We start from the raw sequence: 57671 nt of genomic DNA on the forward strand, positions 1-57671 counted from the left end.
ATACAATAAAAAACCTATGTCCTTACGAAAAGGTATAGGCTTTTGTCAACAATCTGAAAGCTCCCAATGGGAGCTTTTCTTTTTGTGTGATATAATTTAGTTTATTAGGAGGTCATTTATGAACAAAAACATTGTTTCATCTATCTTATATCTAATTGCAGCCATCTGCTTATTTATATTCGCCTATAACCTGGCTTATACATTCCTATATATAGGTATCTTATTTTTAGCCATCGCAATAATCTATTCAAAGAAGGTTAAAAAATAATGAAAAGAAAAAACTGCAACACATGGCTATATACCATCTGTATCACCTTGATAGCCGTGGTGTTTGGATTCATATCTTTTATACCTTTAAACATTGAATTTATTAAACCATTTATCGTTTACTTCAATCCAACAAAGCTATTATCAAACTTGCCACTGTGGATTTTTACAAATTGCATTATTGCACTTTATTCACATTCTGAAAAAACAGCAACATTGAATACGACATTATTTAACATTATTTGTTTTGTTAGTTATTCACTATTCTCTACGATTCTTACACACACAATGCCAAAAGATATATTTCTAACATGGACAACATTCACTATAGTGTGGGCAATCTTTAGTTATTTAGTTTTCTCAGCCAATCGACAAGATACAAAAGGCTGGATTCTTTCAACAATTCTTTTAGCCATTTTATTCAGTACATGCTTCACATATACAGAAAACACAATATCAAGCACTACCATATTGAATTTTTTGCTCTATGTATTCCTTGTTGTTATCCTTTATAAAGGAACAAAAGAAACATTGATTATAGTCGTTTTATCTATTATTTTAGCCTTAATTTTAAACAAATTTAAAATTCAAATAATTTTTACAAAAAGTGCTTGCATTAATTTAAACTCAGTGCTATTATAAATAGGCACTTACGGAGGTTTAGCTCAGTTGGGAGAGCATCTGCCTTACAAGCAGAGGGTCAGCGGTTCGAGTCCGTTAACCTCCACCATATGATGGAGAAGTAGCGAAGTGGCTAAACGCGGCTGACTGTAACTCAGTTCCTTTCGGTTCGGCAGTTCGAATCTGTCCTTCTCCACCACTTATTGGGGTATAGCCAAGCGGTAAGGCACAGGACTTTGACTCCTGCATTTCCCTGGTTCGAATCCAGGTACCCCAGCCATTATTTGTTGCAGGTGTAGTTCAATGGTAGAACTTCAGCCTTCCAAGCTGACTACGTGAGTTCGATTCTCATCACCTGCTCCATGTAAAACTTAAGCTCGCATATGCGAGTTTTTTTTATCCAAAATACCAAGGAACTAATCCTTGGCATTTTTTATAAATTCATATATATCCTCGTAAATCATTTGATTCTCTTTTTCATTTAAGATTTCATGCTTTAAAGTCGGATACAATTTACTAGATACATTCTTATATCCAACACCCATTAAAAATTGTTTCAATTGTTCAAATCTATCCTTTCCCTGAATGACCGGATCTTCTTGACCTGCAATCATAAGTATTGGTAAATCCTCATTTTTAACATTCCAATTTTTTTTATCAAAAGCTCTAATCATTAATTGAAATAAATTAATAAACCCATTTGTTGTAAACAAGAATCCACATAATTCATCTGCTTCATATCGATCAACATTCTCTGGATTTTTACTTAACCAACGATTTTCTGTTTCATAACCCGCAAAAGCCATCTTATTCAATAAACCATTGCCTTTCTTTTCCTTATAGAAAGGCTTTATTATTTTAGCTAATGCTAAACCAAGACTTGCTGCCGAATTTTCTGTTGGAGGACCACACAAAATCAAACGACGAATATGCGCATCATATTTTTTTAAGTAACAACGAGCTACCAATGTTCCCATGCTATGACTGAACAAAGTAACTTCTAATCCAGGATACGTATCCTGTACATATTCTGTTACTTGAAATAAATCATCCACGATATAATCGGCATTTTCAGTATAGAAATATCCATAGTCATTCTTTGATTTTACACTGCTGCCATGCCCTCTATGATCATGAATCACACAAATATAGCCACGATCATTTAAATACTGCATAAAATCAAAATAGCGCTCCTTATGCTCTGCCATCCCATGTGAAAACTGTATGATTCCTTTTGGATTCTCACACTCCATAATCGCAATCTCTAACTTTAATCCATCTTGTTTTGATGTAATTTTCTTAATTATCATATTATTGTACCTACATATCTTTCTTGTACTCATTGTATCAAATATATAATTACCAAAACTATACAAAAACAAAAAAAAGACCATTTTCTAATGGCCTAACTAGTTTTCACTAATTTCTACTTTTACTTTGTGATCTGCTTCTACATCAAAAGTAATCTTTGCGAAGTCATCTAAATGATTTGTGACAATATTATGAACCTGATCAAATACTTCGTCCTCTTTTTCTTCAGACTTGCAATCATATTCAATAGATGTAACTGTATGTTTTTTAATTTTTACATCTTTTAATTCTTCTAACATTGATTTCATAGTTATCTACCTCGATATTAGTCTATCACTTCTTAAATCCAGTTGTCAAATTTATGCATGAAGCCAATCGACCTTATGATAATAGATAAAGAAAGTTATACTCGATAAAGACCATGTAATTGGATAAATCCAATATACACACCAAATATTGTGAATCAGCATTCCCATAATTGTAAGGCCTGCAACACGCACAAAGCACCAACAAACCATCATGACAATCATTGGAACCATTGACTTTCCAGCTCCTCTTAAAATAGCCGACACACAATGTGAGTATGCCAATAGACAGAAGAAGAAAGCACTCGTTTGTCCACGCAATGTACCAAATTGAATAACCTCAGGAGTTGCATCAAAGGCAGCAATAAATTGTGAACCAAAAACAAAGATAATCACACCAATAATTTCTGCCAAAATCATTGAACACATCATACCGAACTTAGCACCCTTTAAAACACGATCATATTGACGAGCCCCAAGATTCTGTCCTACAAAAGTTGTAAGTGCCATAGTAAAACTTGTGATTGGCAAGAACGCAAAGCCCTCAATCTTAGAATAAGCTCCACAGCCTGCCATCGCCATATCACCAAATGAATTGATATTCGATTGAACAACTACGTTCGCTAATCCAATAATTGAATTCTGAAATCCACTAGGCAAACCATACTTTAAAATTTCACCTAGATATTCCTTATGAATTTTAATCTTGGATAGAATAATACGATGTGTTCCTGTTGTCGTCAACAATAAATACAGACAAAGACCAGCTGAAATATATTGCGAAATAATGGTAGCCGCTGCAGCCGATCCAACTCCCATTTTAAGTACTGCAATAAAGAATAAATCTAATACAATATTTACAATACTTGAAACAATCAAATAATAAAGTGAATGCTTACTATCTCCAACCGCTTGTAGTATACCTACAAAAAAGTTATACATAATCGAGCCAAAGGAACCTAAAAAATAAATTTTAAAATACGTAACCGAAGCTGCCATTACGCTTTCGGGTGTCCCCATCCAACGAAGTAAAGTAGGTGTAAAAAAGATTCCCACAAGTGTCATAATAAAGCTTACAATCAATCCAAACGCAACCGTTGTATGAATCGCATTCTGCATACGTTCAATTTCTCGAGCACCAAAATATCGTGAAATAACAACACCAGCACCAATCGCGACTCCATTGAAGAATCCAATCATCAAGAAAATAATATTTCCACTAGAGCTAACGGCCGCAAGTGCCTGACTTCCTAAAAAATTTCCAACAATCAAAGAATCCACTGTATTGTATAATTGTTGAAAAAGGTTACCTAATAGTATGGGTAACGCAAAAAATATCATTTGTTTAGGTATGGAACCAGAAGTCATTAATTTTTGTCCTTGTACCAACCTTAACACCTCCTATACTAAAAGAAAAGGAAGTTTAAACTTCCTTGTAAAAACTTTGTAGATGACTACAAGAAGAATCAAACTGAGCTTTTTCATCCTCTGCCATTTCAATTTCGACAACCTCTTTGACACCTGTCGCATCAATAATTGCCGGAACACTTGTATATACTCCGTTTTGTCCATATTGACCATCTAAATATGTAGAAACAGGAAGCACTACAGATTCATTGAACATCAATGCACGAACAATTCTTGTTGTACTTGCCGCAATACCGTAACAAGTATTTCCTTTTCGGTTAAAAATTTCCCAGCCATCCTTCTTAACCGCTTCATGAATGCTGTCAAACATACTTTCATTCATACGAGTTGGATTATCTTTAATGATTTGGTAAATATCTTTACCACCCACACGAACTGTACTCCATGGAATCATTTCACTATCTCCATGCTCACCTAAAACATACGCATGAATACTCTTTGTATCCACATCAATGCAATCGGCAATATGGCATTGTAAACGAGCTGAGTCTAGTAATGTACCTGAACCAATAATTTGATTTGCAGGTAAACCAGAAACCTTATATGCTACATATGTCATAATATCTACTGGATTTGAAACAACCACAATAAATCCATTAAAACCATTTTCCATTGCACTTGAAACAATACTTGTAACAATTTTTGAACTTGATTTTAAAGCCACTAAGCGATCGTTTTCCTTACCCATTGGAGCACTTGCTGTAATCACTAAAACATCTGCATCTTTACAATCTGTATAATCTCCTAATTTAATCTGCATATTACGATTCATAAAGGCAATACTATGAATCATATCCAAAGTTTCTCCTTTGGCTCTTTCGGTATTCATATCAATTAAAACAATTTCATCACAAATCCCTTGGTTGATCATGCAAAACGCTGTACTAGCACCTACATTCCCTGCACCAACGATTACTACTTTTCTTTTTTTGATCATAACTGCTCCTCCTAGAAAAATTTAGAGATATATCCCTGTATAAATATTACCAAAATAATAACAGGAATGATATATGAAACATAGAAACATACCTGTTTAGGAAAAGAAATTCCTTCTCCACAATTGGCTTCCTTCAAAAAGTTTTTAAATCCCCATCCATATTTGGATGAACAAAATAATACATAACATAAGGAACCTAATGGAAGTAAATTATTTGATACAATAAAATCTTCTAAGTCTTGAATCGTTGAGCCAGCACCCATTGGCTGAATAAAGGACAATACATTAAATCCTAATGCGCAAGGTAATGACAATACAAAGACAAGCACAAAGCTTACTTTGATGGTTTTCGCATGGGACCATCCTGTCCACTCCATTGTCATTGTGACAATATTTTCAAATACCGCAATAATTGTTGTCAATGCCGCAAAGCTCAAGAACAAGAAGAATAAGGCTCCCCAAAGATTGCCAAACTTCATATTCGCAAAGATATTTGGTAAAGTTTGAAAAATCAATCCGGGACCTTGTCCAGGATCCACATGATACGCAAAGCATGCAGGAATCACAATAAAGCCTGCAACCAATGCAACAAACGTATCTAAACAAACTACTGTAATGGCTTCCGAAGTTAACTTTTTACTCTTATCAATATAGCTGCCAAATATCGCAATGGCACCAATACCTAAACTCAAAGTAAAGAAGGCCTGACCCATTGCCGCAAATACAACTTCAGATACATTTTGCATCTTTGAAAAATCTGGCAACACATAGAACTTAACACCTTCCATTGCTCCTGGCAAAATTAATGAGCGAACCGCTAAAACTAACATCAATCCCAATAGACACAACATCATATATTTTGATACTTTTTCTACCCCATTCTGCAAGCCTTTTGAACAAATGAAAAAGCCAATACATACAACGATAAACATCATGCCAACTTGAATCCATGGATTTGCCAACATCACACCAAACTCACTATTAATTTGAGTTACATCTAAGCCATTAAAATCACCTATCAACATCTTGTAGAAATAATAAAACAACCAACCACACACCGAAGTATAAAACATCATCAATATATAGTTTCCTGCCATAGCTACATACTTCATAAAATGCCACTTTGAGCCCTTAGGCTCTAACACATCAAAAGATAAGGCAGCACTTTTTTGACTGGCACGACCTACCGAATATTCCATAACCATTACTGGCAATCCTAATATAACTAGAAAAAATAAATAAATTAAGACAAAGGCAGCACCTCCATATTGTCCTACAATATATGGAAAGCGCCAAACATTGCCAATTCCGATTGCGCATCCTGCGCTAATTAAAATAAATCCTAAACGATTTGAAAACCTATCTCTCATTTTTCCAACTCCCTATAAAAACAATCTAAACATCCTATATATTTGCCATTCCAAGGCTTCATTCTTCCACAATAATGTATGATAACACTATTCTTTTTCACCCAATCAAGATCTATCCTACTTCTTGGATTTCTTAAATTATAGAAATTCATCATTCTTTCACTCAAATTATATTTACGATAATCTACTAGTTTTGTCTTATCCCCATATAAAGCAGTCAATACATCTTGATCAAAGAGTACAAGCTTCTTCTTATATTCATTGACATAATCTAAAATATCTTGTTTATTCAATTGTTCGCGCAAAGCCTCTAAATTCATCAACAATACACCTGTATTAATATATGGTACATCTTCTTTTAATCCCAATCTTTTCGCATTTAAATGCGTCATGTTCTCACTTACATGACTAGATGCGATATAAAGATTATCTTCAAAAGCCATGTTATACAATTCCCTTAAACTTTGAATCACAACAATATCCACATCCAAATACAAAATACGATCCAATGTATCTGGTAATAAATCCGATGCGAATAATCGATAATAGATTTCTAATGGATATCGAGAGGAAATAGGAAATTCTTTAAACTCTTCTTCCTTCACTTCGATAAAATGAAAAGAACACTCTAAAAAGGAATTTCTTAAATCATCCATGTGTTTTTGATGCAAATCATGATACAAAATATAGAAGTCAATATTCTTGTCAAAACGAATAATGGAACGTATACATGTCTTTGTCAAATCTATGAATTTGGCATTAATTGAAAATAAAATGTTCATAAAATGATTTTATCATAAAATTTATTGAAAATCTTTTCATTATTTGTGATACAATACTTACATTAAGGAGAGGATTATATGAAACTTATTATACCTGAAAACTACGATCCAGTATTAACTGTTCGAGAAACGCAAGAAGCTATTAAATATATTCGTGATACATTTCAATATGAATTTGGTAAAGAATTAAATCTTTCAAGAATTTCAGCACCTTTATATGTCACACAAAGTTCAGGATTGAATGATAACTTAAATGGTACCGAAAAACCCGTATCTTTCACTATGAAAGAATTGCCTAACGAACAAATGGAGGTTGTACACTCCTTAGCAAAATGGAAGCGTATGGCTTTAAAGAAATATGGTTTTAAATTACATGAAGGCTTATATACAAATATGAATGCCATTCGTAAGGATGAAGAATTGGATAATATCCACTCTGCTTATGTTGATCAGTGGGACTGGGAGAAAGTCATTTCTAAAAATGAACGTACAAAAGAAACATTAGAAGCTCATGTACGTACTATTTTTAAAGTCATTAAACATATGGAACATGAAGTGTGGTATAAATATCCTCAGGCTGTAAATCATTTGCCAGATGATATCTTCTTTATCACTAGTCAAGAACTATTAGATATGTACCCAAATCTAAATGCGAAAGAAAGGGAGAATGCGATCACAAAAGAGCATGGATGCGTTTTTGTTATGCAAATTGGTGACAAGCTATCGAACAATGAAAAACATGATGGACGTGCACCCGATTATGATGACTGGACATTAAATGGAGATATTTTATTTTGGTATGAACCTTTACAGAGCGCACTAGAAATTTCATCTATGGGTATTCGTGTTGATGAAGATACTTTGTTAGAACAGTTAAAAAAAGAAAATTGCATGGAAAGATGTGAACTTCCTTTCCATAAAGCCATTTTAAACAAAGAACTTCCATATACTTTAGGTGGTGGAATTGGTCAATCCAGACTATGTATGTTGCTACTAAAAAAAGCACATATCGGAGAAGTCCAGGCTAGCTTATGGCCTCAGGACATGATTGATACATGCTTAAAAAATAATATTCAAATCTTGTAGGACAATTGTCCTACTTTTTTATTATCGTTCCATTTGAATTGGATGTATAATGATCAAATTTTAAATCAGATACACTACATCCTTCTAATTCGATATTTCCATCACAAACAGTAATATAACCATCTACATTTTGTTGATACCCATCATATATAAATGCACCATCAAATAACAGGCCATCCATAATATTATGTTTTATATCAATATCATCACATACAATACTAACAGTACATTGATTTTTCTTTGTGCTGTTTTTTAAATATGTATAATAGGCTCTTCCTAAATCAAAATATTTTTCCATACAATCTCCTAAAGAAAAGGAATAGGCATATACCTACTCCTTATGTTCTTATTCTTCAGATTGGATGTCCATTGAACCGTTATCTGTAGTTTCAGCATCTTGTAGAATTGATTCTTCTACAGAAGGTTCAGTATTGTCCATTACGTCCATATCATCAGAACCTGATACTAATTTATCAAATTTGTCAGCTTCTTCACTATGAACTTCATTCATACGAGCAATACGTTTATCACGAAGTTCTTTTGCCTTAGCCGCAACAATTAAGTTCTGTGGACGATCACCTTGGCAACCAGTACCTGCTGGGATCAATTTACCTATGATAACATTTTCTTTCAAACCAATTAAGTGGTCAACCTTACCTTTGATTGTCGCATCTGTAAGTACTTTTGTAGTTTCCTGGAAAGAAGCGGCAGATAAGAATGAATCTGTTTCAACAGAAGATTTAGAAATACCTAATAATACAGGCTTGAAAGTAGCTGGAGTTTTTCCACTTAATAAAGCATCACGGTTGATTTTAGTGATGTTATTCAATGACAATTGAACACCAACATTTAAATCAGTATCTCCACTATCTACAACGATTACTTTCTTCATCATCTGTTTGATCATTACTTCCAAGTGCTTATCGCTGATTTCGATACCTTGGCTTTGGTATACCTTCTTAACTTCCTTCAAGATATAGTCTTGAACTTCACGTACACCAGCAACACGTAACAATTCTTTTGGATCTAATGGACCTTCAGTTAATGCTACACCGGCTTCAATCTTAGCTCCGATTTGAACCCATGGACGCATTGACTGGTTCGCATTGATTTTATGAGAAACACTTTCGTGTTCATTTGTGATAATAACTTCTTGGCGCATTGTTCCTTCAATACGTTCGATTGAAGTGATTTCACCAGAAATTTGCGCAATTACCGCAACACCCTTTGGACAACGTGCTTCGAACAATTCTTCAACACGAGGCAAACCTTGAGTGATATCTTCGGCACCGGCACCGGCAACACCACCAGTATGGAATGTACGCATTGTTAACTGTGTACCTGGTTCACCGATAGATTGGGCAGCCATGATACCAATAGCTTCACCGACTTCTACGTCTTTACCAGTAGCCATGTTACGTCCATAACATTTACGACAAATACCTAAACGAGACTTACAAGTAAATACAGAACGGATATACATTCCTGTAACACCTGCATCAACGATTTTCTTAGCTAATTCATCTGTGATAAATTCATCACTCGCAATAATTAATTCACCTGTGTTAGGGTCAGTTACATCTTGTTTTGAATAACGACCTACTAAACGATCCTGTAATGGTTCGATAACAGAGTTTGTTTTACGATCCATTAAAGTTTCAATCCAGTAACCCTTATCTGTACCACAATCGTCTTCTTTGATAATTACATCCTGAGCAACATCAACTAAACGACGAGTTAAGTAACCAGATTCGGCAGTCTTCAAGGCAGTATCGGTTAGACCTTTACGCACACCGTGAGTCGAGATAAAGAACTCACTTACGTTCAATCCTTCACGGAAACAAGAATAGATAGGAACTTCTATGATGGTTGGAACATATTCACCAGCACCAGCTTTAGCGTGACCTGGTTTCGCCATTAAACCACGCATACCAGCTAGCTGAGTAAAGTTTGACGCGTTACCACGGGCACCAGAAGTCGCCATCATGTTGATTGGGTTTTTACGAGGCAAGTTGTTCATCAATGATGTAACGATCTTGTCTTTTTGATCATCCCACATCTTAGATAAGTGACGTTCCCATTCTTCCATTGTCAACATACCCTTACGTTGTAAGTGTTTTAATTGATCGGCTTTTACGCGACCCTCATCGATATATTCATCTTTGTGAGGAGCCACTTCGATATCAGATAAGGCAACAGTAATACCTGCCACTGTTGAATATTCAAATCCTAATGATTTGATTTGGTCAAGAATTTCAGCTGTTTGATCTGCATCATAACGTTTGAAGACCTCGGCAATAACCTTACCTAAATCTTTTTTCTTAACCGCATCAACTAAAGGCATTGCTTCGATATATTCTTTAATGTTTTGTCCTGGAGCTACAAAATATTTATCAGGCGTACGGATAAAGTTTTCCTTAGAAACTTCATTGATATAAGGAAAATCTTCAGGGAACATTGAGTTGAATACAATCTTACCAACAGTTGTAATTAAATAATCATTTTTATGTTTTTCATCAAATGATGTTTTATGCATATTGCATACAGGCAATGCGATACGAGTATGAAGGTGAACCTGTTTTGACTGATAAGCCATCATAACTTCATCTTCGTCTGTATATACATGACCTTCATTTTCACCAAAACGGTGCCAGTGTGCTGCTTCTAATGGACAGCCAACTTCTTCGTAGTGTTTTGCTTCTGCATAGAATTCGTCTTTAGTTTCTTCCATTGTTAAATAGAAGTTACCCATAACCATATCCTGTCCTGGCGTAACGATTGGTTTACCGTCTTTTGGACCTAAGATATTGTGAGAACCTAACATCATAACTAATGCTTCGGCACGAGCTTCTTCTCCTAATGGAACGTGGATGGCCATCTGGTCACCATCGAAGTCGGCGTTGAACGCTGTACATACTAATGGGTGAAGACGCATTGCACGTCCTTCAACTAATTTAGGCAAGAAGGCCTGAATACCCAAACGGTGTAATGTAGGCGCACGGTTCATCAATACTGGATAGCCATCGATTACTTTTTCAACAACATCCCAGATACGAGGGTCACGACGTTCGATTAATTTTTCAGCATTTTTAGGATTTTGAGCCAATCCTTGATTTACGATTTCATTGATAATAAAAGGTTTAAATAAGTTAACTGCCATTTCACGTGGAATACCACATTGATACATTTTCAAATCTGGTCCTACGGCAATTACGGAACGACCTGAGAAGTCAACACGTTTACCTAATAAGTTCTGACGGAAACGACCTTGTTTACCCTTTAATGAGTGTGATAATGATTTTAATGCACGTCCACCAGCACCTGTGATAGGTTTTGAACGACGACCATTATCAATTAAAGCATCTACAGATTCCTGTAACATACGCTTTTCGTTTTGTACGATAATATTTGGAGTTCCCAAATCTAACAATTTACGTAAACGATTGTTACGAGTGATAACACGACGATATAAATCGTTTAAGTCACTTGTCGCAAAACGACCACCATCCAATTGAAGCATTGGACGTAAATCAGGTGGTATTACCGGAATGTTTGTCAGAATCATCCATTCTGGTAAATTTTCACTGTTACGGAATGCATTGATTGTATCTAAACGCTTGATTAATTTCTTACGTTTTTCTCCTTGTGCTTTTTCAAGAGCATCTTGTACTTCTTGATATTCAGCTTCTAAATCAACATCCTGCAATAAGCGAAGTACAGCTTCTGCACCTGTTTGAGCTGTAAATCCTGTTGAACCATAAATAGCTTGGTTTTCACGGAATTCACGTTCAGAAAGAATTTGTTTATATGCTAAACCAGATTCTTTTGGATCTGTAACAATATAGCTTACGAAATATACGACTTCTTCTAATTGTTTTGGTGTTACATCCAACAACAATGCCATACGGCTAGGAATACCACGTAAATACCAAATATGAGCTACTGGTGCAGCTAAATGGATGTGACCCATACGTTCACGTCTTACGCTTGCTTTTGTGATTTCTACACCACAACGATCACAAACAACACCTTTAAAACGTACTTTTTTATATTTACCACAAGCACATTCCCAGTCCTTAGTTGGACCGAAAATGCGTTCGCAGAATAAACCATCACGTTCAGCTTTTTGTGAACGGTAGTTGATTGTCTCAGGCTTTGTTACTTCACCATGACTCCATTTTAAAATCGTTTCTGGACTCGCTAAGCGAACCTGAATCGAGGCAAAATTGTTAATACTCATATTTTATACTACGCCTCCTCTTCTTCGTTATTCTCTTCAATATCGTCTACTAACTCTTCCTTTTGTGTTTGTTCTGGTAAAGGTTGAGCTTGACGAACATCCTGGTCATCATCATCTAGTGTGATGTCAACCTCGTTATTGTTTTCATCTAACAAACGAATATCGATTGCTAAACCTTGTAATTCGTGCATTAATACACGGAATGATTCTGGAACTCCTGGTTCTGGAATATCTTTACCCTTAATGATAGCTTCATAAGTCTTGATACGACCTTGAATATCATCTGATTTAATTGTCAAGATTTCTTGTAATGTGTGGGCAGCACCATATGCTTCCAATGCCCAAACTTCCATTTCTCCAAATCTCTGACCACCATTTTGAGCTTTACCACCCAATGGCTGCTGAGTAACTAAAGAATATGGACCTGTAGCACGAGCATGCAATTTATCGTCAACCATGTGGGCCAACTTGATCATGTACATTACACCAACACTAATACGTTCATCAAATGGTTGTCCAGTTTGTCCATCGTACAATACCTGTTTTCCATCGACAGTCATGCTAGCTTCGCGCATTACATCCTGTAAGTCTTCATTTGATAAACCATCAAATACAGAAGTAGAGAATTTAACACCTAATTTACGAGCTGCGTAACCTAAGTGGATTTCTAAAATCTGTCCAATGTTCATACGAGAAGGTACACCGAATGGGTTCAACAAGATATCTACTGGATGTCCATCAGCCATAAATGGCATATCTTCGATAGGTAAAATCTTAGAGATGACACCTTTGTTACCGTGACGACCAGACATTTTATCACCTTCAGAAATCTTACGTTTCTGAACGATATATACTTTAACACGCATATTTACTCCAGGAGGAAGATCCGATCCATCTCCACGTTTAAATACACGGATAGAATGAACAATACCAGCACCACCATGAGGTACTTTTAATGAATTGTCACGAACTTCACGTGATTTTTCACCAAAGATTGCCAATAATAATTTTTCTTCAGGACTAACTTCACTTTGTCCTTTTGGAGTAACCTTACCAACTAAGATATCTCCTTCTTTAACTTCGGCACCAACCATAATGATACCGCTAGAGTCTAATTTACGAACAGCTGCTTCACCAACGTTAGGAATATCACGAGTGATTTCTTCTGGACCTAACTTAGTTTCACGGCAATCAATATCATATTCTTCTACGTGGATTGAAGTATAAACATCATCACTAACCATACGCTCTGACATGATGATGGCATCCTCGTAGTTATATCCATGCCATGTTGTATATGCGATAACAACGTTTTGACCTAAAGCCAATTCACCATTTTGCATACTTGGACCATCGGCTAAGATATCACCTTTTTCAACCTTTTCTCCAACTTCTACGATTGGACGTTGGTTGATACAAGTACTAGCGTTTGAACGAGCAAATTTACGTAATTGATAAGTGTGGTTTTCACCTTCATTATCTTTTACAACAATACGCAAGCTGTCTACATATTCAACAACTCCATCTTGTTTTGCGACAATACCAACACCTGAATCCTTCGCAATTTTATATTCAATACCAGTACCTACATAAGGTGAATGTGGAACTAATAATGGAACGGCCTGACGCTGCATGTTGGCACCCATTAAGGCACGAGACGCATCATCGTTTTCCAAGAATGGGACACAGGCAGTCGCTACAGATACGATTTGTTTAGGACTGACGTCGGCAAGTTCTACTTCATTACGGTCAGCGATGATAGTTTCACCAGCCTTACGAGCTACGACACGTTCATTTACTAAATGACCATCACGAACCTCATTGGCCTGAGCAATTACATAATCTGCTTCTTCATCTGCACTTAGATAAACTGTATCTTCACTAACTGTACCATCCGCATTTACCTTACGGTAAGGCGTTTGGATAAATCCATATTCATTGATACGAGCATATGTTGTTAAGTTGTTGATCAAACCGATGTTTGGTCCTTCTGGAGTCTCGATTGGACAAATACGACCATAGTGAGAGTTGTGAACGTCACGAACTTCAAAACTTGCACGGTCACGGCTGATACCACCCGGACCTAAGGCTGAAATACGACGTTTGTTTGTCAACTCAGCAAGAGGGTTTTGTTGATCCATGAACTGTGATAACTGCGAACTAGAGAAGAATTCTTTAATTGCAGCTGTCAAAGGACGAATATTTGTCAATTTTCTTGGAGTTAAGCTATCCATTTCCTGAATTGACATACGTTCTTTAACTACACGTTCCATACGAGATAAACCAATACGGAATTGGTTTTGAATCAATTCACCAACAGAACGAATACGACGGTTACCTAACATATCGATATCATCTGTTGTTCCTACACCTTCCATAACATTTAAGCTATATGAGAAGAATGCATACATATCTGAAACTGTAATTGTATGTTTGTTAGCGAATGGATCGTTTCCTGCAACACGTACTTCATCACCATTTTGATCGATGATATATACTTCCTGCACACAAGCACCAATCAACCATGCTGTGATATCTTCACTTAAAGCACGTTGTTTTACTTGCATTTCAACATCGCTATCAACTGCATCTGGAGTTACGCCAACTGTATAACGGTTCGCAACTAATTCCATATCTGCATCTACAATATCTTCACCTTGAGCATTTGTTAAACGTCCAAGAGCATATAAACGTTGACCATAGTTAAATACAGAATCCATATTTTCAGCAGTTAATTTAACTGGCTGTGCAAACAATCCTGCATAAATTTCTACTTCTTCAACAACCTTTTGAATTGCTAAAACATCTTGTTCTGTTAAAACTGTACCAGCATCTAAATATGCATCCTCAGTTTCAACATCATTAGCTAAAACACGACCAATTAATCCTGTTGTCCAGCTTGTTGGAATAGAAACGATATCTTCTTCATGGAATTCTGAACGGAATGGGTAAGCAACACAATAAGTACCCTTAGCCAATTCTTCACGTAATGCATTTCTTTCATCACGGTGAACCACAGTACCTTTTTCCATGAATACATTGCCATTTACATCCACAATGTCATGAGCTAGTGTCATACCTGCCATACGATCGATCGCATTTAATTTTTTACGTAATTTATAACGACCTGCCTTTGTCAAGTCATAACGACGGTGATCAAAGAACTTAGCCTGCATCAAAGTGATTGATCCATCTAATGTAGGGATTTCATCACTTCTTTGGTTTTCATAGAAAGAAAGCAATGCTTCCTGAGTTGTTTTTACTTTATCATTCAATAAAGAATTTTCAATCTCTTCATATTTTCCAAAGAAAGCAGTGTACAACAACAAATACATATTCATGTATTCACGATCTTCCGCATCTGTCGCAACATCCGACCAGTTACGTCCCATTGCACGAAGGAATGTTTCCATCATTGTTGTATCATGAGTATCTTCGTTCACTCCGATATTTAAAGACATACCGATTGCCTTAAATAAAATACTGAATAAAACTTTACGACGACGGTCAATAGAAACATTGATCAAACGTCCATTTGTAGTTTTCTTTTGTTCAGTCATGAATTCCAACCAAGTACCACGACTTGGAATTAATTCACAGCTGAAATTTTGTTTTCCTGTTTTTTCATCATAGCTATCTGCAAAATATGCACCAGGAGAACGAACAATCTGACTAACGATTACACGTTCTGCACCATTGATGATGAATGTACCAGTTTCTGTCATTAAAGGGAAATCCCCTAAATATACTTCTTCGCTTTTTGTTACAACTTCCCCAGTTTCTGAGTCTGTAACTTCCAATTCCATATCAGCATAAAGAGGTGCTGCAAAATTGCATTCTCTATACATTGATTCTTCTGCGTTATATTTTGGTTCTTCAAAATGATAACGAAGGAAATTTAAACGAATGTTTTTTCCATAGTTTTCAATTGGATAGATTTCTTCAAATACTTCTTGGATACCCTGTTGCGTAAACCATTTAAATGAATCTGTCTGGATTTCGACAAGATTAGGTAACTCTAATTTACCACTAACCTTTGAGTAATCTCGGCGGGAAGACTTTTTTCCACACGAGACGATACGATATGCTTTGTTGTTGTCCATGCATGCCATCCTTTCGTTCGAATTTGTACTATACTAGGCAGTTTTCATCTGAAAACTTACACTATTATGCAATTTATTATACTACTAGTAAAACCACCAAATGTCAAGAAAAACTTGACAAAATCATGAAAATGGGTTATAAATATTGCCTATCCCTTTTAAGCACCTGCCCATATTAGGTGCTTTTTTTCTTCATCCATTTTGACAACCCTTTTGATTACGCATACAATATAGAAGTTTAAAGGAGTTTCCAATGAAAAAAATATTAACCCTAATAATAACTTGTTTTTTATCTCTTTCCCTTTCAGGATGTTCAAATTCAAAAAACAATGAAGACATTCTCGCCTTCTTCAACGCGTTAGATAATACATTGAATCTAAAAAGCGCCCAAATCAGTGGTACCCTCGATATGAAAGATTCAAAATTGAATGTTGATGCCCAAATTCTTCAAAAAGAAGATCTACAAGTTGCTAGCAATATTGGACTTGTTGCTGGCAAAAATGTCCAAAATAATTTCTTAAACTTTTATATCAAAGATGGAAAAACCTATTTAAATTCCATGGGCACAAAAACACAAAGTACAGTCGATAAGATTGGACTTAAAAAGAATTCAAAATTAAATGCCTATAATCCCTTCTTAGATTTAACCGACGATGAATTGTGTGAGTTATTTGACTCTTCAAAAAAGGAAAATGATACATACACATTTAAAGTCAACACATCAAAATTAGCCACTCTTCTAGATAACATGGGATCAGTAAAACTAGATAACGCAACACTTGATGCTACGATCAAAAACAAAAAAATATCACACATGATTTTAAGCTTTACAGGTAAACAAACTGTAGATGAAGCAAGTGCAAATATTGATATTTCAATCGAACTTAGCATCAAAAAATTAAACAAGATCAATTTTCCAAATGATTTAGATTCATATACAAAAGAAACTGCAGAAGATTAATTCCTCTGCAGTCTTTTTTATTCACCAGCACGAGCCATCTGATCAAATTTAGATGCAACTTCTGTACTACCAATAATTGACATGTTATTTTCAAAAATAACATCATCAATTTTATTTTCTTTACAATAATCGACAATATTAATATTTGTATATCTAAAATCCGCGATATATACCGTCTTATAATGATCGACTAAGAATGGTGCAAAACTGTTTCCATAGGATTCTTTAACCAACAAAACAGATTTTCCTTTTTTCTTCTTAGGATTCTGAATGATACTCAATGGCTTATCCCCACCAATGAAGCAATAATATCCTGAACTTGCTGACCAATCACTTACATCCGCAATTACGTTATAATCGATTTTATTGCCATTCTCATCCCAATACACCATGTCATTTGTTGCATGTGGAATATAGGCATCTACATAATCTGGATTGGCCTCCATTTCAGGAAGTCGCAATTGATCATACGCTGTTCCAAGGAATGGTTCAAATCTTTTCTTTTCAAAACTATCTAGCTTTTCAGGTTTCCATCCCTTTTCCTTACAGAATGCCTTATAAGCTTGGTACGCACCTAAAGCCGTCCAGTGATGATCCGTTTTAAAATACAGATACTGATCCTTTGCCTTTTCAATATAAGAATATGCATCAATACCCGTCACATTTTTATAGTTATTATAATAATAATCTATAGCTTGTTTCATATCAGAACCACCTAATTTTTTAAGTTCTTCATCGGATAAAACCACCGCATTATTTGGAACTAATAATGAATATACATTTGATGTTCCTTTTAATCTTTTTGCGAAATGATTCAAAGCCTTGATATAGATATCCGCAGAATTTTGGGTGAAATAATACATACTATAAGCAGCACCATTTTTTACATACATGCTTGATAAAATTTGATTCTGCATATCCTCATCAAAGGAATAATTATCCGGAACTTTAACTGTTTTAACTTCCTTAGATGCTTTTTCATCCGTAGGAATTGCATCAGCTTCCTTCTTAGTTCCGACCACCATTGTATCCTGGTGGATACCATAAACATTCTTCATATTTTGAGATACAGACATCAATGAATCTCGCATTGGATATGTATCTGAATACCAAGTAGAAATCTCACTAAAATATTGACCATTTAAAAATGTAGTCATTGTAAACTTTGGAAACTCTGTTAGTTTTCTTTTCTCAAGAACACTCGTAGATGGCCTTGCAAAAAAAGCAGCACCTGTAATACACCCTGTAAACATCAGACATAAGCACAAAATAACAGAGATCAGTTTCGTCAAAATTCTAAATTGTTTCTTTTGTTTCATAACTGCCCCCTAGAATTGGAAATATAAAAACGGATTATAGCTATTTCCTAATAAAGCCAATACCGAAATAAGCATCAACACAAATGGCAATATTGCATCAAAAATAGAATACAATACCATCACCACATCATTTTTATTTGATGTTTTCAATAAATACTTATGTAGTGATCTTCCCAAAGTTGTACAAGCCAACATTGAAAATACTAAGAAGAATATATTACTTAAAAATACTGTTTTAACATCCATACTATAGAATCCGGCAGATCCAATTCCAAACATGCCTAATAAAACAGCTCCTAATTGTGATAAATCAGAATATTTAAATATAATCCATCCAAAGAAAATAACTATCAAAGTATAGACATGTTTCCATTTATCTGGAATTCGATCCTTAATATAGAATTTTTCTAGCAATAGGAAACACAAATAATATAATCCCCATAAAATATAATTCCAGCTTGCTCCATGCCACATACCCGTTAAAAACCACACAACAAACATGTTTCGAATCCATTTTTTCTGACTGACACGATTTCCACCTAATGGAATATACACATAGTCTCTAAAAAATGAACTTAAAGAAATATGCCATCTACGCCAAAAATCCTTAACGCTTTTAGCAATATATGGATAGTTAAAGTTTTCTAGATAATGGAAACCAATCATTCTTCCCATTCCAATAGCCATATCTGAATATGCTGAGAAATCCAAGTAAATTTGCAGCATATAACAAATCATAGCCAACCAGATTCCTAGAGCAGATTGTCCATGGATTCCCTCTATCCCTCCTGGAAGTAATGTATCTGTAATAGATGCACATGAATTCGCAAGAATAGCTTTTTTCGCCAATCCAATACTGAATCTTCTAAAACCATAAGCTACATCGTTAAAAGAAACTTTTCTGTTGTCGATTTCATTTTGAACCGTTTCATAACGCACGATAGGCCCTGCAATACATTGATGAAAAAGACTTGAATACAGCAACAATTTCCAATAATCTTCTTGAGGAGTCACTTCTTTTCTATATACATCTACAACATATGACAACAATTGGAATGTATAAAAAGAAATACCAATTGGCAAAATAATTGTTGGAACTTTTGAAGGCCAATGAATAAAAAACTTCAAGTTATTCAAAAAGAAACCAGTATATTTAAATATTGCCAACAAGCCTAATAAACAAATACATGCGACAATCATGTAAAGTTTCGATTTCTTTGAATCCTTCATTTTTAATGCAAAGTACCAACTAATAAAAGTCTCTAGCATTAGAAGCAACAAATATTTCGGTCCACCCCATGCATAAAAAATCAAACTGGATACTAATAAAACCAAGTTTTTCTTCTCTTTAGGAGCAAAAAAATAAACCACTAGATGTGGAGTGAAAAACGCAAACACAAATAATAAACTAGAAAATACCACAGTTCTCTCCCTTTCCCCTTATTTAATATCTTTAATCCTTTATATTCTATCATATTAGAATCTTAATTTTTATTAAAAAATATATAATTTTACATTATCACTTTTCTAAAAAATACCATATAATATATTAAGGTTCTGAAAGGAAAATGACATGCAAAGTATTAAGACAATTTATAAAATCGGACCAGGACCTAGCAGTTCTCACACCTTCGGTCCGATGATGGCTTCTAAGTATATCAATGAACAGTATCCAGAAGCTACAAATTTCAAAGTTACATTATTTGGATCTTTAGCTCTTACAGGAAAAGGACACCTTACAGATAAGATCATTTTAAAAACATTAGGTGCTAATAAATGCGAAATCATTTTTGATATGAAAACAGCCGTTGAGCATCCAAATACAATGATTATCGAAGTATTTGATCAAGATACAAAAATCGCTGAACATACATTCGTTTCTATTGGTGGTGGAAAAATTGAAATTGATGGTAAAAAAGGCAATGTAGATCCAGAAATTTATCCACACACAAAAATGGATGACATTCAAGTATATTGTAATGAACGTCATTTACGTTTGGACCAGTATATCGATGAAGTAGAAGACTCTGATTTTGATTCCTATATGAATCAAATCTTTAAACAAATGTTAAAAACTGTAAATACTGGATTAAAAAAGACGGGTGTTTTACCAGGAAGCTTAAAAATTGATCGTGTAGCTCACGCCTTACATCAATCTGCACAAAGCTGTGATGACATTCAAGACAAAAACAGCCTATTATTAAGCAGCTATGCCTATGCCGCTAATGAACAAAATGCGAGTGGAGGCATTGTCGTTACAGCACCAACTATGGGAAGCTGCGGCGTACTTCCAAGTCTTGTATATCATTTCTATCATGATCAAAATTATCCTAAAAAGACAATTATCCAAGGATTAAAAGTTGCTGGATTGATTGGCAATTTAATTCAGACAAACGCAACCATTTCAGGAGCCAAAGCCGGATGTCAGGCCGAAGTAGGTGCTGCCTGCTCTATGGGTGCTGCCTTTGTTGCCTATTGTCAGCTTCAAACAAACGAACAAATCGAATGTGCAGCTGAAATTGGATTAGAACACCATTTAGGATTAACATGCGATCCAGTTGGAGGATATGTAATGATTCCTTGTATTGAAAGAAATGCAGTAGCTGCACAAAGAAGCGTGGATGCCGCAAGACTTGCTAAATATTTACGTAATGTAAAAAAGAATCGTGTAAGCTTTGATATGGTTGTTAAAACAATGAATTTAACAGGTAAAAAGCTTCCAATTGAATTAAAAGAAAGTGCACTTGGCGGCTTAGCCGTAGTTGTACCAGAAAAAGCTTAAAGGCCTAATTCATGTGAATTAGACCTTTTTTTCTATTTATCACGAACAAAGCACTCTAATACTTTATAGCCTTTTCGCTCTAAATCTGCTTGTAAATCATCTGGTTCAGTAGTATCACAACGAATAACTAGATTGGCAATTCCACCTTCAAAGGAATACACACCAATATGGTTGATATTCACATTATTCTCAACAAAGATTTGGGATAATTTTCCAATCGCACCAATCTCATCTTTTACTGCAACCGTAATTCTTGAACCGACTTCATCCCATCCAAGAACATTCAAGAAACATTTAAACACGTCATTTTGCGTAACAATTCCTGTTACATCTCCCGATGCATTCGTGACTGGCAAACATCCAATGTTGTTTTTCAACATCTTCTGTGTTGCATATTCCATCAATTCATTTTCATCGACAGAAATGACTTTTTTTACCATCACTGTGCTTACAGTCGTTTTTGACAATAAATAATTTAATTCATATATGCTTAAGCTTGTCGCATTCGTTGTACCCGAATTAGAAATCATACCTTCTGTAATCAATCCAACAAGTTTTCCTTTTTCAACAACAGGAACACGGTGAATCCCCTTTTCCTTCATTAAATCAATGATTTGTGAAATCGTTGCATCTGGTTCAGCACATATAACATTTTTTGTCATATAATCCTTAACTTTAAACATACTTTATTATCCTCCTAGATATGCCTTTTGAACGTCCGGACTTTTCGCTAATTCTTCTCCAGTTCCTGACATTACAACTTTTCCAGTTTCTAAAACATAGGCACGATGCGCAATTGATAAGGCCATCTTAGCATTTTGTTCAACCAATAAAACCGTTGTTCCCGATTTATTGATTTCTTCAATAATATTAAAGATTTCCTTAACTAATATTGGAGCAAGCCCCATACTTGGCTCATCCAGCAATAGTAGTTTAGGCTTAGCCATTAAAGCACGCCCCATAGCTAACATCTGCTGTTCTCCACCAGATAAAGTAGAAGCATCCTGATTCATACGTTCTTTTAAGATAGGAAACTGCTCACAAACCTTTTCATAATCGCGTTTGATTCCATCCTTATCTTTTCGTAAAAAAGCACCCATCATCAAGTTTTCATATACGCTCATTCCTGTAAAAATACGACGACCTTCTGGCACCTGTGTTAAACCCATTTCAACAATATGTTTAGGATTGGCCTTCATAATTGACTCATTTAAGAACATGACATCGCCACTCGTCTTTTTTACAATGCCACTAATTGACTGCATCATTGTTGTTTTTCCTGCACCATTGGCACCAATTAACGCTACGATTTCACCCTCATTTACTTCTAGGCTAATACCTTTTAAAGCTTCAATTACACCATAATGCACATGAAGATCCTTTATCTCTAACATTGCCATATTAGATCTCCTCTCCTAAGTATGCCTTAACAACAAACTCATTTTGTTTAATTTCTTCAGGCGTACCATTCGCTATCATTTTACCATAGTTTAAAACATAAATACGCTCACAAATCTTCATAACCAAAGACATATCATGTTCAATCAGGATTACAGTTAATTTATATTTTTCTCGAATATGATCAATCAATTCCGTCAACTCTTTTGTTTCCTGCGGATTCATACCTGCCGCTGGCTCATCTAAATAAAGAATTTTTGGTTGAATTGCCAAGGCACGAGCAATCTCCAATCTTCTTTGTTTTCCATATGGAAGATTTGTCGCCAATTCATTTCTTAAAGAATACAATCCCACTTCTTTTAATAATTCTTCCGCCTTTTCTTCTACCCACTTTTCTTCTTTATAATATGAAGGTAAACGCAAAATTGCAGCTAATGTTCCATAACGAATATTTTTATGCATTGCAACCTTAACATTTTCTAAGACTGTCATTGATTTAAATAAACGAATATTTTGAAAAGTTCGTGCAACTCCTAGATTTGTGATTTTATAAGGCTTCAATCCACCAATCTGAATACTTTTATCCTGATCCATTAACTCAATCAAGCCACTACTTGGTTCATATACACCTGTCAACAAGTTGAATAATGTTGTTTTACCCGCACCATTGGGTCCAATCAAACCAATAAGTTCTCCTTCATTGATTGTCATTGATACATTAGAGACTGCACAAAGACCGCCAAAATTCTTTGTCAGATTTTTAACATTTAAAATAGTTTTCATGCAGATTTCTCCTTTCGCTTATCAAATAACTTTTTAAAAGATAATTCCTTAGTTCCTAAGATACCTGTTGGTTTAAAAATCATAATTCCAACTAGTGCCAAACCATAAATAATCATTCGAATTTCTGAGAAGTTTGCCAAAACGACATTGATAATACCAATCGCAACAGCTGCTAAAACACTTGATGTCATAGAGCCCATACCGCCAAATACGACCATAACTAAGATGTCAATTGACTTGTTAAAAGTAAATTGATCCGGTTTGATAACATAAAAATTACATGCGAATAAAGCGCCTGCTAAAGAAGCTAGTAATGCTCCAATCACAAAGGCAATAACCTTATATTTTGTCGTATTGATACCCATTGCCTCACTAGCAATTTCGTCTTCACGAATCGATAAACAAGCTCTTCCTGGAGCGGAATGTGTAAAGTTACAAACAACTAGAATAGAAATAACGGAACATACAAACAACAATGGAAATGTAGTTAATTTAGGAATTCCATTTAATCCGGCCGCTCCATTTGTGATTTCCATATTTTGCACTAGGATACGTACAATTTCCGCAAATCCCAAAGTCGCAATCGCCAAATAATCCCCTTTCAAACGCAATGTTGGAATAGAGACAATCAAAGCTACAATGGTTGAAAGTACAAAGCCAAGCAATACTCCAATAACTAAGCCCGTCATATTTGGCATCATTTTTACCATAATACCAGCACAATAAGCTCCAATACACATAAATCCAGCATGTCCTAATGAAAACTGGCCACATACACCAATAACTAAATTTAACGAAACAGCTAAAATAATATTAATAAAAATATTATACAAAGTAATCGCATAGTAAGATCCAATAATTCCAACTTTCATTAAAATGGTTAGAACTACAAAAGATACAATAGAAAGTAAAAGCCAAGCAAGATTTGCCTTATTCAATAATTCTTTACGCATGACTTACACCTTCTCTCTAACGTTTTTACCTAATAAACCAGCTGGTTTTAAAATCAAAATCAAAATCAATATAATGTAGACAATCGCATCTTTATATAATGAGCTTCCATAAGCAGTAACCATTGTTTCGGCAATCCCAATAAATAAACCACCAATCATAGCACCTGGAATACTTCCAATACCACCAAATACAGCAGCAATAAATGCTTTTAACCCTGGAGTCATCCCCATTAATGGATTAATTGAATTATAGTAGATACCTACTAATACGCCGGCAACACCTGCTAAAGCAGATCCTAATAAGAATGTAAATGAAATTGTTTTATCTACATCGATTCCCATTAAACGAGCTGCATCTTCATCTACACTAACAGCACGCATGGCACGGCCCATTTTTGTTTTTTGAACAATGAACTGTAATACAACCATTAAAACAACGGTAATCACAAAAATATAAACTTGCTGCATCGTAATTGTGACAGGTCCTAAATGAAATGATGCACTTGTTAATAATTTAGGATAAGTTCTTACTTCACTACCCATGATATATTGTGTTGCATACTCCAAGACATAACTTACACCAATTGCTGTAATCAATGCGGTAATTCGAGTCGCATGACGAAGTGGCTTGTATGCGATGCGCTCAATCAATACACCTACAACACCACAAAAAATCATTGAAATTAATAGTGCAGGAATAAACCCTAAACCACAATATGTTGTTATTAGAAATGCACAATAAGCTCCTAACATATAGATATCTCCATGTGCAAAGTTGATCAATTTAATAATTCCATAAACCATGGTATATCCTAAGGCAATCAATGCGTAAATACTTCCTAAGGATAGACCATTGACTAGTTGTTGTAAAAAAGCTGTCATACTAACCTCCTTATTAAAAAAGAGGGGGAATTGTTCCCCCTTTGAACAAAGACTTATTTATTTGGGTCTACTGAAACGGCTTCCGTTTGAACACCATCCACTAAGTTAACAACCAATACAGATTTCTTAGGTGAATGTGTTTTGTCAAAAGTAAATGAACCAGTTAAACCATCAAATTTAGTATCCGCAATTGCCTTTTGTAGATCAGCACCAGTCTTACCTGATTTTTCCAAGGCTTGTAAACCTAAGTTTGTTGCATCGTAAGTTAATGCAGAGAACATATTTGGAGCTTCTCCATATTCTTTAGTATATGCATCTACAAATGCTGTTAAATCATCACTTGCATTGACTGTAGTATAGGCAGTTGAATAGTAGCAGTTATTCAAATTTTCTTTACCTGCAAGTTCTGCTAATTTTTCTGATTCAAAACCATCAGCACCTAAAATTGTACAATCCATACCAGCTTCACGAGCTTGTTTAATAATTAATCCAGCTTCTGAATAGTAACCAGCAATGAATAATACATCTGCACCTTTATCTTTTACTTTCGTGATGATACCGGCAAAGTCAGTATCTTTAGCGTTATAGCTTTCTGTAGCTACAACTTCTCCACCCAAATCTTCAAATTTTTTTGTAAATACTTTAGTAAGATCCTTTCCATAATCACTAACTTCATTGATAATTACGGCTTTTTTCTTACCTAAGTTTTCATATCCAAATTTAGCCATTGCCTTACCTTGATATGAATCTTCAAAACAAATACGGAATGCATATTCATAAGGAGAATCCCCATTCATTGTTGCATCGACCTGAGTAGCTGATGGTGAAATGACTGGAACTTGGTTTTGATCAGCTACTGGATATGTTGCGATAGAAGCACCTGAAGTTGCAGGTCCAACCACAAAGGCTACCCCATCTTCAGTCATCAATTTTGTAGCAGCTGAAGTAGATTCACTCGCATCTCCTTTATTGTCCATTTTGACAGCTTTAATTTTATATTTTGAATCCTTATTTGCGTTATATTGTTTAATCGCAAGAGAAGCCCCTTTATACTCCGCTTGACCATAAGAAGCTACAGCACCCGATAATTCATAGTTCAAACCAATTTTGACTGTATCTCCCTCTTTTAATTCTGTACTAGCAGTTCCACTTCCCGAACTACATCCGACTAACATGCTTAATGCGACAGCACTAGAAGCAAATGTTTTTAATAATTTACCTTTCATAATCTATACCTCCCTCGAATTGTACAGATATAATAACGCAAGCGGAAAACGTTTTCAAGTCTTTTTTACATTTTATTACAATTAATTTTACATTTAGTTTTACATTTTACATCATTTCCAAACTCTTTCTTTACACAAAAAAAATAGCCAAAGTTTTTAAACTCTAGCTATTCAATCAACTATTAATACATTCCCTGAGGCATTGCAGGTGCTGGTTCATCTTTATCGATTTTCGCAACTCCAGCCTCTGTTGTCAAGAACAATGCTGAAATACTTGAAGCATTCATTAATGCATTACGAGTTACCTTTGTAGGATCAATAATTCCTGATTCAATCATATCTACCCATTGACCATTTTTAGCATCAAATCCAACATTTTCACCGGCTTCTTTTTGTCTTTCAACAATTTCTTCACTGTTATATCCAGCATTATCGGCAATCTGTGCGATTGGAGCTAGTAATGCATCAAATACAACCTTGATACCTTTTTGAACATCCACTACATCGGATTTAACTTCATCCTTCAAAGCCACATAAGCCTTAACTAAACAAGCTCCACCACCAACTACAATACCTTCACTAACAGCAGCACGAGTTGAGTTTAATGCATCTTCAATACGTAGTTTCTTTTCTTTCAATTCACTTTCGGTTGCAGCACCCACTTTAATGATCGCAACACCATTTGACAATTTACCTAAACGCTCTGCCATACGTTTCTTATCATAATCACTTGTAGTGTTTTCCATTTGCGCTTCAATTTCGGCTACACGAGCAGCCACTTCTTCTTTACTTCCAGCTCCACCAATCATTGTTGTATTATCTTTTGTGACAACAATCTTTTTAACGGTACCCAAATCAGATAACTGCATATCTTTTAATTCCATATTCAAATCTTTTGAATAGAATTTAGCACCTGTCATAATCGCAATATCTTGCAACATTTCTTTTTGGTTGTCACCAAAGCCTGGAGCTTTAGTCGCAACTACATTGAATGTTCCACGAAGTTTATTTAATGCCAAAGTAGAAACTACTTCATTTTCTAAATCTTCCGCAATAATCAATAGCGCACGATTTGCCTGAACCAATTGTTCAAGTAAAGGCAAGATTTCCTGAATATTTGTGATCTTTTGATCTGTGACTAAAACATAAGCATTTTCCATGGTTGCTTCCATCTTTTCACGATCACTAACCATATATGGAGAAACATAGCCCTTGTCATACTGCATACCTTCACTGATTTCAAGCTCAGTTTCAAATCCCTTAGAATCATCTGTTGAAATCACACCATCGCGTCCAACCTTTTCCATCGCATTCGCAATGATTTGACCAATTTCTTCAGAACCAGACGAAATTGTTGCTACATTGGCAATATCTTTACTGCTTTCTACTTTTTTAGACACAGACAAGATATATTCACTTACAGCCTTAGCTGCTTTTTCGATACCTTCACGCATCAATACTGGATTAGCGCCACGATCGACTTGGCGTAAGCCATTTTCAATCATACTTTGAGCTAAAATGGTAGCTGTTGTTGTTCCATCACCAGCTGTATCATTTGTCTTATTGGCAACTTCATACACCAATTTAGCACCCATGTTTTCAAACTTATCTTCCAATTCAATTTCTTTGGCAATGCTTACACCATCATTTGTGATCAATGGTGATCCATATTCCTTTTCAAGAACAACATTACGTCCTTTAGGACCTAAAGTAACACGAACCGCATTTGCTAATGTGTTAACACCTCTTAACATTGATTCGCGAGCATCTTTTGAAAAACGTACTTCTTTAGCCATCATTCATTACCTCCTACTACTTACTAACTGCAATGATATCTTCATCTTTAATAACGATAAATTCTTCATCGTCAACTTTCATTGTAGTTCCTGAATATTCTTTATATAAAACTTTATCACCACAAGCATATCCAGCATCTTTAACGTCAGCTCCAATACTTGCGACAACAGCCAATTTTGACTTTTCTTTACCACTCGTTAAAATAATTCCACTTGCGGTTGTTTTCTCTTCTTTTTCTTTCTTTAATAAAACATAATCATGTAAAGGTTGTAACATAATTCATCCTCCTTTTAGCACTTAACTGTTCTAACTGCTAAATACTATTATACTCATTTTTAGCACTTATGCAACAAGTTTGCTAAATTTTAACAAAAAGAAAATATGGCGAGGATTACTCGCCATATACATGAATTCTATTTATTGCTCTTTCCAATGATAATTGAGCTCTTTTTAGATTCGTATTTGAATCTTTTTTCTCTAAACGCGCCTTAGCACGCTCCATTGATTTTTTTGCACGCTCAAGGTCAATATCCTTTTTACCCTCGATCGCATCAGCTAGAATCATACCTTCGTTTTTGTTGAACTGTAAAAAGCCACCAGAAATCGCATAAATTTCTTCTTCATCATTTTCATTCTTTAAAACAAGCTTACAAGGAACTAAAGATGCAAAGATAGGCATGTGATTCGGTAAAATTGTCGTTTCTCCAACAACCGTCTTTACATGAATACTCTTGACTTCCTGCTTTAAATATTCGCCTTTTGGTGTTACTACTTTAAAAGCAATCATGACTATTCACCAGCCATTTTTTTAGCTTTTTCCTGTGCTTCTTCAATTGTTCCAACAAACATAAATGCTTGTTCAGGAAGATCATCAAATTCACCAGCTAGTAAGCGTTCAAAACTACGAATTGTATCTTCCAAAGGTACATATTTTCCTGGAATACCAGAGAATACTTCGGCTACGTTAAATGGTTGAGACAAGAAGTTACGTACACGACGTGCACGGTTTACGATTTTCTTATCTTCTTCACTTAATTCATCCATACCTAAGATGGCAATGATATCTTGTAAATCTTTATATCTCTGTAAAATATTCTGAACACCACGAGCAACCTTATAATGCTTTTCACCAACTACAAGTGGATCCAAGATACGAGAACTAGATTCAAGTGGATCTACGGCTGGATAAATACCTAATGCCGCAATATCACGGTCCAATACTGTCTTTGCATCCAAGTGAGAGAAGGTTGTGGCTGGAGCTGGGTCAGTCAAGTCATCTGCAGGCACATAAATAGCCTGTACAGAAGTGATAGAACCATCCTTTGTTGATGTGATTCTTTCTTGTAACTGTCCCATTTCTGTAGCTAATGTAGGTTGGTATCCAACGGCACTAGGAACACGTCCTAATAAGGCACTTACCTCAGATCCTGCCTGTGTAAAACGGAAGATATTATCAATAAATAACAATACGTCCTGGTGTTCTACATCACGGAAATATTCTGCCATTGTAAGACCTGTTAATCCTACACGCATTCTAGCTCCTGGACTTTCATTCATCTGTCCATAAACCAATACCGTTTTATCTAATACGCCGCTGTCTTTCATCTCGTGATACATATCATTTCCTTCACGAGTTCTTTCTCCAACACCTACTACGACTGATTTTCCACCATGTTCTTTCGCAATATTGTGGATCAATTCCTGAATCAATACGGTTTTACCTACTCCGGCACCACCGAATAATCCAATCTTACCACCCTTAGCGTATGGACATAGTAAGTCGATAACTTTAATACCCGTTTCTAATGGTTCACTAGTTGTACTTTGTTCATCAAATGCAGGTGCTTTTCTATGAATTGGCATAGTATCTGCATCTACATCTCCTAACCCATCAATTGGCTTACCCAATACGTTAAACATACGACCTAATACATTTTCTCCAACAGGAGCTTGAATTGGTTTTCCTGTATCAATGGCATTCATACCACGTACTAAACCATCAGTACTTCCCATCGCAATACAACGTACTCGATCGGCACCAATATCTTGTTCGACTTCTACAATTAGATTTTCTTCATTTGGGCGTTCAATTTCAATTGCCGTTAATAAATCTGGTAAATTATTCTGTGAAAATTGAATATCAACAACCGGACCAATGATCTCAACGACTTTTCCAATATTTTGACTCATGTTTACCCTCCTTTATGAAAGTGCATTTGCACCACCGACAATTTCAGTGATTTCTTGCGTGATTGCACCTTGACGTACACGGTTATATGCAAGTTCAAGATCATTCTGCAATTGATCAGCATTGTCAGTTGCACTCTCCATTGCCATTCTTCGAGAGGCCTGCTCACTTGTTTTACTCTCTAAATAACGAGAGTATAAAATTGATTTTGTCACCATTGGAATCATGTTTTGAAGCATTGTTTCCTTATCTGGTTCAAAAATCATATCTGCATGTAAGCCCGATTTCTTTTCTTCCTGAGGCTTAGAAACAGGTAATACTGTTTCTAAAGTAGGAACGAATGTCAATGTGTTCTTATAGTGCGTATATAAAATTTGAATTTTTGAAATTTCTTTCTTTTCAAACAAGTCTAATGCATCCTGCATACATTTCGATAAAGCATTATATACATCATCCTCGTCAAGATCACTTAAAACATTTTTTACATTGTAGTTTCTTTTTGAAATCCATGCACCACCACGATTTCCAATCATTACTACATGATCCTTTTCAGAAAACTCATCCTGTATCATACGATATACATTGGCATTATAGCCTCCACAAAGTCCCATATCACTTGTGATCACAAAGATAAAGCTAGGCTTTCCTTGATTTTCATTCAAATATATTGAATCATTTCCAGCACTACGCAATACCATTGTGAAAAGTTCCTGTAAGCCTTGTGCATAGCTACGGTTTTCTTCCATAATTTGTCTTTGTCTAGTTAATTTACTTGAAGCAATCAGCTGCATTGCTTTTGTGATTTTTTTGGTTGAACTAACGGAACTGATTCGAGCCTGGATTGCCTGTCTACTCTGTGCCATGTTGCGCACCCTTTTCTAGCGCATATTGTTTTGCGTAAGCATCCAAAGCCTTCTTGATATCAGCTTCTAATTCATCGTCAATTGCCTTTTTCATATCGATTTGATCCAATACATAAGGATATTCACGATGTACATACTCTAACATTCCTTGTTCAAATTCACCTACATCTTCTGCTTCAACAGGTTTTAAATATCTATTCTTAGCAGCATATAAAGATAGAACCTGTTCTGGAACGGTTAATGGTGAATATTGTTTTTGAATCAATAATTGCGTTAAGCGTGCACCATGATCCAATACATCCTTTGTGCTTGCATCCAAGTCAGATCCAAATTTCGCAAAAGATTCCATTTCACGGTATTGAGCAAGCTCAAGCTTTAATGAACCAGAAACCTGCTTCATTGCTTTTGTCTGTGCAGCACTACCTACACGACTAACACTTAAACCACTATCTACACTTGGACGAATACCTTCGTTAAACATATCTGTCTTTAAGAAGATCTGTCCATCTGTAATTGAAATTACGTTTGTCGGAATATAGGCAGAAATATCTCCTGCTTGTGTTTCAATAATTGGTAAAGCGGTTAAAGATCCACCACCATAATTCTCATTTAAACGAGCAGCACGCTCTAATAAACGTGAATGTAAGTAGAATACATCTCCAGGATATGCTTCACGTCCAGGAGGACGACGAAGAAGTAATGACAGTGTACGGTAAGCTACGGCATGTTTTGATAAATCATCATAAACAATTAATACGTCTTCTCCGTTTTCCATCCATTCTTCACCCATTGCACAACCTGCATACGGTGCAATATATTGTAATGGTGCAGCTTCAGAAGCTGTTGCCGCTACGATTGTAGTATATTCCATAGCTCCGTGTTGTTTTAATTTTTCAACGATTTGAGCTACAGTACTTGCCTTTTGACCAATCGCAACATAAATACATTTTACATTTTGACCTTTTTGATTCAAAATCGTATCGATTGCGATAGCCGTTTTTCCTGTTTGACGATCACCAATGATCAACTCACGTTGTCCACGACCAATTGGAATCATAGAGTCAATAATTTTTAAACCAGTTTGTAATGGGACAGAAACACTCTTTCTTGTCATTACACCTGGAGCTACACGTTCCACTGGACGTGTTCTATCTGTTTTGATTTCACCTAAACCATCAATCGGTTGTCCTAATGCATTGACAACACGACCCATCAAACTATCACCAACTGGAACTTCAATGATATGTCCTGTACGTTTTACAACGTCACCCTCTTTGATATCTGAATTATCACCTAGTAATACGACACCTACTTGTTCGTCTTCTAAGTTCATGACCATACCATATACATCGTGAGGGAATAACAACAATTCACTCATCATGGCATTTTTTAATCCATATACCGTTGCGATACCATCACCAACTGTTAGGATAGTACCACTTTCATTCATTTCAAGATCCTGGTCGATACTTTGAATCTGAGCTTTGATTAATTTTGAAATCTCTGCTGGATTTAAACTCATCATATCACCTGCTTATCTATTTATTGCTTCCTTCATTGCATCAATCTTTGCAACGACCGTATTATCCATCACCAAATCATTTGCCTGTACCTTAATACCTGCAATCAAAGATGGATCCACCTGAACCTCAAGCTCAAGTGTTTTATCTAATTTTTTCTCTAACATTTCTTTCAATCTTGATAATTGATCTTCATCAAGTTTTGATGCACTTGTTACTTTAACAATTTCAATCTTATGTTTCTTTCGGTAACACTCTTCATACGCATCACTAATTTTATCAAGATGAGAAAGTTCATTATGCTCATTTAACACAAGCAAGAAACGAAATACAGTTGTGTCTATTTGCGATTCAAAAGCTGTTTGAATGATATCTTTTTTCTTAACACGAGTAATACTTGGATGTGCTAGAATCTTAGACAATTCAGGCACTGAAGTAATCACTTGTGCTACTTGCTTTAATTCATCCATCCATTCAATTTCTTGTTTTGAATCTTTGGCTAATTCAAATAGAGCCTGGGCATAAGGCGTATAATCTACCATTGTTTATCGCCTGCCTGTTCAATAAAGTCTTCCACAAACTGTTTCTGCGTTTCTTTGTCCATTTCTTTTTTAATCAACTGACTTGCAGCACTTAAGGCAACATCACTAATTGCTTTTTTCATTTCCTTTTGAGCGTCACGCTTTTGACGTTCAATATCTTCACTCGCGTTTTTCTTAATGCGCAAAGCCTCGTCATTTGCTTCTTTTATAATTTGCTGTTTTTCTTGATCCGCATGTGCTCTAGCTGAAACAAGAATGGTATGAGCTTCTTGCGATACATTACGCAATTTTTCATCATACTTTTCTTTAACATCTTCAGCCTGCTGTTTAATAGCCACTGAAGAATCGATATTTTCTTGAATTAAATCTTGTCGTTTTTGAACTAATGTTAGTAATTTTTCCCAAAAGAATTTTTTGGCAAACATCACAATCAAAAAAGTCGAAATACAAACCAAAACAACATCGGTCAATGAAATTCGCAAATAATTGTCAATATTAAAGTCAATCATTACCGATTCTCCCAATCATTAACCTTTGATGAAAATCAATAAAATCGCAATGATCAAAGCATAGATACCTGTTGTTTCAGCTAAGGCAATACCTAATACCATGATTGACTGGATTTTACTAGCTGCATCTGGGTTACGACCAACACTTTCAGCACCTTTACTAGCTGCAATACCCTGACCAATACCAGGACCTAAACCAGCAATCATCGCAATACCTGCACCTAAGCAAGCCATACCACGTACGAAAAATTCATTAAACATTTTATTTTCCTCCTATTTATTAATCTTCCTGAGCTGCCACCTGCTGTCCTAAGAAGAACGAGCTAAGGGTAAAGAAGATATATGTTTGAATTACACCTGAGAATATATCGAAATACATATGTAAAAATGGCGTTACTAATAAGCCTAATAATCCTACTGGCATCAACATTTTAATTAATGTATACACCAACATAGAAATGATATATCCTGCTAAAATATTACCAAATAAACGCATTGTTAATGAAATAGGCAATGCCAACTCACCAATAACATTTAATGGTGTCAACAAGAACATTGGTTCTGTCAATTCCTTCATACGAGCTAATAATCCACCTTTTTTAATACCATTACCTTGGATCATTAACCACATTGTGACAGCCAAAGTCGCATTAAAACTTACATTGCTCGTTGGATTTTGAAGGCCAATCAAACCAATTAAGTTACTTACAATCATCATCACAGTCAAAGTGCCAAACATTGGAACATATTTCTTCGTTGTTTCCCTTAAGTTATCTTTAATTATGTAAAGCACTAAGTTATACATCTCTTCGCAAATATACACAATCCCCTTGCTCGCTTTAGATGGATCCTGCTGTTCAATCTTCTTCCCTGCAAAATAAAAGAAGAACGCAAAGAACACACAAATTCCAAGCCATACAAGAATGGATTGCTGAATCTGTAGAGAAAACTTTCCGATGTGAATGATAATTGCACTTACATCACTCATGGAAATCCTCCTTTTCTTTTAGTGCATATAAAAGAATAGCTCCCTTATTGCACATAAGCCCAGCTAGAACAGCCAAAATTGGCAATTTCATTAATTGACAAACCACTAGAACAAAGCCATACATAAAATATCTTTTCATATATTCCTGTGTACCCACTTTTTTTCCTGCACCTTCATCAGCCGGGATATTTAAAGCCATTTGAACTATTTTATGATACCCAAATAAACCTGTAGCACAACCTATCCAAACAGCTATAAATACTTGAATCATTTGAGAATGAAAAACAAATGCACAAATCAAGGAACAAATTAAACTTAGAATTATAGTATATTTTTCTATTTTTTTATTCATTTGCTGCATCATTTTACCTCGATTTTTTTATTAATAATATAATGCTCCCTATTATGCTGTACATCAAACCCACAATCACAAACAATGGTGTTGTATGTAACCAACCATCAATATTGTATCCTATTAGGCCAAATATCAGCATGCTTGTGCATAACATTCCCGAAAAAGCGTAAGGTTTCATCAATTACTTCGTACCGAAAATACGATCCCCTGCATCTCCTAAACCAGGAACAATATATCCATGTTCATTTAAATGATCATCTAAAGAAGCTAAATAGATATCTACATCTGGATGCGCTTCTTCAACTGTTTTTACACCCTCCGGTGCACCAACTAAACAAACTAATTTAATATTTGTAGCTCCCTGCTTTTTCACCATATCAATAGCTGCTACACTAGATCCACCTGTAGCCAACATTGGATCCACAACAATTGTGATAGCTTCATCTAAATTTTTTGGATACTTTTCAAAATAAGTATGAGGCTCCAAAGTTTCTTCATCACGATACATACCTACATGTGCAATTTTTGCGGTTGGAATCAAATCCTGAATTCCATTTACCATTCCAAGTCCTGCACGTAGAATTGGAACAATAACCACTTTTTTAGCCAATTCATAGCCAGTGTACTGACAAATTGGAGTTTCAATTTCAACTGGTTTCAACGGTAAATCACGTGTGATTTCATAAACCATTAAACCTCCAATTTCATCTAAGTTTTGACGAAAATCCTTCGTCCCCGTATCTTTTTTTCGCATAACTGTTAGCTTATGCTTAATTAACGGATGATCAATAACTGTTAACATTTAAATTACCTACCTTTATAGACCTAATTATAACATTCTTATCCTCAATAGAAAACACTGAAAGAAATGGATTCCTCCAAAACTTCCAGTGTTATTTTATATAATCATTCTACTTTTTATCATTAAACAATTTTACTCAATTGTCAAAATTTCAAACTGCTTTGCCGCTCTTACATCAATTCCAGAAGGATGTAAGTCCTTTCTTAGTAATACATCTGAAAAAGTATCCAGAGCTAGATCTTGCGTATTCGCCTCTTCACTCAAGTGTGCCAAGACAATATTCTTTGTCTTCGCATTAATCAGAGAAGTTAAGTTCAAACTTGAATCTTCATTATTCAAATGCCCACTATCGCTAAGAATACGCTGCTTTAAAAACATCGGACGCTTTGTCTGCATCAAACGATTAACATCATGATTACTTTCAAAAATATAATAATCTGCATTCGCTATATACGGTTTAATTTGATTCGGCACATACCCTGTATCTGTTACATACACAAGCTTTTCACTATCTGATTCAACCACAAACCCAATCGTATGAGGTGAATCATGAGATAAACCTAAAAATTGTATACTTAAATCATTGATAATCAGCTTTTGATTGGGAATAACATCATGCTTATCTAATGCATCCTTTAAATCACAATAGGAATACACATCCAAATGATTAAAATGCTTTAACTGCGAAACATGATCCGAATGCGCATGACTAATCAAAACCCCATTCGTGTCATCCACCTTGGCATTCACTTTTTTAAAACTTTCCATCAAATACTTTTTGGTTGAACCACAATCAATTAATAATTGTGTATTCTGATGACGAATTAAACAGCTATTGCCTTTTGAGCCACTACACAATAAATCAATGCGCATAAATATCATCTCCTGATGCTTCTAAATTTGTAAAGCGAGATATATTCTTTTCAAAAGCCAATTGAATCTTTCCAATACCACCATTACGATGCTTTGCCAAAGACAAATCAACAACCTCTGTTTCTTCTTGTGATTCCTTATCTTTATCATAATAATTACTACGATATAAGAACATAACAATATCGGCATCCTGTTCAATAGATCCAGACTCACGCAAATCGGATAATTGTGGTTCATGATCTGTTCTTTCTTCAACCTTACGAGAAAGCTGAGAAAGCGCAATAACTGGACATTCCATTTCTTTTGCCAAAATCTTTAGATTACGCGAAATATCACTGACCTCTTGTTGACGAGAATCGGCACGCGTTCCTGTAATCAGCTGCAAGTAGTCAATCACAACTAAAGAAATCGAGCCGTTTTCACTCTTTAATTTACGACACTTCGAAAAAATCTGAGATACCTTGATACTACTTGTATCATCAATATAAATCTTTCTTTCACTCAAATGTGAACCCGCCTCATACAAACGAGACATCTCTTCATTTGTCAGTTTACCACTACGAAGCTTATCCGAATAGACCTGAGATTCAGAACTCATTAAACGCTTCATCATCGAATCACTGGGCATTTCCAGTGAGAATATCGCAACCGCTCCTTCATTACGTTTCGCAACTTGAGCCGCAAAATTTAAAGCCAAGGCACTCTTTCCCATGGCTGGGCGAGCCGCAAGAATAATTAGATCTCCACGTTGAAAGCCGTTTGTCATACGATCCAGCAAGACATAACCCGTTTCAATTCCAGTTACACCTTTCATCGTACGAAGCTCTTTTAATTCATTAATAACACGAGTAACAATTTCTTCACTCGATTCAAATTCACTTCCCCTACGATGACGAGTTACATCCATAACTAATCGTTCCGCATCATCTAGTACCGTATCAATATCTTCACCAGATGAATAGCCTTCTTCACTGATTTTATCCGCAACATAAATCAATCTTCTTAGTTGTGCCTTATTCTTAATTGTTTCAATATACGATCTTGATGTCGCACTTGAAATGGCTGAATCTGCCAAACGAATAATATAATCTGCTCCTTGACTCGACTCCAACTGATCGGTTTCCTGTAATCGATTTACGACCGTATTCATATCAATTGGCTGTCCATTTTCATGAACTGTACAAATTGCCTGATAAATCTGCTGATGAGAAGGTAAATAAAATTCTTCTGCATGTAAATCGAGTTCCTGACAATCTTGAATGACTCTTGGATATACCATTAAAGAACCAAGCACAGATTGTTCCAAAGAAACTGCGTTAGGCATTTCACGAGACATATTATGCCTTTTCACTTACATGAACAACAATTTCACCAATCACTTGTCCACGATATAAATCAACAGGAACACGCGTTACCCCTAAAGAGGCAATGGATTGTTCCAATTGAAGTTTTCTTTTATCTACACGAATTCCTTTTTTAGCTAAGGCTTCAACAATTTGTTTACTTGAAACAGAACCAAAAGTAGCACCATTTTTACCTGTACTCAATCTAAACTCTAAAGTAATTCCCTTTAAAGTTTCACTTAAAGCTTCTGCCTCTTTCTTTAATTCTGCTTCATGCTCTGCTCTTTCTTCCATTTGTTGATCTAGAACTTTGGCAGAACCCTTTGTATACGCAATAGCCGATTTATTTTTGAACAAGAAATTTCTTGCATAACCATCGCTTACTTCTACTACATCATCTTTTTTTCCTAATTTACGAATATCTTTAAGCAATATTACTTTCATTTTTCTGTTCCTCCTCAATACACTTTAGAATCATATCCTTCATCTGTTGTACGGATACGTCCTCTCTTTCAACGGCAGCTGCACTAAAATGACCACCACCATTTAATTTTTCCATAATCTTTTGAACATTGTAAGAACCATCACTACGAGCACTTACCGCTACTGCACTAGGATTTGTTCTAACCTTCGCAATTGTAAAGCTAGCCATGCAACCCTTAATCAATAATAATGCCTGCGACACTTGTGCCATCATTGTTTTTTCTAACACTTCATCCTCAATAGCCGCAATCATAAAATGATCATAGTAAGGTCGAGCCTGTTGTATCAACGCATTCTTCATAGAGAAATACAAATAGTCTTCGCACAATGCTTTTTCAGCACGCTTTGTATTAGCTCCCCAATTTTGTAGAGCTGCTGCCGCCTCAAAAGTACGAGCATCTGTATGCATTTTAAATCGATTTGTATCCACTAAAATACCCAAATACATAACAGTAGCCTCCAATTCATAGATTGGAATATGGTTTGGAATATTTTGAAGTAATTCTACAATCAATTCACAAGTTGAACTTGCCGTACTTTCCACATACGTTAATAAAGTGTGCTTTACAAACGTGTCACTACGTCTATGATGATCTATTACTAAAATACGGTTACATTGATCCACAAACTCTTTCGCACTCGAAATAGCCGGAATACCATGATCAGCCATAATCAATAGATCCTTATTGAAGTCCATGGTTGCCATAGCTTCATCTGGTGTAATCAAAGTATGACGTTCCTGCACTACACTTCTAAATGTATTCATTACTTCCTGCAATTGTTCATCTCTAGGTACATCTTTTAATAAAATATATACTTCCTTGCCTAACGCATGTACCCAGTTTGATAAGGCAAGACAAGCTCCCATACAGTCAAAATCACTCATGACATGTCCTGCAATATAAACACGATTCGATTCCATAATCGCTTCTTGAATAGATTGAGCCATAATACGCACACGAACCTTTGAACGTGTAGAAGTTGTTTCGGAATTTCCACCCACAAACTGAACGGTTCCTCCACTCGCACGGATAGCTGCCTGATCTCCACCACGGCTTTGTGCTAATTCAATCAATTCGTTGACCATATCATCTAGCACAGTAAAATCATTGGATCCATACGCAAAGGCCATACTCAACGTAATTGATACATCTAACTTATTTGCTTCATCCTTAATTAACTGCAAAATCGTAAAATTTTGTTTACGCACCTCAGTTAATATTTCTTTATTTAAAATAACTAAGAAACGATCTGAACGTAAACGTCTGACAAACATTTTGTTGTCTTTTGCCCAAGTAACTAAAGAAGCTCTTAAATGTGTATTGATTTGGGCCATGATTTCTTCATTTTCATAAGACTGATATTCCATGTAGTTATCCAACTGCAATAAACCAATCACGATTTCGTTATCTAAATACTGCTGGCGCATATTATAGTAATCCGTAATATCCTTCACATACAATATTTGAGCATCTCTTTTACGCGTGATTTCATAAACATGTCCTTCTGCCTTTCCAATCACCATATCCACATCATCATCAAATAAAGTACGAATATTACTAATCCAGCTTGTTAGTTTATTATTCGTTAATTCAATTCCCTTTTCTTTGAAAAAAGGTGAGGCCCATGTCACAATATATTCTTCATTATAAGTAAGAATACCAACATCTCCAAAATTCAATGCATCTTTCGCATCTTTTCCTAAAACTCTAGAAATATCGACTTCCGTTTTCATCCCATGCTTTTTCAAGGCTGCCCAAAAACCAAAAAAGGCAAAAGTAAATATAAACACTAAGATTAAGGCAACAAACATGAAAATATATTCTTTTTTCACAAACAACAGAATCGATAAAATAAGACCTAAAACAAGGCCTGTAGCACATAAACTGCGCCACTTTTCAAACTGCTTCATATAGAAAACCTCTATTCTCTTCTCAACTGCAAAAGACAGTCTAACTCTCCCATCAACATCCACAACATGTTAAGTCCTGGTATAAATGCGCCAAAAATAGAAATAAATGACCATTTCTTTTTTTGGTGCTTCACACATAAACTCATAAAGTAAACAACGCCAAAATATAGTAACAAAGTACAATCTACAAAGAAAATAACTTGTGTAAAATCAACTATCCCCGTTGGACATTCTATCACATTTTGAATTAAAAAGAACCCAATCCAAATGACAATAGAGAAAACGCCTACCCATCTTGGACTTTGTATCTTTGATAAAGGCTGCAGTGGCACAATATCCATATGCATTCGCATACAGATCATTAATGCCACTAAATGTATGCATAAAGCCTGTAAAAGGCCCAACATGCCTATCATAAGATATGTGAATACCTTTAAACTAATGAATGGAATATATTGTGAAATTAAATGGAAATCTTCATAAAAATCAATTCCAAATAATGTACTCCACAATAGAATAATGCATAGGTTCGCTAGAACAGATAGAATAAAACAAAATATAAAATTTGTCATGTTCTTAAAATGCTTAAAAACACCTATTCCATATAAAAAGCCAATCAATAAAGAGGTCCAACTATAAAACCATGTTGTAAATCCTCCGAAAAACATTGTCATCAAGCCCATACAGACGGTTACTAAAGCTCCCATTTTGACTCCACTCATCGCGGTATAAATGAGCACAGGAAAAGCAAAAATCCAAGAAGCACTGGATTCAATCATTAATGCACTTTGTTGATTTAAGAATAATAAAGCTCCATAAATAGCGCAAACCATAGCACCTTTTGTGATTTGTTTCGTTTTAATCATAATAATATTATATAAAAATAAAAAAAAGACTTCAATATATGAAGTCTAATTAGTCAACCACGTAAGGTAACAAAGCCATTTGACGAGCACGTTTAATAGCTGTTGCTAACATTCTTTGGTATTTTGCACGAGTTCCAGTAACACGTCTAGGAATAATTTTTCCGTTAGCGTTGATGAAACGTTTTAATAATTCTACGTCTTTGTAGTCGATTTCCTTAATTTTGTTCTTAGTGAAGTAACAAACTTTTTTACGACCCATACGTTGTTTTTTAAATGCCATAAGTAAGTCCTTCCTTTCTAGAATGGTAAATCATCACTAGCAATATCTAGTGAGTCATCTGCATTGAATGTTGAATCAAATGCGTTATTTGTATTCTGCACAGGATTTGAATATGAATTTTGATTATATCCATTCTGCACAGGAGCAGCATATGTATTTTGAGCAAAACCTTGATTCATTCCATAATCTTGGCTTGGAGCTGAATAATTTGATTGTGCATTTTTTGGTTCTAAGAATTGAACACTTTCTGCAACAACCTCTGTAACATATACCCTTTGTCCTTGTTGATTATCATAAGAACGAGTTTGAATACGTCCCTCTAAACCAATCAATGAACCTTTGTGTAAATACTGTGTCATTAAATCAGCTGTTTTATTCCAAGCTACACAGTTAATAAAATCTGCATCTGGCTGTCCTTGTGTTGAAACACGACGGCCAACTGCCATTGTGAATGAGCAAACGCTTGTTCCACTTTGCGTTTTACGTAATTCAGGATCACGTGTTAAACGCCCAACTAATACTACTCGATTGATCATATTTTTATTTAACCTCGATTATTTTTCGCTTTCAGTTTTAACAACCATAATACGAATTACATTGTTGCTGATACGAGACAAACGTTGGAATTCGAAAACTCCTGCATTGTTTGCAGTTACGTTGATAACTACATAGTGTCCCTTCTTCATGTGATCGATTTCGTAAGCGAATTCTTTCACACCCCAGTCATCTACTTTGTCGATTGAACCACCGTTGTCAGTGATTGTTGCATGTAAACGATCTGAAACTGTTTTGAACGCTGCATCATCTAAAGATGCATTTACAATGTACATAATTTCATATTTTTTCATGTGTACACCTCCCTTTGGTCTTTTTTGGCTTCTTGCGAAGCAGAGAACAGGCATAAACCTGCTTTGTTATTATAACAAAAAAAGACTTTGTTTGTAAACCACAAAGTCTAATATTTTTTTAATTGATATTGAGCATTATAATAAAGCTCATTACAATCCAATTCTTTAAACACATCAAGCACATCATCCAGGCCTGAAATCAGCTTATAATCATGAATTTTGGATAGTGGAATCCAATTGGATTCCTCATTTTTGTTTCCATTAAACACATTCGTCTTATATAAGAAAACAATATGTCTACAACCATCACTCGATGTAAATTGTTTTGTTCCACAAAGCTTTAATTGATCAACATCCAAACCTGTTTTCTCTTTCACACCATGAATCGCTGATTGAACAAAAGATTCACCAAGCTCAATATGACCTGTTGGCAACGTATATCCATTTGGATTCTGTTGTTCTTGTACAAGAACATTTCCTTTATCGTCTTGAATCATGACCATGTTTGTTAATTCACAGAATTCTGCATTCTTATTTGCACTCAATCTTCGTTTTTCAATAGCCAATCTTCCATCGGCTACAATATTACGAATCTCAGTAGAAATACGACGTTCTGGGAAGGCCCTTGAAATATGTTTTTTTGCTTCTAAAGAGAAGTTATCCAAACTATTCTGTAATTCTTCAATACGCTCTGATAAATCTGGACGAGACAGCATCCATTCTTGGAAAGCTTCTTGGGCTTCTTGAACACGCAACTGACTTTCTGCTTCGAAATCCTTTTTAAAAGCCTCCATCTGTGTTTGTACCTTTTGGAATACTTTCTTGCGGCAAAGCAAGGCAAGTACAGTAAATACACAGTCAATGCCAAAGCCAATTGTAAAGGCAGATAAGAAACTCATTAATGCCGTAAATGGAATATCTAAAACAATATCTTGAATAATAGGATGAATGATATAAACAACTACAATGGACATAATGCCAAATAAAGTTGAATTCAACAAACAAACACGACCATTGATATTCATGAATCGTTCGGAATAATCCCACCATCTTGTTTTAAACAAAATTTCCATCACCCAACTTGTAATATATTCCAAGGTACTTGTAATAATAACACCAAGAATAAACACAAGGATTGGATAATCCTTCACAAATAATAATGGGTATAATACTAATAAAGCACCAAATCCATAAATTGGACAATATGGTCCATATAAAAAGCCTCGGTTAATAAACTTCTTTGCCGGAATTCCACAATATAAATCTTCGCATACCCATCCTAGAAAGGCATACAAAATAAAATATGCATAAGCATATACAAATTCCATCATACACTCGCCTTCATTTCTGCACTTAACTTGGCATTCGCCAACATCAAACGAATACGATTTTCCTGATTGACCTTCGATGCACTTGGATCATAGTCAATCGCTACAATATTAGCTTCAGGATATTGATCCTTAATTTTACGAACCATTCCTTTAGCTACAATATGATTCGGCAAGCAACCAAATGGCTGCGCACTAATAATATTTGAAGCACCTGATTTAATCAATGAAACAACTTCACCTGTTAAAAGCCATCCTTCACCCATTTTTACACCTGGGTCAATAAAGGCTTTTCCATTTTCAATCACTTCACTAAAATCATCCGGCACATTAAATGTCCCATCCTTTTTTACCATATCTCTAAACGTTTTCTGCATACGCATAATAACATCCTTTACTATATTGTATATATAGTGATTTTTCGCATGCATATGATAGTATTCATAGTCAATAATTGAATTTTCAACGCAATATAGTGCAAAATCCATAACACCTGAAAGCACAGGTTCAAAGCCCTCTTCAATTAAATAATCTTCTAAATGCTGATTTCCTAACGGAGAGTACTTCATATAGATTTCTCCAACGATTCCAATACGAATCTTTGTCTGAGTACGATCTTGTGGAATAGCCTTAAACATTTCAATCATCTTTTTATAAATACGCTTTGATTGTTTATAAGAACCATGCTCAAATGTTGGAATTAGTTCATCGATAAATTGATTTACCGCTTTATCTGTAGCTCCTTTTTCAAGTTCATAAGGCTTTACCTGATTGCTTAACCACATCAATGCATCCCCATATAAAGCTCCATACAATACGCGAAGAATCAAAGACATAGTAAATTCAACATTACTGCCTTTTTCAAGTCCACTCGCATTGGCCGATAAACAAGGAATGTGTTGCCATCCTTCCATAGCCAAGGCCTTTCTTAATAATGAAAGATAATTACTGGCACGACACCCTCCTGCCGTTTGTGTAATAGCACAAGCTACATGATTCATATCATATTTACCACTCTTTAGAGCATCAATCATTTGTCCAATCACCAACAAAGCCGGATAACAAGTATCATTATGCACGTGTGCCAATCCTTCTTCACGAACCTGCTCTCCTTCATTGGTTAAAACTTCTAATTTATATCCACTCTTCGCAAAGACTGGTGTCAATAAGCGAAAATGAATGGGAAGCATAGAAGGAACTAAAATTGTGTAATCCTTCTTCATATCAGAATTAAATAATGTGTATTCTAAGCTCAACTTTATGCTCCTTTCTGTTGGGCAATTGCCTCTTTTAAGGAACGCAAACGAATTTTTGCCGCACCCAAATTATCAATTTCATCAATTTTGATCTGTGTATAAAATTTATTTCCATCCTTTAATATATCTCGAACTTCATCACTCGTAATCGCATCAATACCACAGCCAAAGCTTACAAGCTGAATCAAGTTCATATCTTTATTTTCAATCACATAGTGTGCTGCCTGATACAATCTGGCATGATATGTCCATTGATTTAACACATTCACTTTATGTTTTGCTTGTCTAGGAACACTTTCCTCACTGACAACCACAAAACCTAACTGTGTCAATAATTGATTCATTTGATGGTTAATTAACGGATCTAAATGATATGGACGTCCACAAAGCACTATAATTGGATAATTATTTTCACGTGCGTATTCCACTGCTTTTCGATGTTCTTTTACTAATTGTTCATGAAAAGCTTCATACTCATTCATTGCTGCATTTTTCGCAATAATAATATCCTTTTCATTAAAATGAATACCCACCTTTTCAAAATGCATACGAATTGCCTTCGCAAAAGTCGCATTGTCATCAAAACTAATAAATGGATATACAATCTTTGTCTTATCAAAATCCATATTAGCTGCGATTACTTCTGGATAGTAGGCAACCAATGGACAATTATAATGATTATCCGATTGATGTTCGTCCACATTATATGTCATGCATGGATAGAAAATCACATCCATACCTTTATCAATCAATTGTTGAATATGTCCATGCACCACTTTTGCAGGGAAACATGCCGTATCACTTGGAATGCTTTGTTGTCCTGAATGATACATTTCCTTTGTACTTGGTGTTGACCATACAATTTCATAGCCTAAGCTATCAAAGAAACGTGTCCAGAACGGTAATAGATCATAATTATTTAAAACTAGAGGCATACCAATCTTTTTATCATGCGAAAATTTCTTCTTTTGCGCATTCAACATATCCGTTTTGATCTTATATAGATCTGGAAGTTCTTCCTTCTTTGTTTCAACACGATGTACCATCTTATCGCACTTATTTCCCGCAACTAAGCGCGTTCCATCATTGAATGTATTAATGGTCAATGAACAATGGTTGTTGCAGCCTTGGCAAGCAACAGATTGTGATTTATGCGTAAATTTAACAAGTTGTTCATAATTCAAAATATTACTTCGAGTACGATGTAATTTTTTTGCGTATAAAGCCGCTCCATAAGCTCCCATTAAAGGGGCAATACTTGGTCGAATGACTTCAAGTCCAAGCTCTTGCTCAAAGCAACGAAGCACTGAATCATTTTGGAAGGTTCCACCCTGTACAACGATATGCTTTCCAATATCATCTTTATTCTTTGCACGAATCACTTTATACAATGCGTTCTTTACAACAGATTTACAAAGTCCTGCCGAAATATCTTCAATACTAGCACCATTCTTTTGTGCTTGTTTCACACCTGAATTCATAAATACCGTACAACGCGTTCCTAAATCAACTGGATGTTTTGATTTCAAGCCAAGTGTTGCAAATTCTTTCGCATCATATCCAAGTGATTTTGCGAATGTTTCAATGAATGAACCACACCCACTTGAACAAGCTTCATTCAACACAATATCATCAATGTGTCCTTCACGAATTTTAAAACATTTTATATCTTGTCCACCAATATCTAGAATGTAGTCTACTTCTGGATTAAATGAACGTGCGGCCGTATAGTGTGCCATCGTTTCAACAATCCCACCATCCAAATGGAAGGCATGACGCATCAATTCTTCTCCATACCCCGTCGCATAGGCTCCATAGATTTTAATATTTGGGTTTGTTTCATAAATCTTTTTTAAGTCTTCCAATACTACATCGAGTGGATTTCCTTTATTTGATGTATACGAATCATATAAAATCGCATCATTTTCATCGAGTAAAACCAATTTTGTGGTAGTAGAACCAGAATCAATTCCTAAATACGCTTTGCCTGCATAATCCTTTAACTTGGCATACTTTGCATCATGCGATTTATGACGCTCAATAAATTTTTGATAATCTTCTTCACTTTCAAATAAAGGCTTTGATTCTGCCAATTTAGCCGGTGCATGCACCAAGTCCTCTAGTATTTTATACAACTCATTATATGTATATTCTTTATCTGCACAAAGCGCTGTTCCTAAAGCCACAAAGTTAATTGCCGTTTCAGGACAGTTTACCTGCACATCTGTCAATTTTAAAGTTTCAACGAATCGGTTTCTTAAGCCACTCATAAAGTAAAGTGGTCCACCTAAAAATAGAATATTTCCTTCGATTTTTCTTCCTTGTGCAAGCGAAGTAATTGTCTGATCCACAACCGCTTGAAATATACTTGCACATAAATCACATTTATCCACACCTTGATTAATTAATGGTTGAATATCTGTTTTCGCAAATACACCACATCGTGATGCGATTGGATATAAGCGATGATAGTTTAAGCTAGCTTCGTTCATTTCTTCCAATGACATATTTAATAAGGTTGCCATTTGATCAATAAAAGCACCTGTCCCTCCAGCACAAGTAGAGTTCATTCTTTGTTCTACACTTCCTTGAAAGAAAAGAATTTTCGCATCTTCTCCGCCAAGCTCAATAGCACAATCTGTTTCTGGATATAATTTAGAAACGCCTGTTGCACTTGCGAACACTTCTTGAACAAAAGGTAATTCCCCTTGCTCACAAAGTCCTAAGGCACCAGATCCACTGATTGCGAATTTAAATGGTTCCTTTGTATATTTTTTTAATTCTATTAATTTATCTAAAGCCTTTTGGCGCACTTGCGCCTTGTGCCTTTCATAACTTTTATAACAGATTTGGTTATTTTCATCTATAACAACCGCTTTGATTGTTGTACTTCCAATGTCGAATCCTATACGATAACCCATAATCTCCTCCATTTTCTTTTTTTATCAGTATTATTATACTCATTTTTCAATTATTTTCATGTATTCAAATGAAAATAACGACAACTTATAAAATATGTTCACTTTGTTGTAGATTATTCGTCCTAAAACATATATCATTAAATTAACAAATAGTTAACAAGTTCAATACACAGGATTGTTATAATTATTTTTGGAAAGTTGGTAAATCAAATGAAAAACAAATTAACAAAACTTGAATTCAAGTGGATTTGTTACGACATGGGAAACTCTGCCTTTATTTTATTAGTCGCAACAATTCTTCCTATTTATTTTAATTATCTTTCAAGCTCACAAGGTGTAGCTGAACACAACTACTTAAGTTATTGGAGCTATGCAGCCAGTCTTTCAACATTGATTGTTGCACTTGCTGGTCCAATCCTAGGAACATTAGCTGATTATAAAGATCACAAGAAAAAAATCTTCTTAACAACCGCAATGCTTGGAGCATTAGCCCTTGCATGCTTCTGGATTCCTAGTTCTTGGTTTGCGTTTCTAGTACTATTTATAGCTGCAAAGGTTGCTTACTCATTATCTTTGATAGTATACGATTCAATGTTAACGGACATCACTACAGAAAATAGAATGGATGCTGTGAGTTCCAAAGGATATGCTTGGGGATATATTGGTAGTGTTGTTCCATTTATTATTAGTTTAGTCTTTGTATTAATGTATGACAAAATGGGCATGACATTAAAGACAGCTATGATGATTGCCTTTATTTTAAATGCTGTGTGGTGGATTGCCTTTACACTTCCTTTAGTAAAAAGCTACAAACAAAAATACTATATTGAACCAGAAGCACATCCGGCTTTGGATACTTTTACTCGTTTAAAAGACACTTTAATGAAGGCAAAGGAACAAAAGAAAGTCTTCTTATTCCTACTAGCATTCTTCTTCTATATTGATGGTGTTTATACCATCATTGATATGGCTACCGCATATGGTACAAGTTTAGGATTAAATACAACTGGACTTCTATTAGCCTTATTGTTGACACAAATTGTTGCCTTCCCTGCAAGTTTAACATTTGCGGTATTATCGAAAACAAAAAACACAGCTTCATTAATTAAAGTCGCAATCATCGCATACTTCTTAATTGCCTTATTTGCCGTACAATTGGATAAGCAATGGGAATTCTGGGTATTAGCAGTTGCGGTTGGATGTTTCCAAGGTGGTATTCAAGCTTTATCTAGATCATACTTCGCAAAAATCATTCCAGAAAATGCCAGCGGTGAATACTTCGGACTATTCGATATCTGTGGTAAAGGCGCTAGCTTTTTAGGAACTATGCTGATTGGTGTTGTAACACAAATTACAGGTAAACAAAACTTAGGTGTTGCCGCTCTCTCTATCATGTTTGTGGTTGGATATTTCATTTTCAATAAAGTCTCTAAAATGGACGACTAAAAAAATGGACTGTACTTCAAAAGTACAGCCTTTTCTTTTAATCCACTTTCATTACCATTTTTACAATTCCATACATTGCAGCATATAAGACGGCAGCAACCGGCCAGATTATATAGGTTAAATCCCATTGCTTAGTCCATAAGCTCCAACCAAGATAAACAGCTGTTACAAGACACCAATATGCACCTGTGAATGTTTCAGTTTTCTTCTTTGCGAGCTTTTCTTTTTTCGTATAATCACCTTCTTGCAGCAATGTATCATAGCTACTTTTTATCGTAGAAACACGAATTAGAATATTCACGCCAATGGAAACCAAAATTAGTAATACAGCTAAACATAATGTACACACATAATCAGATGCTTCCATGCAACCTGCAATGATCAACGGAATTACCGATAGGATACATAGAACAACACCGCATGCTAGACAGAAAGAATAATGTTCTTGATAGTTTTGATTCTTTTCTTTGACAAATCCTGTTACACCATATTCTGTTTCAAAGGGTTCTTGTTCCAAATATTGCAAAGGACTCAATTTAATTCCTGTTTTAATGAAGATAAATACTGCAAGTGCAACCATACCTAATAATGTGGTACACGCAATACCAATAGTTAAGCCATTATTGAAAGTTGAAACTAAGAACAAAGGAATTGGACTTAGGATACATAATGTTGTCGCATTCGCAAGCATAGGTGCTGCTTTTTTCTTTTCATCCATATATGCATTTGCTTCTTCCATACTCACACGATGTAATTCACAATCTGTATCGCATATTGTCTCTGTATTTTCTTTTTCGATTTCATCTTTTAACAAGTAATCTGTACTCACTCCAAATAAGTCAGCCAACTGAATGATCTTTTTTAAATCTGGAATAGCTCCTGCACTTTCCCACTTTGAAACGGATTGTCTAGATACACCTAGTTTTTGTGCAAGATCTTCTTGTGTCCACCCATTCTTCTTTCTTTCTTCAATTATTTTATCGGCTAGAATCATAGTTCTTCCTCCTTAGCCAAAGTCTACTAAAATTTGCGGTTGCATTCCACCAACCTGGCTTGTCAATTTATCAATTATCAGTTGCATAGTACTAGAAAAGACTTGAATTCAAATCAAGTCTTTATCTATGCCACATATTTTCTTAATACATGATTAAGTTTTTGTTCATCAATTGGTTTTGAGATTGAATCATTCATAATCGTTTGATCAATTGTATATTCTGATTGTGCACTCATTGCGACAATTGGAATGGATGGATTGATTTTTCGAATGCATTTAGCCGCTTCATCCCCATTCATTTTTGGCATCATAATATCCATCAAAATCAAAGAATACTTATTTGGTTCTTCCTTAACTTTTTCTACAGCATCTATACCATTCCATGCCTTATCTACATTGGCATGTACGGCATTCAAATAAAACTCAGCCACTTCCATATTGATTTCATTATCTTCTACTAAAAGAATTCTTTTATCCTTTAAATCCAATTTTGAAGTATCTTGTTTTTCTTTTTTAGAATTATCCAATTGGTAAGTAAGAACGACCTTAATTTGTGTACCTACTCCAACTTCACTTTTTACTTCAATACTTCCACCAAGCTTATCCACTAAGCCCTTCACAATCGACATACCTAAGCCAGTGCCTTCATACCTAGTTCTAGCATCTTGTTTAGCTTGTGAAAAAGGCGTAAACAAATGATTTTCAATATAATCTTCACTCATACCAATTCCTGTGTCTTTGATTTCAAACTCAAATGTAGCTTGTGAATTATCACTAGACACTTCTCGAACAAATGCATCAATCGTACCATTCGGTTTGTTGTACTTTATCGCATTCGTTAATAGATTTACAAGAATTCGTCTTAGTTGCAGTGCATCTCCAATTAAATGTGTATGCATTATATTATTCATATGCTTGTGATATGTAATATTTTGAAGCGATACTTGGGCATCAATCAAACTATTCATTTCTTCAACCAAATGATTTAGATCAAATGGCTCATTCACAATTTCCATATGGTTTGATTCTAATTTCGACATATTTAAAACATCTTCTACCAATTCATTTAAGTGTTTCGTCAAAATCTCCATCTTATTTAAAGAATCATCCAATTTATCCATATCACCCCAGTTTTTGCGAATAATTTGCATCATTCCTAAGATACCATTGATTGGTGTACGAATATCATGGCTCATGCGATTCATAAAATCTGTTTTAGCTTTACTTTCTAAATCTGCTTTTTGATATGCCAATTGAAGTTGTTTCTTTTCTCTATCATCCTTTTCGTGGAATGCAGATGTATTTCTAAATAGTATAATTGCTCGAACAATCATACGTTCATTTTGTATGTCCACATCATAAATTACATCTTCACTCATCAATATCATTTCTTGAACCCAGATTACACGATCATCTGGCATTTGAATTTGATATTCAACCGTAACATGTTTATCCCCAGCCTTATAGCGATCCAATAAGCTTTGACACGATTCTACGATTCCAAAACTTCCCAAACAATCTTTTAACACTTTATATTTCCATTGTTTAAAATATGCTTCATATGCACAAGGCAACACTGGTTTTCTATCCTCTGCCATATATTTATCATAAATACCATCTATCTGATTCTGTGTTAAGTTTACAGAAAAGATAGATTGTGCCATATTCATTAAAGCTTCAATATAGTTCGCATTTTCTAAGATAGATTGTTTCAATTGATCATAATAACGCATCAATTGTTTCTTTTCATCCATTTCTATTGTGTCATAATATATTTTGAAGCCTAGCACAAAATGATGAAGATTATTTTTTTCATCACCATCTAAATAGACTGCTATGATTTTCCCTTTTACTTGCGTATCTTTAATTTGATGACAATACGGAATCTCTAATACTGGATTTTCTTTTGTAAGTTTCTGATTTAAATAATCCAGTTGTAGCACATGACGATACTCTTTTTTCTGATTCTCTTCAAACAACTCATTTAAAACTTGTTCGATTGCACCTGAATAACTGCCATCCTCTGCTAAGAAAAAGGAATAGCTGGCACGCAAAGTAAAATACGCATCTGTTTGAGCATCACAATAGATACAATCTGAAAAATGATACCCTTTATCTTTTAATTGTTGTATAACACACAGAATCAAATTCCGTTTCTCTGTAGCCTCTTTGATTTTTGCCTGGTTTTTATCAATATACATATTTTTATCCGCCTGACAAAATAATTCACGCATTGTAAATCCTGAAAAATCATTTGAATATGCATAACCTGCTGCAAAGCTTAATGGTATTTCCGAACCGTTTTCACATACTCTTTTAACACTTTCTAGATTCCTTGTTACATCTTCTTTCGTCACATCTTTGAAGAAGGCAATAAATTCATCTCCGCCATAACGACCCACAAATTGATTCACATCAACACCTTTACGTAAGCATTTCGCAAAAGAGTTAATATATAGATCTCCTCGTTCGTGTCCTTGTTGGTTGTTGATGATTCTTAGATTATTTAAATCAAATACGCAAATTGCTGTATATGGTTCAACTTCTAAAGTTAAAATCTCTTCACATTTATTTTTATTTGGCAAACCTGTTGCCTCATCTAAATACACCTTATTCTTGAGCTCACGATTGATTTTCGCATAACGCAAAGCCTTAAGTAGTTCATACAAAATCATAAAAACGAGAATCACAATATCAATAACTGTCAGCACTTCAAATTGTTTCAGCCTTGTCGCAATTCTTTGCGCATAAGACTCTGCAAGACCTGTAGCCACATCACATAAGTTAAAAAATATTTCACTCTTTTGAATAATATTCGTATTCGCATAGCCAACTTGACGAACAAGATAGATTTCCTGCTTTAAAGAATCATAATATGTATCCAATTCTTTCATCTTCATTTGAAATGCCTTGTCATCTAGTGAAACCAAATTTAATTCATCACTTCCAAAACGAAGACCTTTAATATATTCATCCACATCGGCAATCATTTCCTCCTGTGGCATGCCTGCATCTTCTAGCTTAATAATTCGTTGTGTCTTTCCACGTACTAAACCTGCATAATTGACAACACGAGCCGTTCCTTGAATGCGTGATACCATTAATATGATGATTAAAATAAGCACTATTAAAAGACTGGTTAAAACAGTCATTGTAAAGCGTACTATTTTTGAAATATGTTTCCTTCGTTTAGCTATCATACAACACTTCCTTATATTTATTGTATTAAGAAAAAGAAATTATCACAAGAAAGATAAGAAAAAAGGATAAACAAATTAAGATTTATTCATCCTTCGATTGATCCATATTACAATCCTTATACCTATGCCAACACACAATAAAGCTAATCCTATCAGCATTAAAGTAGTACCATCATGCATTAATCCATCATCACCTACGTATGCGTTTATTCTTTCCTTTAGCAGCAAAAACACAATTCCTGCAATCAAAAAAAGATTCGCAATAAACGTTGGTGTAAATACACGTTCCTTTTGATTCATAATAACATCCCCTTATTATTACCGATGTATTATATCATTTCATTCCTTTATTAAACCTTAAATTTCTCTTAACTTTCTAAGCATTTGATTGTACAATAGATAAGAATAAAAAGAAGGAAGGATTCTTATGCAAAATATTGATGAATTAGTTGATCTACATGAATGCCCTCTATGTGAAGGTGGTTCGATTTTAGAAGAAGAAGGAAACGGATTCTATGCACAATGTATGGATTGTGGCTGCTATACAGTTCATGTTGATTATAAAAACGAAGAAGACCGTTTAGAAGCTGCTAAAAGAGCTGCTGAATTATTTAATACAGGTAAAGTATTAAAATCAAATCCTGGTGAATAAGAAAATGAGTGGAAAAAGTCCACTCAATTTTTTATTTAATTGAATTTTGATCTAACCACTTACCTCGAACCATACGAATAAAGAATATAATACCTCTAAATACCAGCTCGAAAGTCATTGTAACCCATACACCAATAACACCATATCGTTTTGTGAAGATGATAATTGGTAAAACACGCATACCCCACATACTTAATGCATTCAGAGCAAAAGGACGTTTACTATCTCCAGCCCCACGCAAAGCCCCCATAACTACAATACTAATCGCAAACAATGGTTCTGAAAAAGAAACAATTCTTAAACATTCACTAGCTCCACTAATGACTTCTTGACTGTTTGTAAGGGTAGAGGCTAAAAATGGCGCAAACGCAAACATAATAACACTCATAAATATGACAAGGACAAAAGATAATAAAGTTGTTAAATACGCAAAACGTTTAGCCATATCCTTTCGATTTGCTCCTATACTTTGTCCAACCAATGTCGTAGCAGCACCACCAATACCGTAGGCCGGTAAATAACATAAGCCTTCAGCTGAAACAGCTACATAATTAATGGCCACACTAACAGCTCCCATACTTGAAACAACACCTGTCATAACAACTTGAGCTAAAGAAAGTGTGATTCTTTCCAATCCTGCTGGTATCGAAAGATTGACTACATTTTTTAATATATTTCTATCCAATTTCCAAGATTCATCACCCAAAAGACGCAAAGATTTTTCTTTTTTCACTACAATATACATTAAAATAAAACCTACAACCAATTGTGCCATTCCTGTTCCTAATGCAGCACCGGCAACACCTAAATTTAGTATATAAATAAAGAAATAGTTAAAAATAACATCAAATACACACATTGAAATATTCATAAGACTAGGAAGCACAGCATTTCCAGAACATCTAAGCATGCTTGAATGGAGCATTGCCATCATATTAAATGGAATAAAAGCCCCCACAATTGCCAAATATAAAGTAGCATCCCTGCATATTGATGGGTCTGCTCCTAATAAAGTAGGCAAATAAAAACTGGCCCCAACTACAATCAACGCCATAAACAAGCCAAAAAGAATATTAAAAATAATAGATTGGCAAACAACTTGTCTTGCCAGTTTATCTTTACCCGCACCTAAATATTGAGCAACCTGCACCGAAAAGCCTAAAACAGCAGCTGTACATATACCGCCAAACAACCATGTCGTACTGGCAACAACTCCAATAGCTGCCGTAGCTTTATAACCAAGTGATCCAACCATTGCCGTATCAATATAGCTCATAGCCGTTCCAACTAATTGTTCTAATATTGCTGGTACCGATAAAAAAATGACAATTTTTAATTGATCTTTAAATTCTATTTTGTGATTTTCACGCATCTGCTGCGTTATTTCCAACATATTCATAAAGAAATTATACTAAGAAAAAAGATGTATGTCACCATACATCTTAATCTTCCACATCTTCACGCCACATTTTGGCTCCTAAATGAGCTAACTTTCCATCTAAGTTATCATATCCACGATCAATGTGATAAATATCATGAATTTCTGTCACACCATCCGCCATTAAGGCCGCAATCACAAGTCCTGCGCCACAACGAAGATCTGTTGCCGTAACCTTAGAACCATGTAACTTAGTTTTTCCATTAATAAAAGCGCTAGGCGTATGTACATCAATATCTGCACCCATTTTATTTAGTTCTGCACAATGCTTAAATCGTTCCGTATAAATCGTTTCTGTGACTACTGACTGTCCTTCACATTGTGTTAATAAAACTGTAAATGGTTGTTGCACATCTGTCGCAAAGCCTGGATATGGCTTAGTCAAAATTTCTGTACGCTTTAATGGCTTATCTGTTTTAAACACATGAATAAAGTCAGAACCTACTTCCATATTGATTCCTACTTCTTGAAGCTTCATCACAATGGCTTCCAAGTGTTGAGGAATAATATTTTCAATACGCATATCATTTGCCATTGCAGCTGCCATAATCACATAAGTAGCTGCTTCAATTCGATCCGGAATGATTTCATGAATACAACCTTTTAAATAATCAACACCATCAATTACTAACGTGCTTGTCCCCATACCATGAATTCTAGCCCCCATTTTATTTAATAAAGTGGCAATATCAATGATTTCAGGTTCACGAGCTGCATTTTCAATAACAGTTCTTCCTTTTGCGTAAACAGCTGCCATCATAATATTAATAGTAGCCCCTACACTTGAGATATCCAAGAAAATATTAGTTCCTTTTAATTCTTTCGCATCTAATATATAACATCCATTTTCATATTGAATATTTGCACCCAATGCTTCAAAACCCTTTAAATGTAAATCAATAGGTCTAGGACCTAAGTAACATCCACCTGGCATTTTAATTTCTGCATGTCCAAATTTTCCAAGTAAAGCTCCCATGAAATAATAGCTTGCTCTCAATTTAGAAACTGCTTTTGATACCATAGGAATATTTTCCATATGAGTAGGATCTATATATAATGTTTCTTCATCTCGTTTTTCAACATAAACACCAAGTTCATTCAATAAAACGATTAAAGACTGTACATCCGAAATATTAGGTACACCATAAATTGTTACAGGCTCATTTCCTAAAACGCATGCTGGAATTAAAGCCACAGTTGCATTCTTTGAACCACTAATACGAACTGTTCCATTTAAATGATGTCCACCTTCAATTTTAATGACTTTTTCCATTCATTTTCCCCCATTTCAAGGTAATGCCTATCTATTATAGCCTATTCAATCCGGATAATCTAGAAAAATATTGTAAATTACAAATGCTACCTATTTTAAATGTTGCTCCATCCAATTGGTAATTTCATTTAAACGACGTAAACGATGTTGAGGAAGGCCTGTACGTGATAAATCATGATTTTCACCATGGAACAAGCACATACGTGCTTCAATATTCTGATCTAATAAAGCATTCAACAT

53 protein-coding genes and 4 tRNA genes (1 of these 57 running past the window's edge) are annotated in these 57671 nt (G+C 35.1%); 10 read left to right on the forward strand and 47 right to left on the reverse strand.

The genetic code is table 11. The annotated features are described in order from the left end of the window. The first annotated feature begins 118 nt into the window (after positions 1-118). The 5 genes from DWY01_RS11495 (at position 119) to DWY01_RS03850 (ending at position 1251) form a co-directional block, all read left to right on the forward strand. Positions 119-268: a hypothetical protein gene (locus DWY01_RS11495; RefSeq protein ID WP_158553651.1), complete on the forward strand. Its 150-nt coding sequence runs from the start codon at positions 119-121 to the stop codon at positions 266-268. A 653-nt stretch (positions 269-921) separates the two neighbouring features. Beyond that, positions 922-997 (forward strand) — tRNA-Val (locus DWY01_RS03835). A 6-nt stretch (positions 998-1003) separates the two neighbouring features. After that, positions 1004-1087, forward strand: a tRNA-Tyr gene (locus tag DWY01_RS03840). A gap of 5 nt (positions 1088-1092) precedes the next feature. Continuing rightward, positions 1093-1168: transfer RNA gene (locus DWY01_RS03845), tRNA-Gln, on the forward strand. 9 nt (positions 1169-1177) lie between these two features. Continuing rightward, positions 1178-1251 (forward strand) — tRNA-Gly (locus tag DWY01_RS03850). A gap of 53 nt (positions 1252-1304) precedes the next feature. Here DWY01_RS03850 and DWY01_RS03855 read toward each other — a convergent pair. From DWY01_RS03855 to DWY01_RS03880, 6 genes are all read right to left on the reverse strand, one after another. Next, on the reverse strand, positions 1305-2198 hold the full coding sequence (locus DWY01_RS03855; protein WP_117993361.1) for an alpha/beta fold hydrolase: 894 nt from the start codon (positions 2196-2198) through the stop codon (positions 1305-1307). A 99-nt stretch (positions 2199-2297) separates the two neighbouring features. After that, positions 2298-2507 carry a hypothetical protein gene (locus DWY01_RS03860; RefSeq protein ID WP_003864747.1) on the reverse strand — a complete coding sequence of 70 codons (210 nt, stop codon included), beginning with the start codon at positions 2505-2507 and terminating at the stop codon, positions 2298-2300. A 51-nt stretch (positions 2508-2558) separates the two neighbouring features. Continuing rightward, on the reverse strand, positions 2559-3872 hold the full coding sequence (locus DWY01_RS03865) for an MATE family efflux transporter (protein ID WP_117993580.1): 1314 nt from the start codon (positions 3870-3872) through the stop codon (positions 2559-2561). A 55-nt stretch (positions 3873-3927) separates the two neighbouring features. Beyond that, on the reverse strand, positions 3928-4869 hold the full coding sequence (locus DWY01_RS03870) for an L-lactate dehydrogenase (RefSeq protein ID WP_117993363.1): 942 nt from the start codon (positions 4867-4869) through the stop codon (positions 3928-3930). Between the two features lie 11 nt (positions 4870-4880). After that, complete coding sequence (locus DWY01_RS03875) at positions 4881-6239, reverse strand: sodium-dependent transporter (protein ID WP_117993366.1); 1359 nt, start codon at positions 6237-6239, stop codon at positions 4881-4883. Beyond that, a complete protein-coding gene (locus tag DWY01_RS03880; protein WP_117993368.1) occupies positions 6236-7021 on the reverse strand; it encodes a glycosyltransferase family 8 protein in 786 nt (261 codons plus the stop codon). Before DWY01_RS03880 ends, DWY01_RS03875 begins: the two co-directional genes overlap by 4 nt. Positions 7022-7099: 78 nt before the next feature. Here DWY01_RS03880 and asnA point away from each other — a divergent pair, with 78 nt between their 5' ends. Further along, positions 7100-8107 (forward strand): aspartate--ammonia ligase, encoded by a 1008-nt coding sequence (gene asnA / locus DWY01_RS03885; RefSeq protein WP_117993371.1) that lies wholly within the window; start codon positions 7100-7102, stop codon positions 8105-8107. Between the two features lie 10 nt (positions 8108-8117). Here asnA and DWY01_RS03890 read toward each other — a convergent pair whose 3' ends face one another. From DWY01_RS03890 to DWY01_RS03900, 3 genes are read right to left on the reverse strand one after another with little or no spacing between them, the layout of a single operon-like run. Further along, on the reverse strand, positions 8118-8405 hold the full coding sequence (locus DWY01_RS03890) for a hypothetical protein (protein WP_117993373.1): 288 nt from the start codon (positions 8403-8405) through the stop codon (positions 8118-8120). A 48-nt stretch (positions 8406-8453) separates the two neighbouring features. Beyond that, entirely contained in the window at positions 8454-12347 is a 3894-nt protein-coding gene (gene rpoC, locus DWY01_RS03895; RefSeq protein ID WP_117993376.1) for a DNA-directed RNA polymerase subunit beta', read from the reverse strand. Positions 12348-12355: 8 nt separating this feature from the next. Then, on the reverse strand, positions 12356-16459 hold the full coding sequence (locus tag DWY01_RS03900; protein WP_371412813.1) for a DNA-directed RNA polymerase subunit beta: 4104 nt from the start codon (positions 16457-16459) through the stop codon (positions 12356-12358). A gap of 244 nt (positions 16460-16703) precedes the next feature. Between DWY01_RS03900 and DWY01_RS03905 the strand changes: the two genes are divergently transcribed. Beyond that, on the forward strand, positions 16704-17411 hold the full coding sequence (locus DWY01_RS03905) for a hypothetical protein (protein WP_147332156.1): 708 nt from the start codon (positions 16704-16706) through the stop codon (positions 17409-17411). A 17-nt stretch (positions 17412-17428) separates the two neighbouring features. Here DWY01_RS03905 and DWY01_RS03910 read toward each other — a convergent pair whose 3' ends face one another. Both DWY01_RS03910 and DWY01_RS03915 read right to left on the reverse strand, forming a co-directional pair. Next, positions 17429-18730 (reverse strand): DHHW family protein, encoded by a 1302-nt coding sequence (locus DWY01_RS03910; protein ID WP_117993383.1) that lies wholly within the window; start codon positions 18728-18730, stop codon positions 17429-17431. A 9-nt stretch (positions 18731-18739) separates the two neighbouring features. Further along, positions 18740-20152, reverse strand: a complete 1413-nt coding sequence (locus DWY01_RS03915) for an MBOAT family protein (RefSeq protein WP_117993386.1) — start codon at positions 20150-20152, stop codon at positions 18740-18742. A gap of 151 nt (positions 20153-20303) precedes the next feature. Here DWY01_RS03915 and DWY01_RS03920 point away from each other — a divergent pair, with 151 nt between their 5' ends. Beyond that, positions 20304-21512 (forward strand): L-serine ammonia-lyase, iron-sulfur-dependent, subunit alpha, encoded by a 1209-nt coding sequence (locus tag DWY01_RS03920; protein ID WP_117993388.1) that lies wholly within the window; start codon positions 20304-20306, stop codon positions 21510-21512. 32 nt (positions 21513-21544) lie between these two features. Here the strand turns inward: DWY01_RS03920 and DWY01_RS03925 are convergent, their stop codons facing one another. From DWY01_RS03925 to DWY01_RS04070, 30 genes are all read right to left on the reverse strand, one after another. Then, positions 21545-22195 (reverse strand): CBS and ACT domain-containing protein, encoded by a 651-nt coding sequence (locus tag DWY01_RS03925; RefSeq protein WP_117993391.1) that lies wholly within the window; start codon positions 22193-22195, stop codon positions 21545-21547. A gap of 6 nt (positions 22196-22201) precedes the next feature. Continuing rightward, the gene (locus DWY01_RS03930) at positions 22202-22906 is read right to left on the reverse strand and encodes an ABC transporter ATP-binding protein (protein WP_117993583.1); all 705 of its coding nucleotides are present in this window, start codon (positions 22904-22906) and stop codon (positions 22202-22204) included. Between the two features lie 7 nt (positions 22907-22913). Then, on the reverse strand, positions 22914-23693 hold the full coding sequence (locus DWY01_RS03935; RefSeq protein ID WP_117993393.1) for an ABC transporter ATP-binding protein: 780 nt from the start codon (positions 23691-23693) through the stop codon (positions 22914-22916). Then, positions 23690-24646, reverse strand: coding sequence for a branched-chain amino acid ABC transporter permease (locus tag DWY01_RS03940; RefSeq protein ID WP_117993396.1), 957 nt, complete (start codon positions 24644-24646; stop codon positions 23690-23692). Before DWY01_RS03940 ends, DWY01_RS03935 begins: the two co-directional genes overlap by 4 nt. Positions 24647-24649: 3 nt before the next feature. Continuing rightward, a complete protein-coding gene (locus tag DWY01_RS03945) occupies positions 24650-25528 on the reverse strand; it encodes a branched-chain amino acid ABC transporter permease (RefSeq protein WP_117993398.1) in 879 nt (292 codons plus the stop codon). Between the two features lie 53 nt (positions 25529-25581). Beyond that, a complete protein-coding gene (locus DWY01_RS03950) occupies positions 25582-26754 on the reverse strand; it encodes an ABC transporter substrate-binding protein (protein ID WP_117993401.1) in 1173 nt (390 codons plus the stop codon). Between the two features lie 182 nt (positions 26755-26936). Next, on the reverse strand, positions 26937-28550 hold the full coding sequence (gene groL, locus DWY01_RS03955) for a chaperonin GroEL (protein ID WP_117993586.1): 1614 nt from the start codon (positions 28548-28550) through the stop codon (positions 26937-26939). Positions 28551-28566: 16 nt separating this feature from the next. Then, entirely contained in the window at positions 28567-28827 is a 261-nt protein-coding gene (locus tag DWY01_RS03960; RefSeq protein ID WP_117993403.1) for a co-chaperone GroES, read from the reverse strand. A 115-nt stretch (positions 28828-28942) separates the two neighbouring features. Then, positions 28943-29338: an ATP synthase F1 subunit epsilon gene (gene atpC, locus DWY01_RS03965; RefSeq protein WP_117993405.1), complete on the reverse strand. Its 396-nt coding sequence runs from the start codon at positions 29336-29338 to the stop codon at positions 28943-28945. 2 nt (positions 29339-29340) lie between these two features. Continuing rightward, a complete protein-coding gene (gene atpD, locus DWY01_RS03970; RefSeq protein WP_117993408.1) occupies positions 29341-30741 on the reverse strand; it encodes a F0F1 ATP synthase subunit beta in 1401 nt (466 codons plus the stop codon). A 12-nt stretch (positions 30742-30753) separates the two neighbouring features. After that, positions 30754-31602 (reverse strand): ATP synthase F1 subunit gamma, encoded by an 849-nt coding sequence (gene atpG / locus DWY01_RS03975; RefSeq protein WP_117993411.1) that lies wholly within the window; start codon positions 31600-31602, stop codon positions 30754-30756. Beyond that, positions 31589-33124, reverse strand: a complete 1536-nt coding sequence (atpA, locus tag DWY01_RS03980) for a F0F1 ATP synthase subunit alpha (protein WP_117993413.1) — start codon at positions 33122-33124, stop codon at positions 31589-31591. Before atpA ends, atpG begins: the two co-directional genes overlap by 14 nt. Positions 33125-33136: 12 nt before the next feature. Then, positions 33137-33664, reverse strand: a complete 528-nt coding sequence (gene atpH / locus DWY01_RS03985; protein WP_117993416.1) for an ATP synthase F1 subunit delta — start codon at positions 33662-33664, stop codon at positions 33137-33139. Further along, a complete protein-coding gene (atpF, locus tag DWY01_RS03990; protein WP_117993418.1) occupies positions 33658-34173 on the reverse strand; it encodes a F0F1 ATP synthase subunit B in 516 nt (171 codons plus the stop codon). Before atpF ends, atpH begins: the two co-directional genes overlap by 7 nt. Before the next feature lie 18 nt (positions 34174-34191). Beyond that, complete coding sequence (gene atpE, locus DWY01_RS03995; RefSeq protein ID WP_003864774.1) at positions 34192-34434, reverse strand: ATP synthase F0 subunit C; 243 nt, start codon at positions 34432-34434, stop codon at positions 34192-34194. 19 nt (positions 34435-34453) lie between these two features. After that, on the reverse strand, positions 34454-35161 hold the full coding sequence (locus DWY01_RS04000) for a F0F1 ATP synthase subunit A (RefSeq protein ID WP_117993420.1): 708 nt from the start codon (positions 35159-35161) through the stop codon (positions 34454-34456). Then, positions 35154-35513, reverse strand: a complete 360-nt coding sequence (locus DWY01_RS04005) for a hypothetical protein (protein WP_199519863.1) — start codon at positions 35511-35513, stop codon at positions 35154-35156. Before DWY01_RS04005 ends, DWY01_RS04000 begins: the two co-directional genes overlap by 8 nt. A gap of 13 nt (positions 35514-35526) precedes the next feature. After that, the gene (locus DWY01_RS11955) at positions 35527-35694 is read right to left on the reverse strand and encodes an AtpZ/AtpI family protein (RefSeq protein WP_117572072.1); all 168 of its coding nucleotides are present in this window, start codon (positions 35692-35694) and stop codon (positions 35527-35529) included. A gap of 3 nt (positions 35695-35697) precedes the next feature. Then, on the reverse strand, positions 35698-36318 hold the full coding sequence (gene upp, locus DWY01_RS04015) for a uracil phosphoribosyltransferase (RefSeq protein WP_117993425.1): 621 nt from the start codon (positions 36316-36318) through the stop codon (positions 35698-35700). A gap of 132 nt (positions 36319-36450) precedes the next feature. Next, complete coding sequence (locus tag DWY01_RS04020) at positions 36451-37191, reverse strand: MBL fold metallo-hydrolase (RefSeq protein ID WP_117993428.1); 741 nt, start codon at positions 37189-37191, stop codon at positions 36451-36453. Beyond that, positions 37181-38527 carry a replicative DNA helicase gene (gene dnaB, locus DWY01_RS04025; protein ID WP_117993430.1) on the reverse strand — a complete coding sequence of 449 codons (1347 nt, stop codon included), beginning with the start codon at positions 38525-38527 and terminating at the stop codon, positions 37181-37183. Before dnaB ends, DWY01_RS04020 begins: the two co-directional genes overlap by 11 nt. 1 nt (position 38528) lies before the next feature. Beyond that, on the reverse strand, positions 38529-38978 hold the full coding sequence (gene rplI, locus DWY01_RS04030; protein ID WP_117993434.1) for a 50S ribosomal protein L9: 450 nt from the start codon (positions 38976-38978) through the stop codon (positions 38529-38531). Next, positions 38959-40929 (reverse strand): DHH family phosphoesterase, encoded by a 1971-nt coding sequence (locus DWY01_RS04035; RefSeq protein ID WP_199519864.1) that lies wholly within the window; start codon positions 40927-40929, stop codon positions 38959-38961. The genes rplI and DWY01_RS04035 overlap by 20 nt, the downstream gene beginning before the upstream one ends. An 11-nt stretch (positions 40930-40940) precedes the next feature. After that, positions 40941-41795, reverse strand: coding sequence for a DUF2232 domain-containing protein (locus DWY01_RS04040; RefSeq protein ID WP_117993443.1), 855 nt, complete (start codon positions 41793-41795; stop codon positions 40941-40943). Between the two features lie 49 nt (positions 41796-41844). Continuing rightward, positions 41845-42075 (reverse strand): 30S ribosomal protein S18, encoded by a 231-nt coding sequence (rpsR, locus tag DWY01_RS04045; RefSeq protein ID WP_003864783.1) that lies wholly within the window; start codon positions 42073-42075, stop codon positions 41845-41847. 17 nt (positions 42076-42092) lie between these two features. After that, positions 42093-42611: a single-stranded DNA-binding protein gene (gene ssb / locus DWY01_RS04050; protein ID WP_117993448.1), complete on the reverse strand. Its 519-nt coding sequence runs from the start codon at positions 42609-42611 to the stop codon at positions 42093-42095. 18 nt (positions 42612-42629) lie between these two features. Continuing rightward, positions 42630-42923 (reverse strand): 30S ribosomal protein S6, encoded by a 294-nt coding sequence (gene rpsF / locus DWY01_RS04055; protein WP_117993450.1) that lies wholly within the window; start codon positions 42921-42923, stop codon positions 42630-42632. A 107-nt stretch (positions 42924-43030) separates the two neighbouring features. Beyond that, entirely contained in the window at positions 43031-44254 is a 1224-nt protein-coding gene (locus DWY01_RS04060) for an NUDIX domain-containing protein (RefSeq protein WP_117993453.1), read from the reverse strand. Next, complete coding sequence (locus DWY01_RS11875; protein ID WP_256372083.1) at positions 44251-45507, reverse strand: 2-hydroxyacyl-CoA dehydratase; 1257 nt, start codon at positions 45505-45507, stop codon at positions 44251-44253. Before DWY01_RS11875 ends, DWY01_RS04060 begins: the two co-directional genes overlap by 4 nt. Before the next feature lie 2 nt (positions 45508-45509). Further along, positions 45510-48428 (reverse strand): acyl-CoA dehydratase activase, encoded by a 2919-nt coding sequence (locus DWY01_RS04070; protein ID WP_199519865.1) that lies wholly within the window; start codon positions 48426-48428, stop codon positions 45510-45512. 210 nt (positions 48429-48638) lie between these two features. Here DWY01_RS04070 and DWY01_RS04075 point away from each other — a divergent pair, with 210 nt between their 5' ends. Next, a complete protein-coding gene (locus DWY01_RS04075; RefSeq protein ID WP_117993458.1) occupies positions 48639-49874 on the forward strand; it encodes an MFS transporter in 1236 nt (411 codons plus the stop codon). Between the two features lie 37 nt (positions 49875-49911). Here the strand turns inward: DWY01_RS04075 and DWY01_RS04080 are convergent, their stop codons facing one another. The 3 genes from DWY01_RS04080 to DWY01_RS04090 all read right to left on the reverse strand — a co-directional run bounded on the left by DWY01_RS04080 (position 49912) and on the right by DWY01_RS04090 (position 54368). Next, on the reverse strand, positions 49912-50868 hold the full coding sequence (locus DWY01_RS04080) for a helix-turn-helix domain-containing protein (RefSeq protein ID WP_117993461.1): 957 nt from the start codon (positions 50866-50868) through the stop codon (positions 49912-49914). Between the two features lie 125 nt (positions 50869-50993). Continuing rightward, entirely contained in the window at positions 50994-54068 is a 3075-nt protein-coding gene (locus tag DWY01_RS04085) for an ATP-binding protein (RefSeq protein WP_117993466.1), read from the reverse strand. A gap of 75 nt (positions 54069-54143) precedes the next feature. Next, a complete protein-coding gene (locus DWY01_RS04090) occupies positions 54144-54368 on the reverse strand; it encodes a DUF3955 domain-containing protein (RefSeq protein WP_117993470.1) in 225 nt (74 codons plus the stop codon). Between the two features lie 127 nt (positions 54369-54495). Between DWY01_RS04090 and DWY01_RS04095 the strand changes: the two genes are divergently transcribed. Continuing rightward, entirely contained in the window at positions 54496-54720 is a 225-nt protein-coding gene (locus DWY01_RS04095) for a Lar family restriction alleviation protein (RefSeq protein ID WP_117571665.1), read from the forward strand. Between the two features lie 31 nt (positions 54721-54751). On the opposite strand, the gene DWY01_RS04100 is transcribed toward DWY01_RS04095, so the two are convergent. The 3 genes from DWY01_RS04100 to DWY01_RS04110 all read right to left on the reverse strand — a co-directional run. Beyond that, positions 54752-56119, reverse strand: coding sequence for an MATE family efflux transporter (locus DWY01_RS04100; RefSeq protein WP_117993474.1), 1368 nt, complete (start codon positions 56117-56119; stop codon positions 54752-54754). Positions 56120-56162: 43 nt separating this feature from the next. After that, positions 56163-57431: a UDP-N-acetylglucosamine 1-carboxyvinyltransferase gene (locus tag DWY01_RS04105; RefSeq protein WP_117993478.1), complete on the reverse strand. Its 1269-nt coding sequence runs from the start codon at positions 57429-57431 to the stop codon at positions 56163-56165. 90 nt (positions 57432-57521) lie between these two features. After that, positions 57522-57671: the final stretch of a S9 family peptidase gene (locus tag DWY01_RS04110; RefSeq protein WP_117993481.1), read on the reverse strand. Its footprint extends 1704 nt past the window's final position; 150 of the gene's 1854 nt are visible here — the last part of the coding sequence; its start codon lies off the right edge, out of view; its stop codon occupies positions 57522-57524.

Origin of the sequence: Eubacterium sp. AF22-8LB, assembly GCF_003458715.1 — a bacterium.
Lineage (GTDB): Bacteria > Bacillota_I > Bacilli_A > Erysipelotrichales > Erysipelotrichaceae > Holdemanella.

Coding starts and splice junctions, on each gene's coding strand:
- DWY01_RS11495 (WP_158553651.1), top strand. CDS start 119: ATGAACAAAAACATTGTTTCATCTATCTTATATCTAATTGCAGCCATC.
- DWY01_RS03855 (WP_117993361.1), bottom strand. CDS start 2,198: ATGATAATTAAGAAAATTACATCAAAACAAGATGGATTAAAGTTAGAG.
- DWY01_RS03860 (WP_003864747.1), bottom strand. CDS start 2,507: ATGAAATCAATGTTAGAAGAATTAAAAGATGTAAAAATTAAAAAACAT.
- DWY01_RS03865 (WP_117993580.1), bottom strand. CDS start 3,872: ATGACTTCTGGTTCCATACCTAAACAAATGATATTTTTTGCGTTACCC.
- DWY01_RS03870 (WP_117993363.1), bottom strand. CDS start 4,869: ATGATCAAAAAAAGAAAAGTAGTAATCGTTGGTGCAGGGAATGTAGGT.
- DWY01_RS03875 (WP_117993366.1), bottom strand. CDS start 6,239: ATGAGAGATAGGTTTTCAAATCGTTTAGGATTTATTTTAATTAGCGCA.
- DWY01_RS03880 (WP_117993368.1), bottom strand. CDS start 7,021: ATGAACATTTTATTTTCAATTAATGCCAAATTCATAGATTTGACAAAG.
- asnA (WP_117993371.1), top strand. CDS start 7,100: ATGAAACTTATTATACCTGAAAACTACGATCCAGTATTAACTGTTCGA.
- DWY01_RS03890 (WP_117993373.1), bottom strand. CDS start 8,405: ATGGAAAAATATTTTGATTTAGGAAGAGCCTATTATACATATTTAAAA.
- rpoC (WP_117993376.1), bottom strand. CDS start 12,347: ATGAGTATTAACAATTTTGCCTCGATTCAGGTTCGCTTAGCGAGTCCA.
- DWY01_RS03900 (WP_371412813.1), bottom strand. CDS start 16,459: ATGGCATGCATGGACAACAACAAAGCATATCGTATCGTCTCGTGTGGA.
- DWY01_RS03905 (WP_147332156.1), top strand. CDS start 16,704: ATGAAAAAAATATTAACCCTAATAATAACTTGTTTTTTATCTCTTTCC.
- DWY01_RS03910 (WP_117993383.1), bottom strand. CDS start 18,730: ATGAAACAAAAGAAACAATTTAGAATTTTGACGAAACTGATCTCTGTT.
- DWY01_RS03920 (WP_117993388.1), top strand. CDS start 20,304: ATGCAAAGTATTAAGACAATTTATAAAATCGGACCAGGACCTAGCAGT.
- DWY01_RS03925 (WP_117993391.1), bottom strand. CDS start 22,195: ATGTTTAAAGTTAAGGATTATATGACAAAAAATGTTATATGTGCTGAA.
- DWY01_RS03930 (WP_117993583.1), bottom strand. CDS start 22,906: ATGTTAGAGATAAAGGATCTTCATGTGCATTATGGTGTAATTGAAGCT.
- DWY01_RS03935 (WP_117993393.1), bottom strand. CDS start 23,693: ATGAAAACTATTTTAAATGTTAAAAATCTGACAAAGAATTTTGGCGGT.
- DWY01_RS03940 (WP_117993396.1), bottom strand. CDS start 24,646: ATGCGTAAAGAATTATTGAATAAGGCAAATCTTGCTTGGCTTTTACTT.
- DWY01_RS03945 (WP_117993398.1), bottom strand. CDS start 25,528: ATGACAGCTTTTTTACAACAACTAGTCAATGGTCTATCCTTAGGAAGT.
- DWY01_RS03950 (WP_117993401.1), bottom strand. CDS start 26,754: ATGAAAGGTAAATTATTAAAAACATTTGCTTCTAGTGCTGTCGCATTA.
- groL (WP_117993586.1), bottom strand. CDS start 28,550: ATGGCTAAAGAAGTACGTTTTTCAAAAGATGCTCGCGAATCAATGTTA.
- DWY01_RS03960 (WP_117993403.1), bottom strand. CDS start 28,827: ATGTTACAACCTTTACATGATTATGTTTTATTAAAGAAAGAAAAAGAA.
- atpC (WP_117993405.1), bottom strand. CDS start 29,338: ATGATTGCTTTTAAAGTAGTAACACCAAAAGGCGAATATTTAAAGCAG.
- atpD (WP_117993408.1), bottom strand. CDS start 30,741: ATGAGTCAAAATATTGGAAAAGTCGTTGAGATCATTGGTCCGGTTGTT.
- atpG (WP_117993411.1), bottom strand. CDS start 31,602: ATGGCACAGAGTAGACAGGCAATCCAGGCTCGAATCAGTTCCGTTAGT.
- atpA (WP_117993413.1), bottom strand. CDS start 33,124: ATGAGTTTAAATCCAGCAGAGATTTCAAAATTAATCAAAGCTCAGATT.
- atpH (WP_117993416.1), bottom strand. CDS start 33,664: ATGGTAGATTATACGCCTTATGCCCAGGCTCTATTTGAATTAGCCAAA.
- atpF (WP_117993418.1), bottom strand. CDS start 34,173: ATGATTGACTTTAATATTGACAATTATTTGCGAATTTCATTGACCGAT.
- atpE (WP_003864774.1), bottom strand. CDS start 34,434: ATGTTTAATGAATTTTTCGTACGTGGTATGGCTTGCTTAGGTGCAGGT.
- DWY01_RS04000 (WP_117993420.1), bottom strand. CDS start 35,161: ATGAGTGATGTAAGTGCAATTATCATTCACATCGGAAAGTTTTCTCTA.
- DWY01_RS04005 (WP_199519863.1), bottom strand. CDS start 35,513: ATGAATAAAAAAATAGAAAAATATACTATAATTCTAAGTTTAATTTGT.
- DWY01_RS11955 (WP_117572072.1), bottom strand. CDS start 35,694: ATGAAACCTTACGCTTTTTCGGGAATGTTATGCACAAGCATGCTGATA.
- upp (WP_117993425.1), bottom strand. CDS start 36,318: ATGTTAACAGTTATTGATCATCCGTTAATTAAGCATAAGCTAACAGTT.
- DWY01_RS04020 (WP_117993428.1), bottom strand. CDS start 37,191: ATGCGCATTGATTTATTGTGTAGTGGCTCAAAAGGCAATAGCTGTTTA.
- dnaB (WP_117993430.1), bottom strand. CDS start 38,527: ATGTCTCGTGAAATGCCTAACGCAGTTTCTTTGGAACAATCTGTGCTT.
- rplI (WP_117993434.1), bottom strand. CDS start 38,978: ATGAAAGTAATATTGCTTAAAGATATTCGTAAATTAGGAAAAAAAGAT.
- DWY01_RS04035 (WP_199519864.1), bottom strand. CDS start 40,929: ATGAAGCAGTTTGAAAAGTGGCGCAGTTTATGTGCTACAGGCCTTGTT.
- DWY01_RS04040 (WP_117993443.1), bottom strand. CDS start 41,795: ATGATTAAAACGAAACAAATCACAAAAGGTGCTATGGTTTGCGCTATT.
- rpsR (WP_003864783.1), bottom strand. CDS start 42,075: ATGGCATTTAAAAAACAACGTATGGGTCGTAAAAAAGTTTGTTACTTC.
- ssb (WP_117993448.1), bottom strand. CDS start 42,611: ATGATCAATCGAGTAGTATTAGTTGGGCGTTTAACACGTGATCCTGAA.
- rpsF (WP_117993450.1), bottom strand. CDS start 42,923: ATGAAAAAATATGAAATTATGTACATTGTAAATGCATCTTTAGATGAT.
- DWY01_RS04060 (WP_117993453.1), bottom strand. CDS start 44,254: ATGATGGAATTTGTATATGCTTATGCATATTTTATTTTGTATGCCTTT.
- DWY01_RS04070 (WP_199519865.1), bottom strand. CDS start 48,428: ATGGGTTATCGTATAGGATTCGACATTGGAAGTACAACAATCAAAGCG.
- DWY01_RS04075 (WP_117993458.1), top strand. CDS start 48,639: ATGAAAAACAAATTAACAAAACTTGAATTCAAGTGGATTTGTTACGAC.
- DWY01_RS04080 (WP_117993461.1), bottom strand. CDS start 50,868: ATGATTCTAGCCGATAAAATAATTGAAGAAAGAAAGAAGAATGGGTGG.
- DWY01_RS04085 (WP_117993466.1), bottom strand. CDS start 54,068: ATGATAGCTAAACGAAGGAAACATATTTCAAAAATAGTACGCTTTACA.
- DWY01_RS04090 (WP_117993470.1), bottom strand. CDS start 54,368: ATGAATCAAAAGGAACGTGTATTTACACCAACGTTTATTGCGAATCTT.
- DWY01_RS04095 (WP_117571665.1), top strand. CDS start 54,496: ATGCAAAATATTGATGAATTAGTTGATCTACATGAATGCCCTCTATGT.
- DWY01_RS04100 (WP_117993474.1), bottom strand. CDS start 56,119: ATGAATATGTTGGAAATAACGCAGCAGATGCGTGAAAATCACAAAATA.
- DWY01_RS04105 (WP_117993478.1), bottom strand. CDS start 57,431: ATGGAAAAAGTCATTAAAATTGAAGGTGGACATCATTTAAATGGAACA.